Here is a 55357-nt window from a genome sequence, read left to right as displayed (position 1 = left end):
GCAGAAGGCGCACGATGTCTTTGCCGAACTCGAGCGCAAGCGCGAGGATCTCAAGGCGCTGGAAAAGGCCTAAAAGGGTATCCGATCATGTCATTTGCAACGCGCGACGGCCGCGACTGGACGCCGAACTACCTGATCTCAATTGATCCCAAGAAGTGCATCGGTTGTGGCCGCTGTTTCAAGGTCTGCGGTCGCGACGTCATGACGTTGAAGGGGATCAATGAGGAGGGCGATCTTGTCGATCTCGACGATGACGAAGACGGTGAGATCGAAAAGAAGATTATGGTGATGAATGACCAGGGCGCTTGTATCGGCTGCGGCGCCTGCGCCCGGGTTTGTCCGACCAACTGCCAGACCCACCAGCCCGCCGCAACGGAAGCCGCTTGACACCGCCTCTGTCCGCCTTTCCCGCAGGCGAGCGGGAGTTGGACGGCGAAGCCTCGCTGAAGGGACTCTCCATGTGCTGCGCTCGGGGATAGAGCCCTTCGCGCCGACCGGCGCAAAGGACTTGGTTGATTAGTGGTCGAAGCGGGCGGCCGTCGTCTGCAAGATGCGTGACAAAGTAGTCCGCCCTGACAGCAGCATGAAGGGCCGGTCGACGGACGGTAGTTCAAATCCTGCTCCCATCGAAATGAGATCGGCCGGAGCCAGCGCGTCGTTCATAGGATGGGACGCTATGCGCCGCGACAGCATCACAAAATGGTTGGCATTGCAGGGCCCTGCCGCGGATGGGCGTCGTAATAGTCCCGGCTCCGGCAAGCTGGCCTTCGGGAATGTTCGGTGACCTTCACCAGTGACTGCTCCCGCGAAGTCGGTCATCCTGCTCGGCCATTCCCACCAGCTTGCTGGCTCCGAGTCGCCGTCCCCGGGTAGAATCATGCGTCGTCGGCCGCAAGCATCTGAATTCTGCGAAAATGCCGGTTCGGATGGTTCATAATGTCTGCTGCCACTATGGGATCGGATGTTGGCAATCCTCAATAACTTCATTCCGCTGTCGCGAACGAGTTCGTTAGGCGCGTGACCACCTCGAGCAGACGTTCGGGCTCCTTGAAGAACTCAACCGGCCCGTACGCGTGGACGGCGATGTAATTCCATGTCGGCACCACCTTCCCGGTTTCTTGCTTGGTGGCGTACCATGAGGGTGTCACGTAGGCTTCCGGACCCATGAAGATCGCCAGAGCTTCGCCGGTCGGAGCCGAACGCCATTGTGGATTGGCCTTCGCCAAGTGCCCGTACAGCACTCCGTGCTCTCCTTCGGTCTCATCGAGGAAGAGCGGCAAGGGTGTCGCAATCGGTCCGTCCGCGGTGGCCGTGACCAGGTTGGCGAGGCCGGCGGAGCAAATGGTCGCGCGGATGCTTTCGACCTCGTCATCTCTAAAGGCGGGGGGCACATACATGGCGGTTCTCCGTTCTCGTTCTGAGATAGACCGAGCCTGGTACAGTTAGAACTGCCAGTTATCACTGATTTTGATGGTCCAGTTGGAGGGGCAAGCGACTAGGACAATCGCCGCGAACGAAGCTGATCGACCGCTTGAGCCAGAAGCTGACAGCCGCGCTCGATCTGGCGCGCCTCCAGTGCGGCGTAACCCATGACAAGCCCGATAACGTCCGGCTGATGCCGGCGGCCAGGATGACGATGATTGAAGAGGGGGCGACCGGATAGATGCCCACGCCCTTGACGCGAGCAGCCTCGATCAACGCTGCTTCGGACGTTTACGTAGGCGTCGAACTTCCTTGCCCAGGCGAGCAACTGGTGCCGACGCGCGATCGGCATGACGCCGCCCAGCGGAAATTGATGCGACGGCGTTACGTACGCGAGCCGCGCTTGGACGTTTGCAAGCCGCTCCGTGTCCAGTCCGTCGACGTCGACCGGAATCGGCACCGCGGCAGCCCCGGTGGCCGAGAAGACGTGCCTTGCCATCAGGTAGCCAGGGTCTTCCATGACGAACCGATCGCCGGAGTTGAGCAGCAGTCGCGCACACAAGTCGAGCCTTTGCTGCGAACCGTTCACGATGATGATTTGATCGACTTCGCATCGCACGGTCCTCGAACGCCAGAGATAGGCCTGCAGCGCCATCCGCAGCCGCCGAGAGCCGCAAGGATCGTTGTAGGCCAATCTCGCGGGCCGCCGTGGCATTGCAGCGACCGCGGCTCTTTTCCACGCGAGCACGGGGAAATCCGAAGGTGAGAGGTCACCATACCGAAAATTTGCGAGGAGGTTGCGAGGTTGCTCCTCCGAGCGCGGCGCGACCTGTCTCAACGCTCGCCGTAGCCCGACAGTTGCACCTTCCGTGACGACGGCCGCGACGTCGTGCGCACGCGCCCCCTCTCGACAACAGCTTGTGAAACGCGCGGCCGTGCGCCATGGCGGATCTCGATGAAGCCTTCCGCCGCGAGTTGCTCATACGCGATCGTCACCGTACCGCGTGATACGCCGAGTTCGCCGGCGAGGGCGCGGGACGACGGCAGCAGGCCATCGGCGCGGTACACGCGCCGCAGGATCTGATCCCTAAGCGCTTCGTAGATCTGACGCGCTCCCATTCGCGGGGTGCGGTGCCCAGGGGGCGTCTTCATCTGGGCCATCAAAAGTTCGCATAACTAGGCTTGCTTGATAAGCCTCTCTCTAGCTATTCGGGTTGAATGCCAAGCTGTTCTGAGGAGTTAGCGGCGCAGGCACCCAGGGGGCGCTATTCCGCCCGGTGCCGCAGAATCCAATCCAGCAGGTCTTCGCTTCGGCGACCACTTCGTGCGTGCTGGTCAACGGCGGCCGGTGCGGACGCAAGCGCCATACGGCGCAAATGCAGTTTTCCTCCGGCAGCAACCGTAATCTTTCTGCTAGTGCACTTTCAATGAACTCAGGCGCTGCATAGCCGCAGTTTTTACCGAATTATGGATTGCCTCGGGAAAGCCCTTTGGCAGCTCGCTTTCGATTCTGCCGAGCGCAGCTTCAGCGGTAGAGGCGACACGTTCGATTGATTCCTGAACGAGCTTTTTCGGTACGCCCGCCGCTTCGCCTGTCTGCAAGAAATGCCGGCCGTCTACTTCGGCAATCCTGTAGTGATTGTTTGTCCCTACCGACATTGCGAGCTTCATCTGCTTGCGCTGAATCTGACCGGTGTCCAGACTCGGCTGTGCCGTGAGCACGTCGTAAAGCGGTGTCAGATGGTAGCGGCCGCCGGGCGTGATGAAGATGCTGAAATTCTTCGCATGGCCATCGGTTGCGCCAATCAGCCAAAAGAAGATTTGCGCTCTGAGCAGCGTCGCCTGATCATCAGCGGGCGTGTCGCTGCCTTTGAGCAGATCAAGAAGCTTCACCATGCCGGGACCGCCATCGCTCTGGTATTTGCGCGTCGGCGGGACCGACAGGGCCTGACAGCAGTCCTCCTGCGGCAGGCGGAGCAGGCGGCCATCCTTCGTCCACCGCCGGTCGAAGCGCTCGATGACGAGCGCCGTGGTCTTACCGAAAGTCGCAATCTCGGCATGGTTCACCGGCACGCCGGAGGCGGCAGCAAGTCTCAGGCAGTAGTATTCATTCTCGACGCTGTTCGAAAGGTCGATGCCGTTGGGCAGCTCCCCGATCTGCGTCTTGAAAATATGGGTCGTCGGCGTGGTGCCGTGCGGCTTGAGCCACTTGCCGCCGTGCCGCAGCAGCGCCGTTTTCTCCTGCGCTCCTGCCACGGAAATCCGGAAATGATCGTCGCGCGTAAGCCCGAGCGGAGTCTGGGCAAGCCCGTTGAGGAGCTTTTCAATCGCTTCGTCATCGACGGCATCGCCGGCGATGGTGCGACCATCGCCATGATGATCATCATCGTCGGCGACGAATTGCAGGGCACCGACGCAGTCCCTGCCGATAGCAGCGAGCAGGCTGTAGGCGTCGGTCCCGGCGGCGCCGACCCTTTGCGCTACCCGGCGACGGAGCGCGTCGGAGTCGGGGAGCAGATTGTCGAAGACGGCCGTGATGGCTGCGCCGCGGAAGGCATCCTCCCGCAGCGGCAGCGAGAGCGAGACGGGCAGGGCATGTTCCCATCCGAGCCAGTCAGCCTCATACCGGAATTCAATAGCGCCAGTCGCCGCCTTGCTCAGGCGGCCGACGAGGCGGTTGTTGAGGAGCACGCGCAGCGGCTCATGGCGGCGACGCCGGGGCATCAGAAAATGTCCTCAAGGTCGGCGGCTGCGCCTTTGGTGCGAGGGACGATCCGGAACTCAAGGTCCAGGGCCGCGAGTACCGCAAGGATGGTGTCGAGCTTGGCTGCCGGATGGCCAGTTTCGATGAGCGAGATTGTCTCCTGGCGCAGGCCCGCGCGCACGCCGACCTGCGACTGGCTGAGCCCCCGTTTCTTACGGGTGCGGCGGATCAGGTTGCCGATCTGGTTCGGTGTGCGGGCAAGGTCGGTCATTTGTTACTCCGACCTAAGTATGTGCTAAATCCGATAAAAGCGCAATATAGCAAATGGCGCATAAATTGAAATTATGCGTCGAACTGCATAAAACACGTTTATCGGAATTAAGGCTATGACTTCCCTTACAGCAATCGCGTTACGCTCGGTATTCGCGACACGGAACCCGCAGGGGAAAGGAAGCAAAGCTGGATGCCGCGGAAGGGGAAACGGCGAAAGAAGCGGGCTGGGGGCCAAGGAGTTCCGCAAGCCGGCGGAGTTACGAAGAAGACCAGCGGGCTCGAATAGCCTTAAGCGCAGCGGCTTTTCGCTGAAGGCCGCCTAGAAGGCCCCGCTGGCCGGGCGATATCAATTATCGGCCTTGGCGAGCTGGTTTGGATCTCTGGGGCGTTTCGGGCGGTCCATTACATTAATATAGGACCGATTTCGGCAATTTCGAGTCAGCTGGCTATTTTGTTGGAACTCATGAACTGTGTTGACGTTGTGTACACACATGCAATATAGAAGGCGATGAAAGTTGCGAAATTAAAAGTTGATGTTGTTAGACCGTGGGAGAGTTCGCAATGGAACACGCAGCAGTGTTAGAGCGTCCGAGGGCGCGTACAAAGACGCGGCGCGTCCGAAGCGAAACCAATATACATATCCGCGCGACTGTCCAAGTTAAGCATCTAATCGATACTGCGGCTGTGGCCGTTGGTAAATCGCTCAGTGAGTTCATGCTTGATAGCGCGCGTCAGCATGCGATCGATGTTCTATTGGACCAAAGGCTGTTCGTCCTTGAGCCAGAGAAGCACGACGCTTTTATAGCCGCCTTGGATAACCCGCCTCCCGCAGGCGCAAAGCTCAAGGCACTAATGAAGCGTAAGCCGCTTTGGCAGAAGTAATAGAGCATCCCGGGAAGCGTGGGGGTTTGATAGCTTCCACGCTCCTGAAGCCTACGCACGACTTCAGCCGCTTTCACAGCGGCAATGAAGCGTTGGACGATTGGTTGAAGAATCGTGCTCTTGATAGCGAGGGCAAGACCGCGCGCACTTATGTGATGTGCGAAGATAACGTGGTCATTGGATACTATTGTATAGCCTCGGGGAGTGTTGAGCGGGCGGCGATCCCCAAGCCAATTAAGCGACATGGGCTGCCGAACCAGGTCCCCGTCGCTATTATCGGGCGCTTAGCCCGGGATCTTCCCTATAAGGGGAAGGGCATTGGATTGGACCTCCTCCAACACGCGCTCCATCAGATTGTGCACGCCTCGGAAACGATAGGAATTCGCGCAATCCTCGTGCATGCCATCGACGATAAAGCAGCAGCCTTTTGGAAAGGGGCCGAATTCATTGAAAGCCCCATCGGTTCAAGAACTTTCTATCTTCCGATAGAAACGATAATCGACGCGCTGCCCTAACAATTTACCACATTCACCAAGTGCCGAGATTATTCAAGAACATACTATGAACATAACGTCTTGGGTTGCGCCTTTCCCGCGATACGTCTCAAGTGGAAATATTCTCTCGGCAGGTCATGAGTTTGAGACCGGCTTGATCCATCCTCCGGGATGAAGGCGGTCCAGGGAGCAACATCCATTGTCCTTGTTCCGCCATTTGCACGACGACGCGTTCCTGGTGTTTTCGAGGGACCACAAGCACCTTTACGCGGCCTGCCTGCTGGATCTGCACGAACGCTTCTTCACGGGGGCCCCGGCATTCCCGACGCCGCGGCGGGTCGTGCACGCCATCTACGATGTCATGCGCGCCAATCCTTCGCTGTGGAACGAGGGCGACAATTTCGGCGGGCTGCCGGACGTGATCTCGGCGGGCCGCCGCCGGATCCGTAAAGCCGACCTCGCTTTCGCATCCGAGAAAGGCGACAAGGCGCTCGGCTTGGCCCGACAACTCTACTAGCGCCTGGTCGATTGGGGCTGGCTCGAGGAAGAGGAATACGGCCTGCGGGTCACCGTCGACATGGCGATGGGACCCTTGCTGGTGATCCAGCGACTGGCGAGCCTGAACAAGGACCTCTCCCAAAGATTCGGCGGCCTGATCGTCCAGATCTGTCTGAACCTCGAGGCGGTGGAGAAGCTCACGCCCGAGGTGACCGATCGCAAGCAGCGCGAAGCCGCGCTCGCGGTGCGTGAGGCGCGCAACCAGGCCGACCAGTTCACCAAGAGCCTTCGGGCGATCCTCGCCGACCTCAAGCGGATCAGGCGGACGGTCATGGAGTCGAAGACGGTCGGTACCCGCCTGGAGGCTTTCTTCGAGGAGTTCGTCGATCAGCTCCTGCTGAAGGACTTCCAGTCCATCCTGACGGTGAACCATCCCTACCGTTTCCGCGACGCCATCGTCGACCTGGCGCGCAGAATCTCCTACACCCGGACACGATGCAGGTGCTCGCAGAGGAATACGCGGCGGCCAGCATGGCGTCAGATGTCGAAGACGGCCATACGGCCGCCGCCGACGACCTGCTGGCGATCGAGAACATCTTCGAGCAGATCGGCGAGATGTTCGAGCGTATCGAAACGTTCCGGCGACAACTCGAAGCGCGCGTTCGTAATACCATCAAGTACGCCGAGCGCGGCGCACAAGGTCTGGTCGGCCGCGCCGGCGACCTGGTCCGCCGCCTCGACGCCCTGCTGCGGGACGGACGCCACGACCAGGCGACCGTTGAATGGAGCGTCGAGCCGCTGGCCTCCCCTGGTCGGAGCACCATCAGGCGCCGACCCGACAGCCCCGCCGGCCCGTCGAAGCAAGGGAGCTCTCGGCGCCACCATCCGACCCGCTCTACGAACTGCGGAAGCAACTCCGGCTCGAGTACATCGCGCGCATCGCGCCTCGTCCGGAGGACGTCCGCACGTTCCTCGAAGGGCAGGTCCCACCGTTCGGGACTAAGGAAGCGCGTTTCGTCGAAATCGAGACGGTCGACGACTTCCTCGCGTTCGACTCCGCCCGGCGGTACGCCCTGACGGGCGATGTGCCACCGCAGGTCGCCGGCAGCTTCGATCTGCAGCCATCGCCCGATACTCCGCCGCACGACAGCGAATGGCTCAGATGCGCCAATTTCGTGATCCGTCGCGGCGGCCTCCGCAAGGGAGTAGCGCATGCTTAGCGAATTCGAGAACATCGAGCGCTCGGCAGGCGCCGACAAGGCAGCCGATCTGCGCAAAGCGCTGCACTTCCTGCTGCGCCGCCAGTTCGTGTTCGCAGGCGACCCCCGGACCGGCATCGTCTACAATACGATCATGGACGGGCGCTTCCGCGACGCGGTCGACGGCTTTTTCGACACCTGCGGCTACCGCCTCCATCGCGATCCGGAAGCCCAATGGGCCGGCATCGTCGCCATGGACGACGACGTGCCGCTGCCGCGGATGAAATTGGACGAAACCATCGTGATGCTCGTCCTCGCCGCCTATTGGCAGCAGGAGATCAACGCGGGCGCGATGGAAGACCGGGCGGTCGTCGTCACCACCCTCAACGACCTGTTCGATCGCTATCGGGAGATGGTGCAGCCCAACGGGGGCAGCGCCTTCTCAAGTCAGCGCTTCCGCGACATTCTCAAGGAGGCCGCTCAGCGCAGCTTGGTCGAGATCGGAGACTTCGACAACGAGCAGCAGGACTGCGAGGTCCGGATCCGGCCGATGATCAAGCTCATCAGCGGCGGCGACGCCCTGCAGAGGCTCGAGCGCTACGTCCGCAGCGAGGAGGCCCGCTTTCCGCGGGACGCCGGAGACGAGGCATGATGGAATTGCGGCACCTTGCCTTGGTGAACTGGCACCTGTTCGACGTTGCCGACATCGCGGTCGCCGGCCACATCGGCGTGCTGGGCGAGAACAGGTCGGGCAAGTCGACCATCCTGGACATGGCCCAGGTCGTTCTCACCGGCGGCAACCGGCGCTTCCTGCGCCTGAACGCGGTGGCGGGCGATAGCGGAAAGTCCCGCAGCGGATCCAAGCGCAGCGTCGTCGACTACTGCCTCGGTACGCTCGGCGAAGACCAGCGCCGGCGGGACGAGGCCCGCACCTACATCGCGCTCGGATTCGAGGATACCGAGCGCGAGCGGCCGTCGGTTACGATCGGCATGGCTCTCGAGGCGCGGAAGTCCGACAGCAAGGAGACGGTCCTCGCGCTCTTCGTCGCCGTCGGCACGGTCTTGACGGCCAAGGACTTCATCGAGCGCAAAGGGGCGCAGCAGTTCCCCGCGCAATGGGAGGACGTCCGCGCCCGGATCGTCGCGGCGGTGGGCGAGCAGAATTTCGTCAATCACCGGGACCGGGCCGGCGACTACGTGCGCGAATACATGCGCCATCTGGTGCCGTACGCGCCCTACGGCGAGCAGAACGCCAGCGGGCTGCAGAAGTCCATCGTGAACGCGATGACCCTCGACCATAACCAGACCGCCACCCAGTTCGTCCGGGACTACATCCTGGAAGACAGTCGGATCGGCATCAAGGAACTGCGCGAGTCGATCCAGACCTACCGCAACATCAGCGAGACAATCCGGAGGATGCGGAGAAGCTCGACGCCCTGAAGGCGCTGCGCGCAATCTTGGCGGGCCTGGAGAGGACTCTTGAGACGAAATTCCGCGAGGAATGGATCGCCAGGCGCGCCAACTGGCTGGCGGCCAGGGCGACCAATCGCGACCTGCGGGCCAGGCTGCGCGACGAGACCGCGCAGCGGGCCGCGGCGACGGCCGAGCTCGCCTTCATCGACGAGGACGTCAAGGCCATCGACAGGGAGATCGAACGCCTGACGACAGCGATCGCGGAACATGACGCCAGGACGGGCCGGAAGGAATTGGCGCAGACCGCCATAATGGCCGATCAGGCCGCGCAGTGGGCCCTTTCCGAATTCAGGGGGCGGGTGGAGAACATCCAACGGCTTCGACCGCTGCTCGCCATGTACGGCTGCGGCTTCGACGAATTCATTCCCTCGGTCGCGAAGCTCCTCGGTGCAGCCAAGAACGCGGAAATCGGAGCCGTGGCCGACGAACTCTCGGCGGCCGAGCAGGGGTTCGTGTCGTCGGCGCCAGCATGGTCGGCCAAGGTCGACGAGGCGAGACAGGCGATCATGGCCGAGGCGTCGAAATTGCGCGCGCAACGCGGCGATCTGCTCGAACGCATCCGTCAGCATGCCTCCGAGGCGCGCGCGCGCATCTCGAGCCGGATACCGAACGGCTGTGCCTCAGACCCGGCAAAAGGGAATGGCGCCGCGGGTGCTGTGCGAGTTGATCGAGGTCGCGGACCCTGAATGGGCGGGAGCTGCCGAAGCGCTTCTCGGCCGCGACCGGGACGCGGTGTTCGTCGACCGACCGGACATCGGCGCGGCGACGGCGATATTCAAGGAAGGTCGCCGCGAATTCCGTCACACCTCGCTGGTAAGCCTCAACAAGCTGGAGCAGTTCAGGGCTAAGCCGGACCGCGGAACGTTTCCCTCTATCTTCCGCACCGAGGATCCGGACGCGCTGTCGTTCATCATGCGCCGCTACGGCTCCGTGCGCCTTGCCGACACGCTCGAACAGTTTAACAAGCCGGGCCGGGCCATCATGAAGGACGGTCTCTACGACGACGGCCTGGTACGGACCCATCGTTCGATCGATCCGTCGCAGCACAAGATCGGCAAGGCGGCTCAGGCGAACGCGCTGCGAGCGCTGCAGGACCAGACGGAGGCGCTCGAGGACGCGGTTTCCCAGAAGGCGAGGGAAGCGGAAGCAGCTGACGCCGCGTTCGCGGCCCTTAGGTCCCTTTGCACCGACGGGAGCGCCGGCCTGAAGTCATGTGCGGCAGCCTTCTCCGCCGCCGAGGCCGAGAAGGCTGATGCGCAGGCAAGATTATCCGCCCTGCACGGGGCCGGCGACGGCGGACTTCGTGAGAAGAAGGAGGCGCAGCTGGACCTCAAAGAACGCCGGCGCGTCGAACGGGAGACGCAGCAGAGGGCTTTCAACAAGCACAATGGCGAGGTGCGGCTCATCGAAGGGAAGCTCGGGGACGGAGAAAACGTGCCCGGCTCCGAACTCAACTTGAGAGTCGCCCAATCGATCTTCCTCAAGAATCGCTCACTCTACGCCGCGATGAAGGGCCGCGCCGCCTACCGATCGCGCCTCGATACGCGTTTGCAAAAGAGCGAAGCGGAGAAGCATTGTTCCATCGCAGATAAAGCCCTGAAAGATGCCGAGGCGTCGGACGTGGAGCGCAAGGGTATCGAGCGCCGGGTGCGGGAATTCCTGGACGGATACTTCGACGATTTCGGCATGAGTTCTCAAGTCGGCATCGAAAGCGAGCCGCTCCAGGAAGTGAAGCCCTGGATGGAGCAGTTGATCGACGACATCGAATCCAACGAACTGCGCAGGTACGAACGGCAGGCGCGCGAGGCGGCCGAGAAGGCCTCGACGCTGCTGCGCGGCGAGTTCATCAACGCCCTGACCTCAAGGATCGGCAAGATGGAGCGGGACCTCCAGTCGCTGAACCGTAGCCTCCAGGCCCACCCCTTCCACAACGAGCGCTACTCGTTCCATCGCACACAAGTCGTGGAATTCCAGCCGATCCTCAAGATCATCGAGATCGGCAAAACCTCTCCGGAAGCGCTAGACATGCTCTTCCGCGGCGACGTGCCCGACGACTTCCCGCACAAGGACACCATTGTCGCGCTCGAGGCGCTCCTTGAGGATCCAGAGAAGGACTTCACGCAGTTCGAGGACTACCGGAACTTCTACACCTTCGAGATCCACATGGAGGACGTCGCCACCGGCCGGTCCACTCGATGGGAGCAGCGTCGTGGGACGGGATCGGGCGCCGAGCAGCAGGTGCCAATCTATGTGGCGATCGGGGCCTCGCTCGCCGCCGTCTACGGCAGCGCCGAGCGGCGCGCCGGCAAGCCGTTGGGTTTTGCGCTCGCCATGTTCGACGAGGCGTTCTCCAAGATGGACGGCAGAAACCAGCGCCAAATGATGGCCTTCTACAAGAAGCTCGGCCTGCAATTCGTGATCGCCGCGCCGTTCGAGAAGCGTGTTGCGGTGCTCGAGCACATGGACACCATCGTCGAAGTGGATCGCATCGGCGAGCAGTCGAGGGCGACCGTCGTTTCGCTGAAGGTGAAGGCCAAGCGCGAGCTCATGGCCATCGACCCGGATCTCATGTCCGACGAGGACCTCGCCGCACGGCTGGCCGCCGAATAGCCATGCCGCGCCGTTTCACCGACGCAAAGGAACTGCTAGGCGACCTTCTCGACCGGTTCGAGGCCGGCGCCTCAAGCCCGATCGCGCACCCCGACTATGCCGCTTTCCCGTCCGTCGTCGCCGCCGACGCCTTCCTGAAACAGATCAAGGAGGCTGAAGAGATCGGCGCGGTCTCGCTCGGCTGGGGGCGCGGCGCCAGGCGGGACCAAGTCGCACACGTGCGGCTGATGTCGGCGGGCGTCTTGTATGGACGTCTCGGCCGCACCCCGGCGTCGCGGATCGCCGAAGATGCTGCCGGGCGTCTCGTCGCCGGCTTGTCGCTGCACGATGGACTGAAGGAAAGCGCTGCGGGTATCGCCGACGTCTGGGGGCGAGGGAAGACGTGGCACGGATTCGCGTCGTTCGACGTCGAGAGGCTCCGCGAGGTGTTCGCGCTGGCCCAAGCGATTCTGGACCACAAGCACCTGGACGTCGACTACAAGACGTTCTCCCGGAAGACGGTGGGCGACAGCAAGACACTCGAACGCAACGAAGGCGCCGTCGTACGACTTCTTAGCGGAATCCTCGAATTTCCGCCGGGCGCGCGACCGCGCGAAGCGTTGCGGACTATCGGGCTTGAGCGTTTCGCCCCGCCGCTTCTGATCGCGGGGCGGATCGATCTCGACGGGGCCGATCTGTCCCGGATCTCTCCGCATTATCTCGGAATCACGCCCAAGGAGGCAGATCGTATCCGCTTCCGGGAGCCCCCGGTCTACGTTCTGACGGTCGAAAACTTCGCAAGCTTCAACAGGCACATCGCCGAGGCGGACCCCGGGCGACTGGGAACAACGATGTACGTGGGTGGATATCCTTCGCTCGCGACGCAAGAGGCGCTCCGGGTCATCGCAGGAATTGTGTCCGAATGCACGCCGATCTTCCACTGGTCGGACATCGATCCGGACGGCACCTGGATCTTTCAGACGATCGAGCGCGCTATCGGACGTCCGATCCGTCCCCACCTCATGAGCATCGAAATCGCCAAGCAATTTGGACAAGTTCCGGCTAAAAAGGCCGCACCAGCGCGATGCCTATCGGATTCTGGCATAGCTGCGCTCGCCACTTATCTGGCGGAGGAGGGCGCCAAGACCCTTGAGCAGGAAGAGCTCGACCCCGTCTTGCCCCAAGTCACCGCTCGGAGGTTAGCACTAACTTAGCCGAGAACCGTCTGTATCATGTGATTGAGACCGTCACTCGGTTCCAAGCGCATTGGAAATCGGATTCTCCGTTGTGACTTGAACGACGGTGCCAATCTTCAAATGCATGACTACGGGGTTGCCGGTCAAGCCTCGCGTGGGATGACCGCCAAGTCCGTTTCGCGAGATGAGCCGCTGGCCGTACGCAAAACGCTGTCGCGGAGATTGTCGGCAACATGCCAGACAGGCATCGGAAATTCCTGATTTCATTGAGCGCGGCGATGCTGAATGGGATTTGCTTGGGGCGTTCCCGGTGCCCGCGATTTGCCGGCCGTCAAATGGCGAATGCAGAACCTTGACAGCCTGCCAGCTGAAAAGCGCGCCGCGCTGGATCTTGAGAAGGTCCTGAGCAAATAACAGAAACCACGCGCGCGGCCAGATGGGTCTGGATCTGCTGCGATCCGATTCCTGAACAGCCAAGCGGTGCCTGATCCCACCAAGCTCGTTGGTCCGATGATCGAGCGGCTTCTCGTTGGCGACGGCGCGCGCCGGACTCCCAAGAAGGTGAGGCGATCAGGTACTTTGCGCGATTTTTGCAAGGCTGATCGCAGGATGATCAATTGATGGTTCTCTTGTCATGAACGAGCGGCGGACGCAGCCGAATATCGCCTATGCAATCTGCGGCTTCAACGATATTCCAAGCCAGCGCGCCATGGGCTTCCACCTCATGATCGTCGACGAAGACGGCAGCCACAGGCCGTGGCCCATTGTCGTGGTGCGCTGGGGCAAGCGGGTGTTTGCCTATCTTAACAAATGCCCGCACAATGGCGTCAATCTGGACTGGGAACGCAACCAGTTTTTCGATCCACGCGGCATCCGGCTGATGTGCGGCAAGCACGGCTCGACCTTCGAGCTCGGCACCGGCCGCTGTGTGGACGGCCGGTGCAAGGGCAGCAGTCTCACGCCGGTCGCGTTGACGGTGCTGGACGGCGATATCTGCGTTACCGGCGTGCGGCTTGTCGAGGAGGAGGATTCCTCTGGCTAAAGCTAAAGCCGGCGTTCAGACCGGCCGGTTCTCGTTACGGTTTCTCACGGGTTCCATCCTCTTCAGCCCGTCTTCGTAAGAGATCTCATCATAGGACGCATCGAGATCCTTGGTTGCGTCGAGCAGGTAGTCGAGCTTGCCGGGCGCGTCGAGCTTCTTGATGTCATTCTTGTCGACCCCGACCAGGTCCATCATTTCCTTCCAAACGGTGGATTCATCGCACGGCAGCACGTTGAAGGTGATACCACCGAGCTTGATTCGGTATTTCGCCAACAGGTCTATGTTGTTGCAAAACATGAAGTAGCTCCCATCAGGGCTTAGCGCGCCGTCAAGAACGTTTGCGACATCAGCAAGATAAGCGAAGCAGTGCAGATAGCCGGCCAGCACCGGAATGCTCCTTTCGCCTTCCTGCACGACCGTCAGTACCTGCTCGATCGAATAGTGGGGCGGCCGCTTCTCGTCCGCGACCTGGGCCTGGAATTTTAGGGCGATATCGCCGCGAAAGCCGAACCGGCCCTGCTTGGTGGTCCCGCCCTTGAATATGGCATTGAGCAGGCGCCCCTCCTTCTCCAACCGGCCGAGCGCGGTGTTCTCGATTGCAGTCATGAAAAATCATCCCTCGATCCAAGACAATCGCCGGACACTCCGGCGGCGGGAGACGCAATGCAAATTGTTTGCCGCCGCGTTCCTTCCGCTTCATCGGCGGAATCCATAAAGAAAGACACGCAAAGCCGCCGCAATCCCTCAAAGACCTTTGTCAGCAACCCTACACGCGTCGCAAAGCCAACAGGCGCGATTTCGAAAAGGTGAGCAATGTCAAGCTCGGGCGCGCTGGCATGCGACTTGCCAATTCCCATGCAAACGACCCAGGCAAAAAGGATAGCCATGATCAATCTGACGGATAGCGCAGTGAATGCGGTCAAGAGCACGATTTCAGCATCGGCGCAGCCGGCGAGCGGCCTGCGCATCATGGTCGAGGCCAGTGGCTGCGCCGGGTTCAAATACCGGTTGAGCCTGGCCGACGAGGCTAAGCCTGACGACACCGTGATCGAGCGCGACGGCGTCAAGGTGTTCGTAGACAACAAGAGCCATGACCACCTCGCCGGCACGACCATCGATTTCGTGGTGGCGCTGGAGGGCTCGGGCTTCACCTTCGACAACCCGAACGCCAAATCGAGCTGCTCTTGCGGCAAATCCTTCAGCTGATGACAAGAGAAATCGAAGCATGCCGGTCGAACCGGAACAATTGAAGCAACCGCCGAGCATTGAGACCGGTCGGGAGCAACTACGGCGCGAACCGGCCGAATCTGCAACGCGACGGCGGCGACTGTCAGCTGGTCGGGATCGAGGGCAGCAAGATCATGGTGAAGCTGACTGGTGCCTGCGTATTCTGCAAGCTTTCAAGCGCGACGCTAGAAGGCATTCAGGCGCGGCTGGTCGAAAGCTCGGCGAATTCGTTCGCCTCATCCCGGTCGCCGGCGTCGCCAATGCGCGGCATTGAAGGAGGCGTTTGTGCCGATCTATCTCGACAACAATGCGACCACGCGGACAGATCCGTGTGTCTTGCAAGCCATGTTGCCGTTCCTCACGGAGCAGTTCGGCAATGCCTCGTCCACCCATACCTTCGGCAGCGAGATCGCGGGCGCGGTGGGGAAGGCGCGCCGCAGCCTGCAGAATTTGCTGGGGGCCGCCCACGATCATGAGATCGTCTTCACCTCCGGCGGGACCGAGTCCAACAACGCCGCCATCCTTTCTGCGCTTACGACCCAGGAAGGGCGCGACGAGATCGTCACCACCTCCGTCGAGCATTCCGCCATCCTCACGCTGGTCGAGCAATTGGCGACAAGGGGCATCAACACGCACGTGATCCCGGTGGATTCGCGCGGACGGCTCGACGTCGAGGCCTTTCGCTGGGCGCTTGGACCACGCACGGCGATTGCGTCGGTTATGTGGGCCAACAACGAGACCGGCACGATTTTCCCGGTGGAGTTTCTGGCCGGGTTAGCGCGTGCGGCAGGCGCGCTGTTTCACACTGATGCCGTGCAGGCCATAGGCAGGGTGCCCATCGACCTGAAGGACAATGCTATCGACATGCTATCGCTGTCCGCGCACAAGCTGCACGGCCCCAAGGGGACCGGCGCGCTCTATTTACGCCAAGGCACAAATTTCAGACCGCTGATCTGGGGCGGGGCACAGGAACGAAGGCGCCGCGGCGGAACCGAGAACATCCCCGGCATCATCGGTCTTGGAAAAGCTGCAGAGCTTGCGGCGGAGCGGCTCGAGCCGGATCGCGTTCGCATTGGTGGGTTGCGCGATCGCCTGGAGCAGGCGATTTTGCACAACGGCCACTGCATGGCGCTCGGCGATGTCAGCAACCGGCTGCCGAACACGGCCAACATTGCCTTCGAGGATCTCGAAGGCGAAGCAATCGTCCACCATCTCAATCGCGCGGGCATTGCCGCTTCGCTGGGATCAGCTTGCAGCTCGTGCTCAATGGACCCGTCGCACGTGCTGCGCGCCATGAACGTGCCGGCGAGGAGCCTGCGCGGCGCGGTGCGCTTTTCCTTATCGCATGAAACCACCGTCGAAGAAGTCGATCACGTCGTCCGCGTATTGTCCGGCATCGTGGCTCACCTGCGCGCCATGTCACGAGAGCATCCCAATCCCACCAGCAATTCGCCCGCGATACACGAGTTGATCTCATGAAAGTCATGATTCGCCGCTCTCCGGAGGCGGGCCTGTCGATTTACGTGCCGAAAAAAGATCTCGAGGAGCCGATCGTTGAATCGGAGCACGAGACGCTGTGGGGCGGCTGGATCAGAATAGCCAATGGCTGGGTGCTCGATCTGCCCGAAATGGCGAGCGATACGCCGCTGCCGATCACGGTCAATGCCCGAAAGCGCGGCGAGGGCGGCGACGACCGATGAAGGCGACCCCGCAAATCGACTTTGTCAACGCGGCCGATGCGGAGGCGATTCTCACTGACGTAGCGGCTAGGCTGCGTGCCGGCAGCATTGTTCCCTATCTCGGACCTGGTCTCACCGCGTTGTCCAAACCGGATGCGCCGATGACGCCGGAGGCCTTGGCTGGCTTCTTCGCTACCAAGGTCGCGCTGCCGCGCCGGGCCAAGGGCAATGTCTGGGCGTCGGCGCAGCACATCGAGAGCAACAAGCATCGCTCCACCGTGACGGCATTGGTGGCGCAGGCCTTTGCTGCGCCGGTCGAGCCTACACCACTGCATCATCATCTCGCCGCGCTGTCCTTGCCTGTCATGGTCGATGCCTGGTATGACGGCGCGATGCGTGCGGCGCTCGGCAAGCACGAGGGGTGGGGCGAGGTGCAGGGCATTTGCCGCGCCGGCCTCGGCGAGGACCGCTGGTATCGCTTCTATGATGCGGAGGGCAGAGAGGTCGATCGCGCTGTGGCGCAGAGCTGGACCACGGTCCTCTACAAGCCGCACGGCGGCGTGCTGCCTGCCAGGAACTTCCTGATCTCTGACGCCGACTATGTCGAGGTGCTGACCGAGATCGACATTCAGACGCCGATCCCCGATGTGGTGAAAGAGCGGCGCAATGGCAGAAGATTTCTCTTCATCGGCTGCCGATTCAACGATCAGCTGCTGCGAACCTATGCGCGGCAGCTCACCAAGCGCTCAGCCGGTGTTCATTACGCCATCGTGGAACCGGATGTGCTGTCCAGGAATGAGCTGCGCTTTCTGGTCGAACAGGGCCTGACGCCGCTTGCGATCCCGCTCCCGCGCGCGATCGAGATCCTGCTCGCTGCCTGACAGACCTTGTATATGGGTCGATGTTGCTCGCGTGCCGGCGCATGCGAGTTGTCTTGCGTTTCGCGCCGGCGAATGACTGCGCTCATCTCCATGTCAGGATCAAGACGCCTGTCACACTTCGAACATTTCTAATGTCGTGCAGAAGGCTTCGCTTCCACGGCGAACCGCGGCAGGCGGCTCACTTTGTGACTTAGATTAAAACTGCTCGCCATTCCGGCCATGGCACGCGAGTTGCAAATCTTCTTTTCAGTTTCCGCCTTCAGGGAGAATGAACGGATGGACGTATCAGCGCTGGACGAAGCAAGCTTGGCAGGGAGCGCCGTCGACATCGGCGAGACCATGCAGGCGATCGCCGAGCACAAGGGCTGCGGCGCGTCCGGCGGCAGCGGCAAGGCGAGCTGCGGCTCGCAAGCCGGCCAGGGTGATCTGCCGACCGAGATCTGGGAGAAGGTCAAGAACCATCCCTGCTACAGCGAAGAAGCGCATCATCACTACGCCCGCATGCATGTTGCGGTTGCGCCCTCCTGCAACATCCAATGCAATTACTGCAATCGCAAATTTGATTGCGCCAATGAATCGCGCCCGGGCGTGGTGAGCGAAAAACTAACGCCGGAGCAGGCGGCGAAAAAGGTGCTGGCAGTCGCCTCCACCGTCCCACAGATGACCGTGCTCGGCATCGCTGGGCCCGGTGATCCCCTGGCCAATCCGAAAAAGACGTTCATGACCTTCGAGCTGGTGGCCAAGGCCGCTCCCGATATCAAGTTGTGCCTGTCGACCAACGGCCTCATGCTGCCCGACCATGTCGATACGATCGCCCGCTTCAAGATCGACCATGTCACCATCACCATCAACATGGTCCACCCCGAAATCGGCGCCAAAATCTATCCGTGGATTTTCTACAACCACAAGCGCCACACTGGCCTCGAAGCCGCAAAGATCCTCAACGACCGCCAGCTGCAAGGCCTCGAGATGCTCACCGAGCGGGGCATCCTCTGCAAGATCAATTCGGTGATGATCCCGGGCATCAATGACCAGCACCTCGTCGAGGTCAACAAGGCGGTCAAATCGCGCGGCGCGTTCCTACACAACATCATGCCGCTGATCTCCGCGCCCGAGCACGGCACGGTGTTCGGTCTCAACGGTCAGCGGGCTCCGACCGCGCAGGAATTGAAAGCACTGCAGGATGCCTGCGAAGGCGAGATGAGCATGATGCGGCACTGCCGCCAGTGCCGCGCCGACGCTGTCGGCCTGCTCGGCGAGGACCGTAGCGCGGAGTTCACTACCGAGAAGGTTATGGCCATGGATGTCAACTATGACCTCCAGATGCGCAAGGCCTATCAGGCCAAGGTCGAGGAGGAGCGCGTCGCCAAGGTTGCTGCCGAGCAGGAAGAGCTCGCCGAGCTCGCCAGCGAGATGAGCGACATCAAGCTCTTGGTTGCAGTGGCGACGAAGGGCACGGGGCTGATTAACGAGCATTTTGGGCATGCCAAGGAGTTCCAAGTGTACGAACTCTCCACTACGGGCGCCAAATTCGTCGGCCATCGCCGCGTCGATCACTATTGCCGGGGCGGTTATGGCGAGGAGGAGAGCCTTGCCACCATCATCCGCGCCATCAACGACTGCCATGCGGTCTTCGTGGCCAAGATCGGCGGCTGTCCGAAGAGCAATCTGTTGAAGGCAGGGATCGAGCCGGTCGACCAATACGCCCATGAGTTCATCGAAAAATCAGCGATAGCCTGGTTCAAGTCCTATCTTGCGAAGGTGCAAAGCGGCGAGATCCAGCATGTTGAGCGGGGCGAGGCGGCGATCCGCCAGGGCGCGCTGATTTCGGCGGCGTAAGGGAGATATCCATGCCGTTCAAGATCATTGCCTCGCAATGCTCCGGCTGCTCGGCTTGCGAGCTCGAATGTCCGAATGTCGCAATCTCGGAGAAAGGCGGGACGTTCGTCATCGACCCGAAGAAATGCACCGAGTGCATCGGCCATTTCGACGAGCCGCAATGCGTCGCGGTGTGCCCGGTTGATAACACCTGCGTCGTCGACACCTCATTGCCACGCTACCAGGCGCGGGCGTAGGGGGCGAGCCCATGACCATCACGCTGACGCCCGCCGCTGAAAAACTCACGAGTTACGTGCTGCGCGCCGATGGCACCGTTGGCGCCGGTTTCCGGCTCGCCGTCACGGCAGATGGTTGCTCGGGGTTGTCCGCCGATATAGGTGTTGCGCCGGCAGCTCAGCCCGGTCAGCAAGGCGTAGAGCGCAACAGCCTAAAGTTGCTTCTCAATGCCGAGAGCCAGCTAATGCTTGGCCTTGTCACCATCGATTTGACCGACACCTCTGCGCAGACCAGGCTGATCTTTCCAGAAGCAGGTATGCTGCTCCAGCAACACCGCAAAGGCTGCCCATTAGAAGAGGAAAGCTGCCAATGAACCTCGATGGGGCAGGCAATCCGCTGTCCGAGAGCGAGGGGGCGCTGATCGCGCACACGCTACTCGGCGAAGGGCTGCCGCGCGAAGCCAAGGATCATCTGTGGGACGCCGGGCTGTCCTATCACCTGGACGAGATCGCGGAAAAACACCTGCATGAAGCGCAGGCGCTGGCGCCGGGCCACGCCGCCGTCCTGATCGGGCTCTACCGCTTCTATTTCTACAAAGGTCGCTTGGCCGAGGCGTTGGAGGTCGCAAAGCTCTGTATTTGTAAGGCAGCACGTGAAAACAGTCTCGCAGACGATTGGCGGCGGGTCAGCGCGGGCGACGCTGCTTTCGATCGCTACGAGAACATCCTGCCGCGCTTCTATTTATTTTCCCTGAAAGCCTACGCCTACCTGCAGATGCGGCTCGGCGATCTGGATGAAGGGCACGCCGCCGCCAACAAGCTTGTGGAGCTCGACCCGACCGACAAGATCGGCGCCAAGGTGCTCCTGGACGTGCTGGAGCGGATGGGGCAGGACGATGACGGATGACATCGATAAGGCCCGCGACTGGCTGGGCAACGAGGTCGACTGCGGCACCTGCACGCATCTCGGGCTCAGGGCCAGCGGCGGCTGCCGCTTGATGCACGCCTGCGTCAACGACCGCTACGCCCGCTGCATCGAACGCTTCTTCAACTGGAATCCGGTGCTGGCCGACGCTTACGTCACACATCCGCATTTCGAGGTGCGCGCAATCGCGGCCAACCACGCCAATGTGTTCCTGCTGCCGATGCTGCTCGACGATGCTGAGGAAACCGTGCGCTGGAACGCGGCGCGCCGCCTGCCCAAGCGCTTTGCGCTGCGGCTGCGCAGCGACCCGCATCGGGAGGTGAGGATGCGGGTTGCGACCTTGCTGGACGGCGAGGAGCTGGCGCCGATGATGTCGGACGAGGACTATTACGTCCGCCTGGTGGTGGCGAGCCGGATCGCGCCGGCGCTGCTTGGGGGTCTCATGAGCGATGACGAGCCCGAGGTGCGCCGCGTGGTCGCGCTCCGCATTCCCCATGACTGGCTGCTCGGCATGGTCACTGATCCCGATGGCACCGTGCGGCTCGAGATCGCACGGCGGCTGTCTCCGGATTCGCTCAGCCTGCTGCGCCGCGATCCGGATTGGCGCGTCCGCTATGAGGTGGCAAGCCGCATTATGGCGGCCGAGCTGGCGGAGTTGACCGAGGACGGGGACTCGATGGTGCAGGAAGCCGCCCGCGCGCGCGCGGCCATCCGGCCCGAACGACCGAGAGAGAGTGGGACATGAGCAACATCGTTCGCGACAGCGAGGTGGTCGAGCTGACCGGGCCGCCTTTCTTCAGCTTTGGCGAAAAGGTGCGGGCCAACCGCACCATCCGCAATGACGGAACCTATGCCGGCAAGGAAGTCGGCGAGATCCTCGCCAAAAAGGGGGAGGTGGGTTACGTCGTTTCAATCGGCACTTTCCTGCAGCAGTTCTACATCTATGGCGTCGAATTTCTCGAAAGCGGCAACCGCGTCGGCATGAAGCGCAAGGAGCTCGTGCCGGCGGTGGCGCGCGAGGAGTTTGAGGACCTGCCGTTGCCGGAAGAGGCCGCGTCATGATCGACCCGAGGCTGCCGAAGTACCAATGGGGCCAGCGCGTCAAGGCGGCGATCGACCTCATTAACGACGGCTCCTTTCCGGATGCACCGGCCGATGGACTATTGATGGGCGCCGGAGGGATCGGCGAGATCGTGCAGGTCGGCAGGCATACCGAAGCGAACGTGCCAATCTATCTCGTCGAGTTCGGCGAGCGGCTGGTCGTCGGCTGTCTTGAAGAAGAAATTGCAGTGCTTTGAGGGTGCTGGTTCGCGATGAATGCTGCGGTGATGAGAAAACTAGCGATCGGACTGATCCCTCACCCGAACGAGCTCGATCGCAAGCGGATCGAGCGTGCCTTGGGCTCGCGCAAGCGCTATCGCTTTGTGTCGCCGAATGTGAAGCCGGTGAGGGGTGGCTATCTGATCGAGAGTCCCTGCTGCTCTCGCAATATCGACAAGGACGGCGGCCTGATCGATGTCGCGCTGATCCACTATGACATGGTGAGCGGGATGTGGAAGCTGTTTCGCATGAACCACGCGCACGGGATCTGGGAGTTTTACAGCATTTACCTCCGGCTGACCTCAGCGATCGAGGATTTAAACACGGATCCAGAGCGGCGGTTCTGGCAATAAAGCTGATTTGGGACTAGTTGTATGGGAGCCGCGATGGCGCTTGGCACAGACCAACTGATCGAAATAGAACGGGTGCTTGCGGCGGCGGAGGCCGATGCAAGCCCATTCCTCGAGCTGCGGCGCCGTTTTCCGCACCTCGCCTTCACGCGCTGTGATGCGTCTGATGTGACGGAGCGGCCGTTCCGAAGCTTTCCGCGTTTCGACCTGCATCTGATCGATGGCTGCGATCGCTGCGTGCAGATCACGGCCGATCCGGCACGCGCGATTGGTATCCTGCTGGCGGCAAGGAGTACTGGGCGGTGACCGGCATTGCACTCGCAGAGGATCACGGCGATGGCACCGAAGCAACCGAGGCCGTATCCTTCATTCCGCTCTCCGATCCCGATATCACCTCCGCCGAGCTCTCTGCCGTGGAAGCGCTGCTATGTTCGCCGCAGAATCTCCAATGGGCCGATCACTGACGCCTTCGAGAAAGCCTTTGCCGCCTATCTTGGCCGCAAATATGCCGTTGCCGTCCCCAGCGGCACGATCGGGCTTCTGCTTGCGCTAAAAGCGCTAGGCATCGGGCCCGGGCAGGAGGTGATCGCCTCGCCTTATTCGTTTCGCGAGACGGTGCATGCTATCAGTCTCGTGGGCGCGAGGGCCGTATTTGCCGACGTCGACTATTGGTCGGGAGCCTTGGCTCCGGCGAAGGTCGAAGAGCGTGTCACGGCCAACACGCGGGCGATTATTGGTGGCAACCCCAATGGCCATCCGGCGCCATGGTTGGAGCTGCGCGCGATCGCGCAGCGCCATCAGCTGCCGCTCCTGGAGGATTCGACCGAAGCGATCGGATCGCGATACAAGGGCGAACTCGTTGGCCGCTTTGGCGATATCGCCGTGTTCGACTTCGCCCAGCCACTGGCCCTGACCTGCGGTGAAGGCGGCATGGTGGTGACCGACGACATCGACTTGGCCGGCGGCTTGCGTCGCCATCGCGCACATCGGCTGGATGAGCGCTCCTCCATTGTCGTCAGCAGCGCAGCGCCCCACCAGGCCGGCATGAGCGATATCACAGCCGCGCTGGGCCTTGCGCAGCTAAGGCGCCTCGACGAAATCCTGGAGCGACGCCGGCTCGCCGAACAGCTCTACAATGCGCATATGCAATCCTTCGAAGGTATCAAGCCGCCCTATGTGGCTCCCGAAGCGACCGAGGTGAACTGGTTCCTCTATCTCGTCCATCTCGGGACGCGCTTCACGCGCTCCAGCCGCGATGCCATCGTCGATGACCTGCGCATCGAGCAGGTCGAGGCCGCCGCCTATTGCCATCCGTTGCATTTGCAGCGGCATTATTTCGAACGCGGCTATCGGCATGGCGATTTTCTTGTCACGGAAAAGATCGCCGATCGCGCCCTGGTACTGCCGTTTCACACCCACCTCACCGATGACCAGATCGAGTTCATCGTGGAGACGATAAAGGATGCGTCAATCAACATCGGCGCTGGCGCTGCAATTTATTAGACCCGAGGAATCATAAATGGGACGCAAAAGGAGGGCTTGAATGTCGACAGCCACGGCCTCACCATGGGGCAAGATGATCGAGGTCATTCAGGCCACATCACTCTTGGCGGTGCTGCAGAACCCGAAGATCGCAACGCCAAACAAATGCAAGTGCAGACCAAACGTGGATCCTCCGACATTTCGTCCGGCAAGGCCGCAAGGAACTCTCGAGGGTGGTGCGCAAAGAGAATGACAAGCTCAATACGATCGGAGGAGGCGCCTCCAAGTTGCGGCTCGCCTGCGAAGTCAAGTTGCTCGGAACCGGTAGCATGATCATCGAGCTCTTCGGCTTCGGCTCGGGTTTCTTCAAGCTTGGGCGGGAAGGCACATGGATTTCGCAACACGTCATTGTTCCCTGAACGAGACAGTGGTGGAGCTTGACGAGCGCCCGGCCGGCCTCGCGCCGCACCAATGGTTTGATTTTATCAGCGGGCCGTCGATGCCCTTCCAGGAGCTGGTCGGTGGAATTGGCGTGCTTCGGCTGACCAGTGCCGCCGTCGATGCCTTCAGGCAGGAAAATGCAACGACAAGCACGAGCGAAGGGAGGCACCGCGACATGGGTAGCCAAGAGATCGAGGTGTTCACCGTCTGTCGCGCCGATGCAATCGAGCGGGGCGGCGCGAAGGGTTTTAACCTGTCGCGGATCGACGAGAGCGGCGAGAGCCGGCCGTTTCTGATTGTCGTGGTGCGGACCTTCGGAAACGACTACCACGGCTATGTCAACCGCTGCCCGCATGACGGTGTCTGGCTCAACATCGGCTCCGGAGAGTTTTTCTCGTCGGACCGCGCCTTTATCAGATGCGGCCGGCACGGTGCGACATTCGAGATCGATAGCGGGTTTTGCATCGATGGCCCTGCAACGGAAAGGCCCTTGAGCCGGTCGCGCTCGCTGTGGTCGACGGCGACGTCTGCCTGTGTGGCGTGAAGCTGGTGGAGGACGACGGGTTTCCCGATCCGTTCGAGGACAGCGACGAAACCATGGACATCATGATCCATCCGGATTAACAGGGATGATCTCATGACCGTAGCTCAGGAGTCTTTCGGTAAAGCGCCGTCGTTCTCATGAACATTGGCGCAGGCCGCGCCTGTCGCTGCTTTCGAACTCGTGAGAGATCAAGGGCCGGGCACGGCGGCCGAAGTCATCCAGTAGCCCGGCATGAATGAATGGTACGGGGACAGTCGAACAGCGAGACGCGCAGCCATTTCGGTGTTCGAGCCGCATTGGCGGCTTTGTGAGGACCGATCGGCCGGTCGACAGCTCTTGGCGCGCATGGATGAATTGCCTGAAGCGGAGACCATTCGCGCCGTGCATCCGGCTGATGTCGGGGGCACCAAGGAGGTGTTCAAGTGCTATCTCACCGAATGGAGGGCGGGCCAAAAATCTAAACTTCCGAGAAGGGCCATGCCAGCGGCCGCGCCAGAGCCATCTCAGTTTTCTCATCGGTGGCGCCGAGCTCGACCCCCTGGCTCGCCTACATGTGCGGCGTATTGCAGGAGACGATTGCTAACGAAACCGCGCGCGCCGAACTCGACCTTGCGCTGTCAACGCTCGCCGGCGCAATCAGGCCGGTATGATGAAAGACCGCGGCGCATCCTAAAGAGAAGGTGGCAGCGCTCCCCTCGTCCCGCTTGCCTTTTCCTTTCCGTTCGCTCTTGGCCTGCGACAAGACGCCGGCGTCCTTTTAGGAGAATTGGCGGCTGCCTCTCCATAATAGTGCTAGATCCACAAATCGCGTGCGGGCGAGCGCGAGCTGCACGGTTCCACGCCGTTTACGGAGTGAGGCAGGCCGCAAGGGGCGAACATCGATGCCAGCACTTTTTGGTCGGGTGAAGCCGGGTGCGCGCCTTTTGCTTCCGATGACACCCGCGCTTGTGGAGGGCGCCGAGACCGAGCAGGTGCTAGTGACGTCCAGGCGCGCTTGAAACAAAGAAAGCCTCCGGCGGCCATAACACCGCCGAGGGCTCCGTCTGGGCTGGCTGGGGGTGCGTAGACCCAGACGTAACAGGACCGTTAGGGGTGAACGATCCTGTATCAGAAGCCCTTGGAGACTCGCTGAAGCCAGATTGGCCGTGCGTGCAGGGTGAGGGGGCAACCCTGCGAAGTACAAATCCCAGTCACGCGCGGCAACTCAAAGGGCTTATCCATTGACGTAGTCTTGCGATCGAGGTCTCCGCCCCAGGAATCAATTGATTGAAGGGCCGGCTATTGGCATCGCTGATCGCGGTTTGCCATTCGCGCTCCTAGCCGGCTCGGCTTGCAATCTCGCACAATCCACGATCACGCGCCCCTCGTCGCACGGTCCAGCGCTCGCCGAAAGATGCCGTGGGTTCGCGCCGGATCACGCCTTGCTGTAAGCGTCGATCTCATCAGGAAGATCGCGAAATTGATGGGCTCCTCTGTGAAGACGACAGTCACGGCGATCGCTACATCCTTCCGCGGGGTGACATTGCAAGAGCCGGGCTATGCGGAAGGACGAGGATTCTCCGGATATCTTGGGCCTCGCTGCGGAACAGCTGTAGGCGGGCGCGTGCGGCTCGATGTTTGTCACATCCGCAACAGAAGAGACCTTTGCTGTGGCAAACGTGACAACGACTGGTAGTTGCACGTCGGCAGATTGAGAAGGGTTGGCGCAGAAGCACGCCCTCTCGCATCTTGGTTCGAGGCTTGCATGGAGAAGCACGATGGCGGAGCAAGCAAAGCGGGAGCAAGGAAGATTGCGATGATGGGACCAGACGAAGCCCTGAGCAGGAAGGCCTTTCCAGAGGCGAAGGTTTCCGTGGCAGATCTTGCCGGCGACGGCGATCATCATGGCGCCCGCGTCATTCCGCTTGCCTTCACAATCAAGAGCCGAAGCAGCATCAGATTGTGTATGCGACGCTCAACGGGACAATGGGTGACGAACTTCACGGGCTTGCGCAGGCGACCGCGCTCCTAGGGGCGATGCACTCGGACCTAGTCTTTCTTCAGATGAACTCAATCGAACGCTTGGCAGGCACATGAACTCAGAAACGGAATTCCAGCTTCCTCAACTCTACAGGCATGATGTCTTTGCCTGCCACGTCCAGCGTCCGCCCACACATCCGCACGCCAGCTGCGGCGCGGCCGGCGCGCAAGTCCTGTGGGACAGGATGAGAAACGCGATCGAAGCGCAAGGGCTCACCGATATCGGCTTCACGGCCGCGGGCTGCCTCGGCTTTTGCAACGCAGGTCCCTTAATGGCGGTCTATCCTGACGGCATCTGGTATCGCCCGACCACCGCCGACGACATCGACGAAATCATCGAGTCCCATCTCAAGGAAGGCAAACGTGTCGACCGCCTAGTTGTGGTGTTGAAGCGGAGCTAGTGTCCTGAGTCACAAATTAGCAATCGCAGATTCGCAATACATTCGTCGCTAGCGCGTTCGAACCTCTGCGCGCGCATGGTACGCAGCAGCCTACCGTCTAACTGCTGTGCTGCGCAGAAGAGCTTCGCCGAAATGTGAGCACAGCGCCGCCGCCCGAGGAGCAAGTCGGAATCATGATTCCAGCGCAAACTTGGCGAGGTTTGGTTTTGATTGATGTTCATGAGCAAATCGAGACCTTGTTCGCAATGTAGGCGCTCAATGACCAAACCTTTTGCCTATCGGAGACAGAGCTATGGCCCGAAATTGTCCGCCGAAATGCACTCCTGCGTCGTTATGGGATCGAGCCGATTTGATCCAAGCGCGACCCTGGGCAACCGGACAGGAGCACGTGTCGACTGCTTCAATCCGCGCGGCCCTTTCCCCAATAGCCGCAGGGAGACACAGCCCCATGAACGTTATCAATTTCCCGACCGTCAACGTTGCTTTCGCTGAAGCCTGCAAGGCTCGCAGCGCAGAGTCTGAACGCGTCACCAAACTGGAGCACGAGAATTTCGACATACGCACCGCGCTTGCCGACGCAGTGCTTGCGGGCGTGACGGCACGCGAATCAGTCGCAGTTTACCGTCAACAGCCGCCGCTCTGGTGACCCCTACGTTAGCGAGCTGATCGCGGAGAATCTGGCTCTTGAAGTCTGCTGAAGAACCCCTCGCCACGGAGGCGGCTTGATGATTCACTTTGTCTTCTCGAATTGGTGGCGATGATCATGCGCTGCAGGTTTACGGATCAGAGCGGTTTGTTTTTAGTGATTTGAACCGCAGCCTTGGGAGGCTCTATCCCAGGGAGGGACGTCCTTCGATCCCTCCGGAGCAATTGCTGAGCGCCTTGCTGCTGCAGGTGTTCTACGGCATCCGCTAGGAACGCCAGTTGATCGAGCAACTGGACTACAATCTTTTGTGTCGCCGGTTCGTGGGGCTGTCGCCCGACGATCCGGTCTGGGACCCGACCACCTTCACCAAGAACCGGGAGCGACTGCAGAACGGCGATGTGTTCACGAAGTTCATGACCAGGCTTCTGAACCATCCGCAGGTCAAGGCGCTGCTGTCGGCGAGCACTTCTCGGTGGATCGAACGCTGATCGAAGCCTGGGCTTCACAGAAGAGCTTTCGCCCCAAGGACGGCAGCGGCGACGATAATAACGGCGCCAATTTCCACGCCACCATGGATAACCGGCATGGGCTGGCGGTGGCCGGCAGGGTACGCCGCCAATGGCACAGCCGATCATGTCGCCAATCTTCCCGCTATCGGCGTGACGCCGCATGTGACGCAGAACCAGGCCGTCACCAAAACCGGCAAGACCCACAACAGCGCCCTCGACCAACGAACCACGCGGCATTCGGGATATGGCATGTCGTAATCACGCCGGGCGATTATCAAGTGCATCTTCGATGGGGCAAGCAGCACGGCACCATGCTCAAGACCAAACATCGTGGCATCGCTCGCGCCGACTTCCTAGCTCAATCATCGCTTATAACCTGAACCCGCATTCCCAAACTGCTTCGCTTAGCCACCCGCGTCAGCGTACACCTAACACCACACTAGAAAGCTGCATCCAATTCCACCGGGGCCCCCCAACAACGACCCGGCAAGAACAAGAAAAGTCTAGAGGCTGCCTTGGCTGCCTTTGCACGCCATAACGGCCAAAGCCGTACCCGCCGCCCGGGCGAGGTCCGTGTAGCACGACGAACCGCTGGGTGATCTCGCCCCATACCGACGCTGTCGACAACCGCGTGGCCGGAGCTGCCGGCGGAAGCGCAGGAGGCCCTCACGAGCGTGATGACGCAGTTGATCCTCGACCATGCAGCGTTGGCAGCGATGCCGCCTGCGAAAGCGTAATGGCGGCCAATGGCAAAGTTCATGGCTATTTTGTCCTCCTTGTCGGAGATGCACCCTCGACCGAGGGCTGGTTTGAGCGCTGCGAGTTGATCGTGCGGATATCCTGGGCGGCACGCGGAGCGATTGCGGCATTTTAGCGAGGCTTCAACTTTACTGGGAAGTGGAATCAGTGTCGCCCTTCAGGTAATTCAGCATGGTGTTGCAGGTGTCCTCGGCCTCAGCGAAACTTTGGAGGGGCGAGCCGAGAACCCTGATCGCGCCACGGCCCTGGTGAAGTGGACGCCACGACGCGACGTAGCCCAACCTTCCGCGAAAGCCAGGACCGGTTGGGCTCTGGAAGCTGATCACGAACGAATAGTGGTCGCTGCTTGCGCTCCATATCTCCATGTCTTCGACGGCACGATGGAATTGCAGGGGCATCAGGGTCCGTTCGCTGGGCCAGCCCGAGAACCAAACTGCTGCGGGCCGGCGCCGGGCAGGGTCAATACAGCGCAGCTCTCGCCGGCAAATTGCGTTTCGTGGTCAAGCCATCGCTTTCTTATAGCCCACGGCCGGAAGTAGGAGCATTGTCGTCAAGCTTCGGCGTACATTGTAAGAATCGAACTCCACCGACTGCTAGACCGTATGTCTGAGGGAAGGCCGGAGGCCTATGGCCCGTAACGTGGCCTCTTCGCCTCCACATTGCACGGCAATTAATATGGATGTCTTGCGGAGGGCACCTTGCGGTAAATCAATCCGGCTTGAGGCGACTTAAGAGCTGGGCAAACCCGATCTAAGATCTGGTGACAGCGCCGAATGCGGTGCCGGAATCCCGATTGACCTCCATCAATGACTGCTCTGCGCTGAGGGACATAGCGCCGCCGCCAATCTCATCGAATATGATCGCCGCTTGGCCCTAGAACATACCTATGCATCTGGGCGACTTGGATTAAGTGAGGTCGAGGAGCGGGGTCGTTAAAGCGACAAGTGTACGGCCGGCCAATCAACATCAGCGCGTTTGGCCGCCGAGGTCATCGAGCCGGCTCGCTAAGCGGGTGCTGCCGGACGGGTGGCCAGGCGGTCGCGAACAGGGCACAATGGAAATCAATGGTGGCCTTCTAGCGCAGAGGCGGCGATCTCGACCCGAAGCTGAGTGCGTCCACCACCCGACACTTCTGGCCAGTACGACAGGGTCTTTCGCTCCAGCGACGATACACGCGATGGACAGAGACCTGCCACACCGAACTTTTGCAGCGAGCTATTATCGTTGGCCTCGATTGTGGTACCATCAGCTTACTTGGCGGCAACAACTGGCTGTCAGCGCAACAGCGGGCAGCCGTACCGGTAATTACCTGGGCACTGAGACCGCTAACGACCGCCCACACGGGCTACTGGCGCTTTGGCGCGAGCGACCCCGCCAGCTCAAGGCAGCTTTTGCCCTTGAGAAGCTCTATATGAAGAAGGCTGAAGGACGAGGACGTGAGACAAAAGACCAAACGAGTTCTGGTTATCGCGGCGGCGCTCGCGACGATCTGGGGTGTTGCAGGCGCTGAAGCCGCATCGAAGGATGAATGTAGCAAAGGCAAATACGCGGATGCGGCGCGCGAGCCGCTCTCGCGGTTTCTAGACTTGACGGTCCTGTATAACAAGAAATCGCAATGGCCTGAGGTACTAATGGTTCATCATAGTGATTTTGACGTTTTGATACCGAGCCATTCGAGGATGGGCAAGTTTTCCGGTGGCAAGAGAATCTCGATGCTTCTGGGGACGCCGGGTTGACGTCGGATGAAGCCGTTCCGTTCGAGGGTGACGATCATCTGGTGGACAGTCGGCGGGCTGACGCGGAAATGGCGCTGGATGTCGGCTTCGGCGGGCGGCTGCCCGAACATGTACGAATAGGTATGGATGAAAGCGAGGTAGTGCCCCTGCTTCTCGGTGAAACGCGCGCCTGATTTTTGACTCATCGTTGGATTCGTCCCGGTCTCCGACAAGGAGGCAAAGCATGAATGTACGTTATCGGGTCGAATTGAGCCAAGCCGAGCGCGATGAACTGACGGCGATGCTCGGCGGCGGCAAACACGCCGCCCGCAAGCTCAAGCGGGCGCAGATTTTGCTGGCGGCCGATCGGGGCCGCCGCGACGAGGAGATTGCCCGGACCGTGAGTGTCAGCCTCTCCACCGTCGGCCGGACCAAGCGCCGCTTCGTGGAAGGCAATCTGGAGCGGGCCTTGAGCGAGGAGCCGCGTCCGGGCGCGGAACGCAAGCTGACGGGCAAGAAAGAGGCCCTGCTGGTCGCGACCGCATGCGCCAAGCCGCCCGCCGGCCGCAAACGCTGGACGCTGACGCTGCTGGCCGACACGTTGGTCAAGCTCACCGATCACGACAGCCTGTCGGGCGAGACCGTGCGTCGCCGGCTAGCCGAGAACGACCTCAAGCCATGGCGCAGGGACATGTGGTGCATTCCCCATGTCGACGGCGAATACGTCGCCCGCATGGAGGACGTGCTCGATCTCTATTCCGAGGCGCCGGATCCCGAGCGGCCGCTGGTCTGCTTCGACGAGACCCCGTCCAGCTCATCGGCGAGGTGCGTCAGCCGATCCCGGCCAGGACAGCGCGAGCGCTACGATTACGAGTACCGCCGCAACGGCACCGTCAATCTCTTCGTCACCTTCGATCCGCATCGCGGCTGGCGCAACGTCAAGATAACAGACCGCCGCGCCGCCGTGGACTATCCAACCATCGCCAAAGAGTCACAATTACTGTGATGAACCACTAGCAAAGGGAAGGCCGGTCTGGAATTTTGACCGCATGTTGCCCATTGGATCAAGCGCGTGTCTTTTCGACGTGGCAGGTTCGCAAGAAGACATCGACAGTGGGTAGTCTGAAGGCGACATTACCGTTATCCGTGCGATCGATGGCACGATCAACGCGGACCGCATAGTGCTTCCAGACCCCACGTACGAAAGCACGTTAAGGGGTCTCCAGAAACATTGCGTTTGGGCGAAGCTACTGGATGACACTCGGCGTTATTTTGCCAGCACTAAACTTGGGCTTCTCGAAGCCGAGCCGCACGACGTAGAATCGATATTCAGTGCGACACCGGGAGACGGCAGAGGGTATATTGGCGGCCGGTTGATCTTTAAGTTTCGCGGATATGACGGCAAGCCATACCGGGCGACCTTCGATGCTGTCTTCGGGCGAGGCGGGTGCTTTGTTGACTTCTTCCGCTACTACGCGGACCTCTTCTGAGTCGGAAAACCGAGGGCCTGCCCCGCAATTGCCGACTGGCAACGGTGCTGTTTGCCCGACGTACATTCCGGCAATGCCGTTTCTCCACTTGGCGTACTTGCGAATGAACGAGGACGCAGCCGAGGCATCGCCTCGATGCTATGGACATTTTCGTTCGTGACGGCAGTCAATTTTCTCGTCCCGACCTTCTAGGCATCTTGATGTCTCCGGCAAGGAGGTCCACACCATCTGAGGATGTCTGCGTCAACGCCTCCCGGTGCGTACGTACCCTCACACGAGAGTGAAACGGCGTACGCGCCACAGGCGTCTGGTATCAGGAAGATTTTCGGCTCCGAACCATGTCGACAAAGCGAGGCATGCAGATGCTGCGCGCAGACTTCATCTTCTTGGAGGCGGCCCGTCCATGCGAAGTCGTAGGAGAGCACCATGCTCGTCGCTGGCTGATTTGGACAACACTGCCCTTAACCTGCCAGAGGCGATCGGTCGGAGATCAGGCGTTGTATTTGCGCGCTCGCCTATATCGAGCTCAAGTCGTCACAGCTGAACCAATGGAGCCAATGCCGCGCGACCACCTTGGGATGCAACAGGTATCAACCACCGCGGCGCCATGCGCGCCATCCGCAGGATCGTAAGCAGCGGCTGATCGTCGACGGCAGCAGCGATGCCGGGCGCGCGAAAATAGACTGGGAAGTCGCGCAGAGCCTATCTCGATCCTCGCCGCGAAAAACGCCGGCATCAAGATCAGCCGTGGGTCATGTGCGCTCGCTGACGAACGCCGTGTCGGGGAGCTGATCTCATTCAGCGATCCCGCCCGCAATCCGCTTGACGTGTTTTGCAACCCCAAGCTTCGCGTCCGAGCCGTTCATGTCGGGGAGACCGATGAACGGCTTTCCTACCGGCGCGCTCGGGATGGGCCACGTCGTGCTGAACTGTCGAGGACGTCGAAGCCCTTGCTGCCATTTTATCGTGGCGTGCCGGGCTTCAAGGTGTGGGACATCGGCTTGAGGCAGTTTGGATTGTACTTCTTCCACCGCAATGACGGAATTTAAGCCGGCAAGGAGATTGGCGAGATTTTCGCCAAAAAGGGGAGGTGGGTTACGTCTTCTCGATCGGCACTTTCCTGCAGCAGTTCTAGATCTATGACGTCGAGTTTCTCGAAAGCGGCAACCGCGTCGGCATGAAGCGCAAGGAGCTCGAGCCGGCACCATCTCGCCTTTCATGTTAGCGTTCCCGTTGATAGTCCGTTGGTTGTTCTCATAATCGTCCCAGGAGATATAGCCCTCGTGATGATCGCGAATCAGCACCTCCCAATCCTGTTGGGGGCGGCGCACACTGCGCGTGATCAGTTAAGGCCGGCTTCGACACGAACCTCCGATCCGGTTCAACCAAATACATAGGCGCCGGCGTAAACAGGGTTCGTCAACAGCCGATGGATCGTATTGTAGCGGGGCAACTGCCTTTCCACCACTCGACCTCGAGGACGGTACGCAACAATCGGCATCTTGACGCCTTGATCGCAGAACCAAATGGCAACCTGGCGGACGCTGGCGAATTCTGCAAATTTGTGGAATGCCAATGGAGCGCTTCGCGCACGCGCTTGTCGGGATCCAGCTCCAGCCGATCGTCGGCGCTGCGCACATAACCGACCGCCACGCGCTGCTTTGAGGCGCAGCGCTTCCTGCGAGCGCTGGCGTAAGATCGACGGTTCGAGCTCGCTGAATGTTCCCTTCATCCCAAGCAGCAGGCGGTCATTGACAAGCTTTGGATCGTACACGCCATCCTCGATGATCAGGCAATTTACCAGAGTGCAGAACTCCAGAAGAGTGTGCCAATCGCGCCCATTACGGGCCAGGCGCGAGGCCTCCAGAGCGAGCACAGCGCCTGCGGTGCCGGTGCAGATCGCGGCCAACAAGCGCTCGAAGCCGGGACGCGCCGTACCCCCTCCGGAGCGGCCAAGGTCATCGTCGATGACGATTGCGGTTTCCCAGCCGAGCGCCTGTGCGCGGGTCGCAAGGCCGTATTGACGCCGGCGGCTCTCGGGATTGTTGATCAGCTGATCGGGAGTCGATTGTCTAACGTAGACATAGGCGCTACGTGACAAATGATCTGGGGTGATCTTACTCATCGTCTGCCTCCTTCGCCTTTGCGCGGGCGACGCTGCATTCGTTGAGAAGAAGCTTGAGCAAACCCGCGACCTCCGAGCGATCATCGGATCGAGTCGCCGACGTTGGATTGCGCTTGTCGCGAGCACCAGAAGATCCAGCTGTTGCCATTGTGTCATCATCGCCTCCGCCAGTCTGAGTCGTTCCCGACGACGGCGATGAGGATATGCGCTGCGAGCCGATGAGGTCGCGAAGCTCGCGCAGCGAGTCCAATGAAAGTCGAGGGACTTCGACCGTCGGCAATGACGCCGCGTGGCTCTCGGTCATCCACGCCGGTAGCAGGACGCGACAGCCGTCCGACTGCTCGATCAGGAACTGCACGCGAGCCCCGTGAATGACCCGCCTGAAGACGATCACGCGCTCACCGGCGCGCGGATGATGCGGATATTGAATGATAACTTCGAACGGATGTTTGTGGGCTTGCCTGCGCGCTCGGCAACAAAGCCTGCCGCGACGGCTTTTCCGTCCTCTACAAGCGAACATCCCGCCTGTTCGCCGATCTCGTCTAGGCGCGCGGCGAGGGCCGTTGGCGCGCCTGATCGCCACGCTCGAGCGCGTCAATCTCCTCATCTTCGACTTAGGTGGAGCACACAGTGATGTGGAGTTGAGGGTCGACAATCGGCGCCGGTTCGGTTTTTGACAGCCGCCAACTCCACATAATTTACCTGTAGGTCATCGCCTCTTCAGCCAATCAACGATGTCGATCGCCGCAGAAGAGACGTGCCGGGCACGAGGCGGTGCGAGGATCTCAGGGAATACCTGCATAAGCGCTTGGCGTTTTAGATCGATGTACGCCCTTGCATAAGTCATTGTTGTGTTCAGCGACGAATGTCCAAGCCATTGACTGATGGTCGCAAAGTCGACCCCCGCCTTCAGGAGAAAGATGGCGGTCGTATGCCGCAACGAATGCGGATGGATCCGCTTCTCCTGCAGCGTGCGGGTTGCTATGGCTCCGGCTGTGATGTGCTTCTTGAGCAGGTAACGAACGCCAAAGCGGGTCAACTTGCTGCCCTGACGCTGGCGCCCGGGGAGGTGGAATATGCCATCGAGCACCTCCCGTGACGAGGTGACTTTCACACTGTTGCGTCACGGACATAGCACCTACGAGGGTGCTTGCAACGAATGGCCGTAAGCGCCGACACGAGAAACGAACGGCAATAGGACCACAGCCATGATCGACAATCTTCATGAAATTGATCCGAATGATCTGGCGGCAATTTTCTACCGGCCAAAAGACGACGTCGATAAGCTGCTGGCCGATTTCGTCCAGGATCTCGCGCGGCAAGGCGTACGCGTCGGCGGCATCGTCCAGCGACACTTGAGGGACGCAAACGGCTAGCACGCTATGCTCGCGGTCGACGTTGCGACGGAGCAAGAGATCTCGATTTCCCAGCCACTCGGCAGCGGAGCTATGTCCAGTAAGCTCGATACGCATGGACTTGCCGAGGCCGCAGCTGTCGTTTCCCGAGCGCTTCGTGTACCACTCTTGACAGCCGTTCCAAGAAAATGTCTTGCCGACTGACGAACTTTCACGGGTGATGTTAGGCACGCTGCTACTTTGCGACCGTCAAGTCGTGGAGCGATCGTGGCGCGACATCTCCACGCGCCTGGCGCGCAGCCGGGCCGTCGGTCCCAGCTGCGGCTATTTGGGGACGATGCTACCGGACAGCTTAATGACGGCTGTGAAACCATCGGAAACGCTGGCTCCGAAGTCGCCCGTCGGGCTCCTTCGCCGTCTCCGAAAACAGCATTAGCTCCGGCATCCGCTCCACATTGTGAGCCGCCATGATGCTCTGCGAGGGCGCTGATGACGCATTCGAGTCGGCGAGAAGCCGCTCCGTCCAGCTCGGCGCGCACTATCAGTCGAAGCCGGCATCAGCCCCTCAGTCGGTTCTGCAGTGCCTGCCGATCGACGACGAGGTTGTCGAGGTTCAGGTCTGCCTGCTGTCTTTCCGCCAATCGCCTAACCAGCGCCCGCGTACCGTCCACCACGAAGACGCCGCAATCATAGCCGTTCCTCTGCTGGCTTATGGGGGCGTCTTGCAGGTTGGCTCCCACCCGTGCTGCGAGCATTGCTGCAGGTCTGTCATTGTGTCCCCGGGCGGAGTCGTAGTGGTAGGCAACCGGCCTTTCGCGATCGCGGCGGTCCACCAGCAGCAACGACCAATGGGAGCCGCGGCGATTGATGTCCGTAGCGCTGGCATCGTTCACCGGCAAGAACAGGAAGTCGGCTGTATCGTTACCATTCCGATCATCGACAATGCGATGGAATGCGCGTAGCGCGTCGATCTCGGTACCCTGGCCCACCCGAAAGGCCATGAGAGGATCCACGAACCGAGTCCGGGCGGCGAGATTTGGATTGCTCCCCCGCAACTCCTGCGCCAGGAGTTCGTAGTCCCGCTGGACATGCTCGTCACCCAGCCATTCCCTGGCTCCGAGCACCCGTCCGCTGCGGTCGCCGGAAGAGGCACTCGTAGCCGAAGCGCCGATCCGGGCATCAGGAACCGAGGATGGGCCAGGATGATGGATAAGCTGAGCGTCGCTGCGTCCTCGCGGCCCTAACGTGATCGAGTAGGTCTCACCGTTGATAGAGACCGGCTGCGGAACCATTCGCGAACTCGGCATCAGCATTTTGTTGTCGAGTACATCGAGCAGGAAATCCGGGACAGGCTGGGAGCCATGCTGCCAATCGTCGCCGACGAGATGTCCAATATCCTCTAGCTCTTGAGACACGCCTGATGGCGCGATGAAGAACGGGGGTCTGCCGGCAGGGCTAAGCACCGGCGCTGACTGAGCATCGTCACGCATCTCCTGCGGTGTGGGCCACATGCTCGCGTCAAAGTCGGATGGCACGCGCGGCGACCAGGTTGAGCTCGACCCAGCCGGGCCTTGCGGCGTCGGCCACTCACTTGGGTCGAAGTCGGACGGCACTCGCGGCGACCAGGTTGAGCTCGACCCAGCCGGGCCTTGCGGCGTCGGCCACTCACTCGGGTCGAAGTCGGACGGCACTCGTGGCGACCACGATAAGCTCGACCCGGCAAGCCGCGATTCCTGACTCGGCCGCTCAGGGAAGGCCACACCCAGCGCTCTGTTTGCCTCGACGACTCGTAGGTACTGTCCAAGCTTCTTGAGACTCACGAGACTCACGCCAGTTTTCCCTTTGGCTGTCGTGAAGTCCCGGTAATCTACGTTCAACGACAGTTGCTGCTGATCATTACCGTTGATTCGACTCGCTATGCTCTTTCTACCCGTGGTTCGGAGCCAATCACTGAACTTACGTTGCGCCGAAGCAGTATTCCGGACAGTTTTCCTTCTCGATTGGGAAGTCGGGTCGGATCCGAGCTTGCTTAGCTCTTCGTTCGCCAGGCCATCGATGACGATGGTGTCGTCGTCATAAGGACGAAGAACGTTTTGGGGCTCGAGGCCTAGGTACTGCCGAAGCTGATCGAGTGGGGCTGATCGTTTTTTGGCTTTGATGAAGGCCGCATGATCTTCGTTCAACGACGCTTGCTGCTGAGCACTGCCGTTGATTCGGCTCATTATATCCCCCTTGTTCTCCCTTTGGAGCCAATCACTAAAATTACGTAGCCTGGAAGTCATGCTTGAGACGGCGGCTTTCTCTTTGAGAGTCGCGTCGGATCCAAGCTTGCCCAGGGCTTCGTTTTGAAAGCCATCGATGGTGGGGACGTCCTCGGGATGAGCGGACAATAACTCGCGCCCCATCAGGCGGGCTCCGGCACCGACTGCTTGGAGCCCGTCAGCCCCGAGCCTCCGGAGATGAGACAGTGCCGCGTCGAGACGGTCACGATCGTCGCCACCAGCTGCGGTGTACTCCTCGATGTCGGCGGCTAGCGACCTTGGTTCGTTAAACGCGCGAGTAGTCAGCGGCCCCTTATTCTCCGCTCGGAGCCAACGAGCAAACGCCTTAAGAGCCTGCGCATTGGACTTGATGGTAGCGGCGGGAACCCTTCCGGTCCCTCGACCTCTGCTACCATCGGGAACAACCCTGTACGATTTGACCTCTTCCGCGAACTGGCGGATGATCCGCTCGTCTTGGGGATGCATCGGTTGCTCTTGCGCATCCACCCACGCGGGGGCGGATATGGGATTTCCGGCCCGGAAACGCTGGAGTGTGTCCAATGCTCCCCCCAAATAATTCCTGCTATTGGCGCTCGCCACTTTCATAAAGTCATCCTTATAGGCTGTCAGCAGATCAGCGTCGCCAAGCAGGTCTTTCAGCGTCACGCCTTTGGGTTGAAGGAATTCGCTAAACATGCTGAGAGCGTTCACGTAGTTGTTAATGGTCTTAGGCCTACGGTTCTCGCCGGCCAATGCCACCTTGAACTCTTCAATGAGGCCCAGGTCCGCCTCGGACGGGCGACTGCGCTTCGCGAAATCCATGCGAAGCTCTGAATAGACCGCGTCGGAGGCCGAGCCGCCGGACGACTTTTCCCGACGGCTTCCTCCAAAGACTTTGCCGAGCCCTGATTTGACCCGGGAGAACAGTCCACGGGGCTTGTTGTCCTTCGTCCGCGCCGCAGGCTGCGCTTCCGACGGCGCTGTGTAGCGCATGCTGCTGAATGGCCTGCCCCGCAAGTCAGACGGAGAATCGTTTGCAGCCAAGCCAAGATGAGCGCGCGGCACATCGACGCTGTACCGCGTGCCAACATCAGTACGCTGGACAGTTCCATGCGCCCCCGCTGTTGGAGTGTCGGGCGAACTAAGCTCAGGCGAACTCTCCTCAGGGGAGCCGAGTTGCAGCTCGCTCACCTGCTGCTCAAAGCTAGCTTGATCCGCAGGCACGCTTTCCAACTCTTGCCGCGCACGCTGCAGCTCTTGCTGCTCAGCGTACCAACGCATCCAATAGTTCGAATCGTTATAGCCCGGTTCCATACCACTCTCCCTAGATGAAATAACTCTTCATAGCTGCCCCAGAGCCAAACTCGGGTGCACTGACCACAAAGACTCCAGCTTCAGAAAGCCAATTGCCAAGATCGGCAACCAGAACAAGAGGACGCTCGTCCGCGCCCCTCCGACTTCGCGCAATACTCACGCCAGCCCCAGCCTTAGCTTCCGCAGAAGACTCGCAGGTCGCTCCGGCAGTAGGACTGCGCGCCAAAAGCGCAACCATGCGACGTTCCCCACTCATCAAGAGGCCTGGATTCACTTTGCGGTTCCGCGTCCGGAACAATCGCGGAGACCGCGAAAGACAGATATTTGCTCCACCGAGAAGCAACAGCGTTGGCGCCCCTCCTAGGAAAACGCCGCACGCGGCGCATCGGGATTTAACTCGGAGCCGTCCATTGCCTATGGGAAGGCGGCCCGATGATCTCGAACTGCACGTCCTGCTGCAGTTTCAATTCTTCAATTTGTCGCTCCGACATTCGCTACGGGCCGATTTCGAGATGGGCCTGCACAGCCACAGCCTCTCACGCATCTTTGACATCGAGACATCGAAGCCTCTCCTTGTGATCATGACGCTTCTGGGCCGATGGCCGCATGTATGATTCAGACTGTACAACCTGACGCTACGTCGACTTCAAGCCCTTTCTGGCGCCGTCGCGGCGAGGCTGCGGGTTGCATGCGCGTTTCAGGATGGCGAACCTCGCATCTTGGTGATCTCCTGCCGCCTCAATGGGCGAGGCGCCGCCCATCAACCACCAACAAGTATTGGCCGTCAGCGAGCCTTGGGGCGCTTATTCGAGCGCTATCAACTGGGACGCTTCGCGCATCGAGATCGTAATGGCTCATGAGCGCCTCGTCGCAGCGATACAGCCGCTCTTCCTAGGAGCCTGTCCAGTTAGCATCGGGAAGCCAGTTTTATCCGAATGATAGCGGCTCATGCGGCCCTCGCCAGCTTGACGAGGTTGTGAGCGGTGCAAATCAGGGCCCATTCGGGCTTCACTTTGTCGATGCCGCGCAGCAGGAATTGCCTGAACCCTCTTGCCTGTTTGATCTGTCCGAACACGGGTTCGACGATCTGCTTACGCAAGCGGTAGCGACTTCGGTAGCCGGCGCGCTTGAGCTTGGTGCTCATCTTGGCGATCAGCGAGCCGGCTCTTGAAGGCTTTTCCGCGGTGGCGGACTTGGTGCCGTGCTTCTGCCTTCCGGTGGCGATGTAGCCCTCAATGCGCCGCCGTTTGAGCGTGCGAAGATTAGCGGCGGAGCAGTAGCCGGCGTCGGCCGACACTTCGTCGGGATTGGTCCCCAGATTAGCCCTGATCCCGTCGAGCAACGGCGCCAGTTGCGCCTGATCGCTCGAGGAACTGGTCAGCGTCTGCGCCACGATGATCTGATGGGCACCATCGACCGCGGCCTGGGCGTTGTAGCCCTGGATGTAACCGTCCTTGGTCTTCAGGATGCGGCTTTCCGGGTCGGTGAAATTGCGTTGTGCCTTGCCGTCGGGCTCCGTTTTCGTCGGCGTCTTGCCGCTCTTCTTGCCGCCTTCGGCGACGCGACGCTCCTCGGCCCGCGCCTTGCGTTCCACCTCGGCTGCGGCCTTGGCTTCGGCCTCCAGCGCGGCCTTGGCCTCACGTATCTTCTCAAGCCGCTTCTGCTTGTCGGCCACCCAATCGGGCATCTCGTCGCCGCGCTTGTCGCCGTAGAGCTTATCCTCCTGCGCATCGGCGGCCTCGGCGGCCTTGAGCCAGCGATCGACCTCCGCTTCAAGCTCCGCTTCCCGCTTCTTCATCCGATCGTAGCTCATCGCCTTGTGCTTGGACGCGTTCGCCTTGATCTTGGTGCCGTCGAGCGCAACGTGCCCGAGCTTCACCAACCCGGCCTTCTCGGCCAGCTTCAACACCTGCACGAACAGGTCGGCCAGCGCCTTAAGATGCCGCCGCCGGAACTCCGAGATCGTGCGGAAGTCCGGCGCATCGCCGGCCACGATCATCATGAAATCCGCCCGCTCCACCGCCGCCCTGGCGATCCGCCGCGACGAGTAGATGCCGCTCGCATAGCCGTGTAGAAGCAGCGCCGTCATCATCCGCGGATTAAACGGCGGCTGACCCAGCCCGCTCCGGTAGCTGCCTAGGATCGCCGATAGATCAAGGCTTTCCTTGACCAGCGACACGATCAACCGCGAAACGTGGTCCTGCGGCACATAGTCCTGCACGCTCGGCGGCAGAAGCTGGACCTCGTCGATCTTCCAGGGGCGAAATTCCTTGCTCATGGCTGCGCAAGGAATCAGACTCGCACCCTCTTGACCAGTCACTACTCAGACAGGCTCCTAGCGGCACATTCCGCAAACCCTGCAGCCTCGTCAGCTTCTGTACTCCGAAATAAATCCGGACAGGTCGCGAGCAGTGATTCAATCCGCACAGATTTGAGGGTGACATGATGCGCACCCGAAGCCGCGGAGAACGGGCTTTGATCATGACCGTGCTGCCGACAAGTCACGCGGTCGCGCGGGTGGACGACCGGCGGGTCGTCATGCGTTTTGTATGTGCTTCCGACACGCACAGCGTGGCACGAGCTCCCGGACCGCGTTGTTGCCCGTTCATTCTGCCCATGTCCGGCATGAATTGGAAGTCCACTACCGGTATCATCCATATTTCGGTCGCAAGGTCTTGGTGCGTCGCATCGAGCAGCGAGCGACCGGCCAATTTCTTAGCGTACAAGGGCCGGCAGGCATCGTGGTATCGATCGCTGGTTGGATGCTCGATCCTGTGATTTGCGCCGGAATGACAATCGGCGCACCGCGCGTCGATCTGGCCGCACTCGTCGAGTTGGAGCGGCTATTGATTGGTACGGCCAACCCCGCACACTCCCGGAACGATATCGCAATCGTTCGGGAGGAAGGCAATGAAGTCTCTCAGATTGCCGGCGGCGGCGCCGAGCCGTTAGATCAACTTCTTATTCGACAACAGCCGGCTGGAAGGGGTGGCCTCCGCCGAGCGGAACAAGATCATCTCGGTGCTGGCTCAAATCCTCATGCAGGCGGCCGGCCTCAGCGTCGAGGAGCTTGAAGATGACCAGCGCTGAGGTGATTCCGGCGGTCGTTCTCAAGAGGAAGGCTGTCGTGCATGTGCGCCAGTCGACGCAATCCCAGGTTATGACCAACCTGGAGAGCAAGCGGCGCCAATATGATCTGGTCGATGTCGCCCGCCAACGGGGTTTCGTCGATGTTGAAATCATCGATGATGATGTCGGCCGCTCGGCAAGCGGGACGGTGGCACGCCCCGGCTTCGACCGCTTGGTCGCATGGCTGTGCGCCGGCAAGGTCGGCGCCGTTCTATGCTTCGATGCGTCGAGGCTCGCGCGAAACGGTCGCGATTGGCATCACCTGCTCGAACTATGTGGGCTTGTCGAAGCCCGCGTCATCGATCTCGACGGCGTCTACAATCCGTGTCGGCCAAATGATCGCCTGCTCCTTGGCATGAAAGGCAGTATCAGCGAGTTCGAGCTCGGCGTGCTGCGCGCGAGAATGCTGGATGCCGCCCGGTCCAAGGCCAGCCGGGGCGAGCTGCGGTTATCGGTTCCGTTCGGCTACATTTGGCACCGTGAAGCGGGGCTTGGTCTCGATCCCGATCTACGTCTCCAGGAAGTGATCCGACCCATCTTCAGCCGCTTCCGCAAGCTCGGCAGCGCGCGCCAGGTGTTGCTCTCGATGAAAGCGGATCAGATCCACTTCCCGCGGCCCTCTAACGAAGGTCGCATGACCAGCTTCGACTGGGTGGCGATCCGCTACCGCAACGTCATCGCGGTTCTCAAGAATCCGTTTTACGCAGGGTTTACGTGTACGGGAAAAGCGAGAAACGCACCGCCATCGTCGAAGGGAGGGCACGGCGGAGCTACGGGCATGGCAAGCCGATCGGGACATGGGAGGTGATGATCAAAGATCATCACGAAGGCTATATCGGCTGGGCCGAATATGAGCGCAACCAGAAGCAACTCGCCCTCAATAATTACGGTCGTGCCGGAGGCGCAAAGTCCGGCCGGGTGGCAGGGCACTCCTGTCGGGGGATGATGACCTGCGGGCGATGCGGGCGGCGGCTGAGCGTTGCCTACACTGGCAATCCGCGGCGCCGACCGGTATATCGCTGCGACAAGCCAAACCTTATGATGGGTCTGCCCCCGGTGCATGACCTTCGGCGGCCCGCGCGTCGATGCCGCGATCGCCCGGGAGTTGTTGCAGGCGGTGGAGCCAATGGCGATCGAAGCCGCGTTCGAGGCGGAGCGGATGCACCGGGAACAACAGGAAGACCAGCAACGCATCCTGGACATGGAACTGCAGCAGGCAGAGGCAAGCCTGGCCGAGCGTCGCTACGCCGCCTGCGATCCTGACAATCGTCTCATTGCCGCGCAGTTGGAGAAGAACTGGGAGGCCGCGCTCCGGCGTGTCCGGTATCTGGAGACACGCCAGCCCGCTGAAAGGCCATCAGACGTCAAGGTCGATCCGAGCGCCTTCACCAATCTGGCGGACAATCTATCGGCGGCGTGGAATGCGCCAGGTGTTACGATGCGTGCCCGCCAGCAACTGCTGCGGACATTGATCACCGAGATCGTCGTCGATGTCGATGATGATGCGCGCGATGTCGTGCTCACGATCCATTGGCGTGGTGGCCAGCACTCCGAGCTGTCCACAAGCCACGAACTGGTGAACATGGTTGCGCAACGACCGAAGACGCTTTGGCGGTCATGCGCAGCATGGCCGGCCGCTGGTCTGACGAACATATCGCCGCGTCGCTTAACCGAATTGGCTTGCCCACCGGTCAAGGCAAGACCTGGACGGCGCACCGCGTCGCTTCCGTTCGACGCGTGCGTGGAATCCATGCCTATCGATCCGCGGAAAAAGATGGCGAATGGCTCACCATGACCGAAGCGGCAAAGGTTTTAGGCGTCACAAACCACGCGATACGGCGCCTTATCAAAGCCGGTGTCCTTCCGGCTCTGCAGGTTGTTCCCGGCGCACCGCATCAAATCCGTGCCGACGACCTGGCATCTGAGCCGGTCAAAACGGCGGTGGCCCGGAAAGGTCGCCCGTGTCGCGTTGTCGACGCGGGCACGCTTCCAATGTTTACAGACACTTGACGAGGGAGTGCATAATGACTCGCGCATCGCTTGTGGCCGGATCGCGCGCTCGACGGTTTTGGAGTCGAGCTCGATGCGACCGTCGCTCAGGAAGCGCTCGAGAGTGGTGCGCCTGGATGTGGCATACCGGATCGCCTCAGCGAGCTTGGATTTGCCGGACAGGCGAGGCAGTTCCTTCTCCCACAGATCGAAGAGCGTTTCGACGATGGTGGCAGACTTTTCCTGGCGTGCTTTCACCCGAGTTGCGGGATCCTGGCCACGGATGTCGGCTTCGATCGCCCATAGCCCGGCTGCGAGCAATGCGGCCGCCTCGAGCCCTTCAAACCGCCGATAACCAGCCATCCGTCGGACCACGGCGCCGTTCTTCTGTTCGACAAACGCCTGGTCGTTCTTGCGGTAGGGTCGGCAACGCGTGAACACAATGTTCGCCTGCTCACAATACGCTTTCAGCGTTTCGTTTATGAACACGGTATCATTGTCGGTATCGATTTCCTGCAACGAGAACGGCAGCTGTCGGCGAAGTTCTGTCAACACGGTGCTCAGGAGCGTTTGCTCGCGCACCAGCAACGGCGCACACTCCGTCCAACCGGTCGCAATATCCGTGAGCACCAGCGTCTGGATAAAACTGCCGCGCGCCGAGGGCCCGCTGTGGGCGACCAGATCGGCTTCGACAAAGCCCGGCGCCGGATCCTTCCAGTCGGCGGACGTCCGTACCGGGATGCTCCGTCGCAATGCGCTCGCCACCGGCCGGCGCCGCTGGCGTGCACCCTCCTGTCGGATCTTCCCCAGCGCCCGATCGATCGTCGACGCGCTCACCGCCAGCAGCTTCGCGCGGATTTCAGGCGCCAGGCCCATGTGGCCGTTCCGTTCCATCGACTCGATCAGGAGCGGCAGCAGCGCTTTCAGTCTCTTGCCGCAAATCCGGTCCGATGCCTCCCAAAGAACTACCAGCGCATTTCGTTCAGCTTCCTCGTAAATCCGCCGACGGGTGCGCCGAACCGGGGATTTCCCCATATCGCCTCGGAGCAGGCGCATCGCATGCTTTCGATGGAAGCCCGTCACCACCACAAACTCGTCGAGAATTCGCGCCTTCTCCGCGCGGCTCGCCTCTCTGTAGCGCTGCCCCACAGCGGCCGTCAGCTCTCTTCGAGTCGCCATGCTCAGTTGCCTCATTATCGCCCCCCAGCCCCATCTCACTGGGGAGCAAATTACGTGAGGCAACGGCCCAGCATTCAGGAACATTTCAGGCGACGCAATGCGGCTTCCCATCCAGATTGGGTTCTTCCGCACATTTGGTGCAGGGTGCTGGATTCACGAACAGTGCGAATAAGGGCATAAGGTCGGAATCGCAGTCGACGTCCGTGATCTGCCTTGCTCCATGCCTTCCGCTCACAGGTTTCCCCCGAGCTTTCGATTGTCCAGATCCTTCCCCAGACCGACAGGGTGGTGCTCGTGGCTCGGCCGAAGTCAGCGGCCTCGCTCTGCCCCTGTTGCGGCGGCCAGACGGGTCGCGTCCACAGCCATTACGAGCGACGCTTAGCCGATCTGCCCTGGCAGGATCGGGTTGTCGAAATCCGGCTTCAGGCGCGACGCTTTCGATGCGCGAATCCGCAATGCCCGCGTCGGATATTCACTGAGCGGCTACCGGCAACGGTGCGGCCGAAAGCAAGACGCACAACCCGCCTCGGCGAGAGCCAGCTGGCGATCGGCTTTGCGGTCGGCGATGAGCCCGGCTCTCGCCTGTCGCGCAAACTGGCCATGCCGGTCAGCGGCGACACGTTGCTCCGAATGATTCACTCGGCTCCCTTGCCGGATTTCGTTGCCCCGACCGTCGTCGGCATCGACGATTGGGCTTGGCGTCGTGGCCAGCGATATGGAACGATCATCTGCGATCTGGAGCGCAATTGCGTGCTCGATCTGCTTCCCGATCGTAACGCCGGCAGTGTTGCGCGCTGGCTGAAGCGCTGGCCGGAGATCAAGGTCGTCGCCCGCGATCGTGCGGGACTTTATGCTGATGGCGCACGCTGCGGCGTCCCCGACGCGGTGCAGGTGGCGGACCGCTGGCACCTGGCACCTGCTCAACAGTCTGGGTGAGGCCCTGCGCCACGCGGTCGGCCGCCATCGTCACAACGTAGCCGCCGCCGTGCAAATCATGGCGTCCGCGCAACGAGCGAAGACCGGCAGTTCCGCGCCGCCGCCCGGCCTTGCACAGTTGCGGGCGGATCGAAAGGCCTGCGCGACGCGAACGCTGGGATGAAATCTGTCGCCTACGCCAGCAAGGTTGCCCGACATTCAGGAAGCCGCCACAACGGCGACCAAGAAAAAAGGCCGCTTGAACGAACAAGCGGCCCAAGTCTAGGGAGGAAACGCCCAAGAGGGCAGCGATAGCGCATGGCGCCACCGCACTGCAGTAGATGCGTTGGCGGGGCATAAAACGCAAGAGGTTGACTTCCGGATCGATGTCAAAGTGCGCCTTTTTCCAGCCTTGCTTACTCCGCGTTCGGGCAATTCGCCAGACAGCTCCGGATGTTTTGGACAAGACCAATAATCGCGATCAGGAGTATGTGGCGCTGTTGAGATCACTACAAAGACAGGTTTGTTCCACCATCACTTTACGATGAGGCCGACAAATCGCGTCCCAGATCACAAAAGCAAAGGACCGCCATAATCTGGTCGGTCAATTCAAATCCGGTGACAAATATCGTCTGGTGGTCGGTGAAATGCAGCGTTTAAGTGGACGTCTCCGCATCGCGGTCGATTCCGGCAACGTCATGGAATGAGCGATCCTCAAATCCCGCAGTATCGTTGCCCTCTGCCGCCAATGATCGTGTCATTTCCGAGAATCGTCTCCGCTTCCGCGCTGCAGCGCCGAAGTTGTGCCCGCCGTACCAGCAGGAGCCAGAATTTGTCGTCTCCAGCACCACGATCCAGAACATCGCCATTAGGGCCACCCGAAAGCGTACTTTGCGCCGAGGTCGCATTGGTGAGGAAGTGATCACCTGCACCGCCACGGAGCGACTGGGCACCAGTTCCTGCGTACTGATGGTCGTTACCGCTGCCGCCATTCAAGGTGTCAGTGCCGGCGCCCGATAGATGATGTCATGCCTGCGCCGCTAAACAGCCACCTGTAACTACTCGCTTCATGACCGTTGACGACGTCGTCGCTTGCCATAGACCGTGTCGTGCCCATCGGACAAGTTAGAGTGTCGGCGCCCTCGTACCTCCCGCTTCTCGGCCGGCAGATCGGGCACGCCTTATGTTTATTCGGCAGCACAAACTCAGCTATGTAGCGGATTTGCTCTGTCTCGGTCTTGTCGGGACGCGGATGGGATGTCCGCGCCACATCCGGGGTGGTTCGGTTTTGATCCATTCCCGGATTTCCTTGACGATGACGGGCCCGGGCCGCTCCGGGAAAACGGGCTTGGGAGCAAATGCCTCGTGTGGAATATCGATTCGGTCGCTCAAGAACCAGCTCCTAGTTGCAAATTTACCACGTCCCGCCCGGATCCTTACGAATCTCTAATGAAACCGTGCTTTTGACCGTTGATAACGCCTGTTAAACTGCCCGATACCTAACGAACGTGAGTGTTTTCAATGGGATGGAAGTTGTGATCCGTGACGGCCTTCGGTAAACTGGTCCGCACGACGGCGTTTCGGCTGACGCTGGTCTATCTGTTTTTGTTTGCGCTGTTTGCGGCGTCGCTGCTCGGCTATTTCGCCTGGAATACGCGACGGTTGATCAACGAGCAGATCACCGCCACGGTGACCGCCGAAACCGGCGAGCTCGTCGACATCTATACGCGCCGCGGCTTGCGCATACTCGTCCCGACGCTTGAGAACCGGGCGCTGCGGCCGGGCGCCAATCTCTATCTCGTCACCACGCCTGAAGGGAAAGCGATCGGCGGCAATGTCGGCGCGCTGGCGCCGGGCGTGATGGCCTCGACCGGCTGGTCCGAGACCGCCTATCGCCGGCTCGACGAGCAGGACACGGCGCATCACCGCGCGCTGGTGCGCGTCACCGAACTCACCAACGGTTTTCGTCTCTTGGTCGGCCGCGACCTGGAGGAGCGCCGCCGGCTGTTCGGCATCGTCGCCAACGCCGCGCAATGGTCGCTGCTGGTCGTCATCGTGCTCGGCATCGGCGGTGGCATCTTCGTGGCGCGGCGGGTGCTGCAGCGGATCGATGCCATGACCGGCACCACAAGGCGCATCATGGCGGGCGACCTCTCGGGGCGGCTGCCAGTCGGGCGCTCCGGCGACGAGCTCGACCGTCTCGCGGAAAACCTCAATGCCATGCTGGAGCGCATCGAGGCCCTGATGATGGGGCTGAAGGAAGTCTCCGACAACATCGCCCATGACCTCAAGACGCCGTTAACGCGCTTGCGCAACCGTGCCGAGGAGGCGCTGGCGAGTTCGGGCAGCGAGGCCGAATACCGCGCAGCGCTGGAGCGGACCATCGAGGAATCCGACGGTCTGATCTGCACTTTCAACGCGCTGTTGATGATCGCGCGCGCCGAGTCCGGGCAGGCGCGCGGCAACATGGATGATTTCGACGCGGCCGACGTCGCCAGGGGAATCCACGAATTGTATGAGCCACTGGCCGAGGACGACGGTATGACGCTTCGCGTCAAGGCCGCAACTGCGCGGCTGCATGGCAACCGCGAACTGATCAGCCAGGCACTTGCCAATCTGGTCGAGAACGCCATCAAGTACGGCAAGCCGTCGCCGGTGGTGCAGCCGCTGGACCCTGTCGCCGCGGCGCGCACCCGGGAGATCCTGATCGAGGCGCGGCGCGAAGGCGACCACGTGCTGCTCAGCGTCACCGATCATGGACCGGGCATTCCCGAAGGCGATCGCAAGCACGCGGTCGAGCGATTCGTGCGGCTTGAGGCGAGCCGCACGCTGCCGGGTTCCGGCCTCGGGCTCAGCCTGGCGTCCGCGGTGGCGACCTTGCATGGCGGCGAACTCAGGCTCGGCGATTCCCGTCCCGGCCTGACCGCGACGCTGGTCGTCCCGGCGCTATCTGCCGCGGGCAACAGGCTTGCGGCTCAAACGCAGGATGTGCCACAGAAGGTGGCATGAATTCCTCCGCCTTGGCCGCGCGGTTCGTCAGCGGGCCGCATGTCGCAGCCAGCAGTAACGCCGAACAACGCCTGGGAGACTGGCTCGCCGAACTGGAGCCGGAGCAATCGGCTGAGATCAAGGCGTGGCTGGATCACCCGCTAGCCAGGACCATCCTGCTTGGCATCGCCGAGTTCTCGCCATACCTGTTCGACCTGATCCGGGCTGACGCCGCTCGGCTGCTGCGTTTGCTGGCATGCGACCCGGAACCATATCTCACCTCGCTGATCGAAAAAGGCACGCGCGACGTACTCGCTGCCGCGGGCGAGGCCGACGTGATGCATCTGCTTCGCCGCATGAAGGCGGAGGCCGCGTTGTTGATCGCGCTGTGCGATATCGGCGGGGTCTGGCCGGTGATGCGGGTGACCGCGGCGCTGACCGATCTTGCAACCGTGTCCGTGCAGACGGCCCTGCGCTTCCTGCTACGTCAGGAGGTCACGCGCGGCCGCATGACCGCGCTCAATCATGACCGGCCGGAGGAGGACAGCGGATTGATCGTGCTCGCGATGGGCAAGATGGGCGCGGGCGAATTGAACTACTCCAGCGACATCGACCTGATCGTGTTTTTCGATCCCGCCCGCACCTCGCTGGTCGCAGACATCGAGCCGGCGCCGTTCTTCGTGCGGGTGACACAGGCGCTCGCCCGCCTGCTGCAGCAACGCTCCGGCGAGGGTTACGTGTTCCGCGTCGATCTGCGCCTGCGACCCGATCCGGCCTCGACGCAGGTGGCGATCTCGACCGAGGCGGCGCTGCACTATTACGAGCGGGAAGGGCGGACCTGGGAACGCGCCGCGATGATCAAGGCGCGCGTTTGCGCCGGCGACGCCAAAGCCGGCGAGGCGCTGATCGCGGAACTGTCGCCGTTCGTCTGGCGCAAGCATCTGGATTTTGCCGCGCTCGCCGACGTCCACGACATGAAGCGGCAGATGCAGACCTATCGCGGCCAGAGCGAGATCGCGGTCGAAGGTCATAACGTCAAGGTCGGCCGCGGCGGCATCCGCGAGATCGAGTTTTTCGCGCAGACGCAACAGCTCATTGCCGGCGGCCGCCATCCGCAACTGCGGGTGCGTCCCACGCTGCATGCGTTGCAGGTGCTGGCGACCAGCAACTGGATCAGCTTTCAGGCGCACGACGAGTTGACCGCGGCCTATGAGTTCCTGCGCCGCGTCGAGCACCGGCTGCAGATGATCTCGGATGAGCAGACCCATGCACTGCCCGAGGATGCCGAGGCCGTGGAGCGCTTTGCAAACTTCTTCGGCTACGAGAGCCGGCCGGCCTTTGCGAAGGACTTGCTCGGCCATCTCAACGTCGTGCAGGGACATTACGGCAAGCTGTTCGAGGGCGATCCGACCGGCACGGTGAAGCTGCCACAGCTCAATTATGCCGGCGGGCCCGAGGATGCGCGTCTGCTCGATCACCTGACGATGCTCGGCTTCAAGAAGCCGGTCGCGGTGGCTGGCACCCTGCAGCACTGGATGCAGGGCAACTATCGCGCGCTCCGCAACGAGGCGACCAAGGCAGCCTTCGTCGAATTCGTGCCCGGCCTGATCCACGGTCTCGCGCATGCCGAAGACCCCGACGACGCCGTGACCACGTTCGATCGCTTTCTCGGCGCATTGCAGCGCGGCGGCCGGCTGATTTCACTGTTGAGCCAGAACCGCGACCTAGTCGCGCTGGTGGCCTTGATCCTCGGCGCCGCGCCGCGGCTCGGCGACATGCTGGCGCGCCAGCCGCAGATCATGGACGGCTTGATCGATCCCCGGTTCTTCGGCGCGATGCCGGACCGGAAGGAATTGTCGGCGCGGCTGGCGGCGACGCTGAAGGACGCGGACTCTTACGAAGATTTCCTCGATCGCCTGCGGCTGTTCGGGCAGGAGAGCCTGTTTTTGATCGGCACGCGGATCCTGTCCGGCACGGTTTCCGCCCAGCACGCCGGCGTCGCCTTTGCCGACGTCGCCGAGGGCATTGTACATACCGTGCACGGGCTGGTGAGAGACCAGTTCGCGACCCAGTACGGCCGCATCAAGGGACAGGAGACCGCGATCCTCGCGATGGGCCGGCTCGGCAGCCGCGAGATGACGGCATCTTCCGATCTCGACCTGATCCTGTTGTATGATTTCGACACGGACAATCCCGATTCCGACGGCGAACGATCGCTGCACGGCGCGCAATATTTTACGCGGCTGACCCAGCGGCTGATCTCGGCGTTTACGACGCGGACCAATTACGGCGTACTCTATGACGTCGATATGCGGCTGCGGCCGTCGGGCCGCGCCGGGCCGCTGGCGTCGCGGATCGATTCCTTTTCCGATTATCAGGAACGCGAAGCCTGGACCTGGGAGCACATGGCGCTGACGCGGGCGCGCGTGATCTCGGCTTCACCGGCGTTTCGGAAGGAGATCGAGGACGCAATCCGCAGCGTGCTGACGCGGCCGCGCGATGCGGCCTCGACCGCCGGCGACGTCGCGGACATGCGCCGGGCGATTGCGCTGGAGAAGGGCGAGGACGACATCTGGAACCTCAAGCAGGCCGCCGGCGGCCTGGTCGACATCGATTTCATCGCGCAGTATCTGCAGCTCGTTCACGCCTCGGAAAAGCCCGAGATCCTCAGCGTTTCCACGCTGCAAGTGCTTGACAACGCCGCACGCCTCGGCGTGCTGCCGCCATCCGACGCCGAGATTTTGCGTTCGGCGGCGCGGCTCTATCACGACCTGACGCAGATCCTCAGGCTTTGCGTCACCGGCAAATTCAAGCCGGAGAATTCGGGAGAGAGCCTCTTGCGCGTCATGGCGCGCGCCGGCGACACGCCGGATTTCTCGACGCTGGAAGCGCGCCTGCGCGAGACGCAAGGCGAGGTAAGGCGGGTGTTTCAGGCGCTTGTCGGCGGCGGTGGTTAGAGGGTTGTCCGAGACTGGCCCCGTCCATCTCTGCGCAAAAGCTCCGCTGTTATCGCTGCCCTTGCGGTGCAATTGCGACTGCGGGGCGACGGCGGTCGGTCCTGGCACTCATTTGTTCCGGCGGGCGGAACACCCACGGCCGTTCCGAATTGTCCCGGGATCGGGAGGCGCTGGTATGCATACCGAAATCGACATCTTCGACAAACCCATCGGGCGCATCAGAAAAATGTGTGAGCTGATGGGCTTGGGTGCCGAATTCGACCGCAAGCTCCCGGAACTCGAAACCTATCTTGAAGGGCTAGTGGCCGAAGGCGAAACCAGCGAGGAACGACTGACCGTGAGCGGTCTGACCTTCGTCAAGCAGGCACAACAGGGATCTGCGTAGGCGCAGGCAAAGCGGCGCTAGGAAATTTCGTCCGGAAGCCTCCAAGCCGGATCCGGCGCGCAATACTCTTCCCTGATTTCCTTCACGTGATAGCGGGCCGGCAGAACCGGTCCGCCTGCTTTCTCGGCAGCGGGAGGATCGGAAATCAGGGAATAGTCGAGGGCTTGCTTCCAGACCTCTGCCTCCGTCGGCAGGCCAGGGCCGATCTGCCTTTCGTCGGCGAACAGCGCGTAGGGCACGAGCCTCTCCCCAATCAAAACCCCGCCAGCTATCTAAGATAACTGACGGGGCTTTTGAGCTGATAATTCTGGTGGATTTCTCCTTCCTGAACTACCTGCTCACTCCTGCAACGTCTGACGATGGTTATCGTTCCCAACCTTTTTGGTTGCGGGTGAAAATGGCGCCCTGCCGATCGACGGCCCTTCCTGATTTTTGATGGGGAACGGTGCGGCAATGGCGGCTTCCGGAAGTCCGCCTCATTCGCGTGGAACTGTTGCCGCTTTTTCCTGCTTGAGATCGGCATCTTCACCCTGGAGCGGGACGGCCCATGCGCAAACTACTATTTGGCATCGCACTCACACTACCAATCGCTTTCATGTCCCCGGCAACGGCGATGCCCCGCGGCTACCCGTTGATCCACGACTCTCTGGTCAAGGGAGATCTGATCGAAGTAAAGGGCGGGCACGGCCGCGGGCATGGTTGGGGCCGCGGCCACGGTTACCGTCCGTTTGGTTGGAGCCGCGGCCGAAAAGTCGGTTGGCGCGGCCGTGGCTGCCCGCCCGGTCACTGGAAAAAGGGCTGGTGCTGAAACCGGACGGCCAGCCACTTTCCCTCTAGGGCGGCTACAAGGCCCGTGCCGCGTTGCCCTTGAACAGGATTGGGCCGGTTGGTCGTCCGATGGGTGAGCCGCCTTCCGGCTCCAGCGTGATCTCGAACAGTTGATCCTGCGCGGTTTCCGGCAGCGACTCCAGGTTGAGCTGCAGCGTGCGCGACTGACCGGTGAGGCCGATCGACTTCGGGCCGATCGCGCGATCCCACAAGGTCCAAACCTGCAGCGTTCGGCCGGGAGGAACCTCGATCGGCCGCAACGGTATCAACTCGACCCGGCCGTTCGAAAAGGCGTTGACGATGGCGCCGGCCTCTTTGGTCGTGTCGTTCACCAGCACGGCGACGTAAATCGGCTTGCGCTGGGCGAGCGCGATCATGTCATGACGAAGCTGGCGCGACGTCGCCAACGCACCGATCATGATTGTCGCAAAAAACAGTGCGGCGAAGGCGCCGCCGATACCGAGGCCGCGCCAGAACCGGATGTTGTCCCACAGTGTGGCGCCGCGCAGCGCGGCGCGTGCGGAGGGCAGGGCGTCGATCGGCGCGATTCTGGTTGCATCCACGATGCGCTGCCAAAGCGCCGGGCTCGGTGGAGTTTCCTCGGCACTGAGATCGAGGTCCGCAAGCCGTTCCCGCCACGCGCTGACAGCCTGAGCAAACGATCGGTCGGTCGCGATGCGTCGTTCGGCGGCGGCGTGCTCTGCACCGTCAAGGAGGCCCATCACGTAATCGGCGGCCATGGCGTTATCGGCGTCGTGCGGGTTCATCCCATGCACTCCTGCAACGCAAAGAGGCTACGCCGTACCCAGCTCTTGACCGTGCCGAGCGGAACCTTGAGCCGTCCCGCCAATTCGCCGTGGCTCATACCGTGAACATAGGCGAGCACCACGACGTCGCGACGGGGGCGGTCGATCTGCTCGAGACACCGGCGCAGCGCGCTGGTCTCCGGCATCCGTGACAGAGTGGCCTCGCAGTCGACATCCGCGACGCTTTCATCTGATGCTTCGTAGCGGTGCTCATCGCGATGAATACTGAGGGCACGGTTGCGCACCACCGCATAGAGCCAGCCCCGCGCGCTGCCGCGGCGCGGATCGAAGCCGGCCGCGCCGCGCCAGATCCGGATAAAGGCGTCGTGCACCGCCTCTTCCGCTAGGTCCTGCCGAAACAGGATGCGGCGCGCGATGCCGACCATGCGCGGCGCCTCGCTGTCGTAGATCACGCGCAACGCGGTGCGGTCGCCGGCCGCGCAGCGCGCCAGGGCCGCGGCAAGCAGCGCCTCGCGCTCCCCATCGAACAGGGCAGGAGCCTGCAGGTTGGCGGTGCTGGTGCCATTTCCAGTCATGTCTATGCCCTTGCATAGTTGTTCTACCTTGAGATGCGGCATTTGGATGCATGTGCCGAAAATAATTTTCAGTGTGCTGCATCCGTTTCGCCGCGCCGCCGGTACCCGCTGTGTTGGTCCCGAGAGGATCATAGCAACACAGGGAGCTCACCAATGAATTATCGTTCGATTTTCGCCGCTTCGGCCGCACTATTGCTGTCATCCGCAGCCGCCAACGCCGCGCAGGTCGCAGCCCTGATGGGCGGCGACACCATTGCGATGGTCGATACCGCGCAGAAGAAGGCGACCGGGTCGGTCAAGGTTACCGGCATTTCCGGTGCGCTGGTCGGCATCGACGTACGTCCGGCTGACGGCATGCTCTATGGACTGGTCGACG

The 55357-nt window shown here is 61.3% G+C and carries 53 protein-coding genes and 11 pseudogenes (2 of these 64 running past the window's edge); 45 read left to right on the top strand and 19 right to left on the bottom strand.

Annotated features, from left to right (window positions below; translation table 11 throughout):
* Both ACFXS9_RS03690 and fdxB read left to right on the top strand, forming a co-directional pair.
* A protein-coding gene (locus tag ACFXS9_RS03690) for a CCE_0567 family metalloprotein (RefSeq protein WP_392685266.1) crosses the window boundary here: on the top strand, positions 1-73 show its 3' end. Its footprint begins 128 nt before the window's first position; only the last 73 of its 201 coding nucleotides appear in the window; its start codon lies off the left edge, out of view; it ends in the stop codon at positions 71-73.
* Between the two features lie 14 nt (positions 74-87).
* A complete protein-coding gene (fdxB, locus tag ACFXS9_RS03685; protein WP_392685263.1) occupies positions 88-387 on the top strand; it encodes a ferredoxin III, nif-specific in 300 nt (99 codons plus the stop codon).
* 617 nt (positions 388-1004) lie between these two features.
* On the opposite strand, the pseudogene ACFXS9_RS03680 reads toward fdxB, so the two are convergent.
* From ACFXS9_RS03680 to ACFXS9_RS03665, 4 genes and pseudogenes are all read right to left on the bottom strand, one after another.
* Positions 1005-1397, bottom strand: a pseudogene (locus ACFXS9_RS03680) (FMN-binding negative transcriptional regulator); the annotation flags it as partial.
* 317 nt (positions 1398-1714) lie between these two features.
* Positions 1715-2583, bottom strand: a pseudogene (locus tag ACFXS9_RS03675) (PLP-dependent aminotransferase family protein); the annotation flags it as partial.
* A gap of 252 nt (positions 2584-2835) precedes the next feature.
* Positions 2836-4146, bottom strand: a complete 1311-nt coding sequence (locus tag ACFXS9_RS03670; protein ID WP_392685260.1) for a type II toxin-antitoxin system HipA family toxin — start codon at positions 4144-4146, stop codon at positions 2836-2838.
* Positions 4146-4397: a helix-turn-helix domain-containing protein gene (locus ACFXS9_RS03665; protein ID WP_392685257.1), complete on the bottom strand. Its 252-nt coding sequence runs from the start codon at positions 4395-4397 to the stop codon at positions 4146-4148. The genes ACFXS9_RS03670 and ACFXS9_RS03665 overlap by 1 nt, the downstream gene beginning before the upstream one ends.
* Before the next feature lie 563 nt (positions 4398-4960).
* On the opposite strand from ACFXS9_RS03665, the gene ACFXS9_RS03660 reads away from it, so the two are divergent.
* The 10 genes and pseudogenes from ACFXS9_RS03660 to ACFXS9_RS03615 all read left to right on the top strand — a co-directional run bounded on the left by ACFXS9_RS03660 (position 4961) and on the right by ACFXS9_RS03615 (position 12748).
* Positions 4961-5281 carry a DUF1778 domain-containing protein gene (locus tag ACFXS9_RS03660; protein WP_057846600.1) on the top strand — a complete coding sequence of 107 codons (321 nt, stop codon included), beginning with the start codon at positions 4961-4963 and terminating at the stop codon, positions 5279-5281.
* The gene (locus ACFXS9_RS03655; RefSeq protein WP_392685253.1) at positions 5269-5796 is read left to right on the top strand and encodes a GNAT family N-acetyltransferase; all 528 of its coding nucleotides are present in this window, start codon (positions 5269-5271) and stop codon (positions 5794-5796) included. The genes ACFXS9_RS03660 and ACFXS9_RS03655 overlap by 13 nt, the downstream gene beginning before the upstream one ends.
* Before the next feature lie 178 nt (positions 5797-5974).
* Positions 5975-6292 (top strand): hypothetical protein, encoded by a 318-nt coding sequence (locus ACFXS9_RS03650; RefSeq protein WP_392685250.1) that lies wholly within the window; start codon positions 5975-5977, stop codon positions 6290-6292.
* Positions 6293-6352: 60 nt separating this feature from the next.
* A pseudogene (locus tag ACFXS9_RS03645) lies at positions 6353-6996 on the top strand (Wadjet anti-phage system protein JetA family protein); the annotation flags it as partial.
* Positions 6997-7055: 59 nt separating this feature from the next.
* Positions 7056-7493, top strand: a complete 438-nt coding sequence (locus ACFXS9_RS03640) for a Wadjet anti-phage system protein JetA family protein (RefSeq protein WP_392687236.1) — start codon at positions 7056-7058, stop codon at positions 7491-7493.
* Positions 7486-8124, top strand: coding sequence for a DUF4194 domain-containing protein (locus ACFXS9_RS03635; RefSeq protein WP_392685247.1), 639 nt, complete (start codon positions 7486-7488; stop codon positions 8122-8124). Before ACFXS9_RS03640 ends, ACFXS9_RS03635 begins: the two co-directional genes overlap by 8 nt.
* The gene (locus ACFXS9_RS03630) at positions 8121-8912 is read left to right on the top strand and encodes an ATP-binding protein (protein WP_392685244.1); all 792 of its coding nucleotides are present in this window, start codon (positions 8121-8123) and stop codon (positions 8910-8912) included. The genes ACFXS9_RS03635 and ACFXS9_RS03630 overlap by 4 nt, the downstream gene beginning before the upstream one ends.
* Positions 8913-8929: 17 nt before the next feature.
* Positions 8930-9631 (top strand): hypothetical protein, encoded by a 702-nt coding sequence (locus ACFXS9_RS03625; protein WP_392685241.1) that lies wholly within the window; start codon positions 8930-8932, stop codon positions 9629-9631.
* Positions 9632-9857: 226 nt separating this feature from the next.
* Entirely contained in the window at positions 9858-11555 is a 1698-nt protein-coding gene (locus ACFXS9_RS03620; RefSeq protein WP_392685238.1) for an SbcC/MukB-like Walker B domain-containing protein, read from the top strand.
* A gap of 2 nt (positions 11556-11557) precedes the next feature.
* On the top strand, positions 11558-12748 hold the full coding sequence (locus tag ACFXS9_RS03615) for a Wadjet anti-phage system protein JetD domain-containing protein (protein ID WP_392685235.1): 1191 nt from the start codon (positions 11558-11560) through the stop codon (positions 12746-12748).
* Between the two features lie 33 nt (positions 12749-12781).
* Here ACFXS9_RS03615 and ACFXS9_RS03610 read toward each other — a convergent pair whose 3' ends face one another.
* A complete protein-coding gene (locus ACFXS9_RS03610; protein ID WP_156434001.1) occupies positions 12782-13207 on the bottom strand; it encodes a hypothetical protein in 426 nt (141 codons plus the stop codon).
* Positions 13208-13364: 157 nt separating this feature from the next.
* Between ACFXS9_RS03610 and ACFXS9_RS03605 the strand changes: the two genes are divergently transcribed.
* A complete protein-coding gene (locus tag ACFXS9_RS03605; protein WP_249791494.1) occupies positions 13365-13772 on the top strand; it encodes a Rieske 2Fe-2S domain-containing protein in 408 nt (135 codons plus the stop codon).
* A 15-nt stretch (positions 13773-13787) separates the two neighbouring features.
* Here ACFXS9_RS03605 and ACFXS9_RS03600 read toward each other — a convergent pair whose 3' ends face one another.
* Together ACFXS9_RS03600 and ACFXS9_RS03595 are read right to left on the bottom strand one after the other, a co-directional pair.
* A complete protein-coding gene (locus ACFXS9_RS03600) occupies positions 13788-14378 on the bottom strand; it encodes a hypothetical protein (RefSeq protein ID WP_057846593.1) in 591 nt (196 codons plus the stop codon).
* The gene (locus ACFXS9_RS03595; RefSeq protein WP_392685231.1) at positions 14375-14659 is read right to left on the bottom strand and encodes a hypothetical protein; all 285 of its coding nucleotides are present in this window, start codon (positions 14657-14659) and stop codon (positions 14375-14377) included. Before ACFXS9_RS03595 ends, ACFXS9_RS03600 begins: the two co-directional genes overlap by 4 nt.
* Here ACFXS9_RS03595 and ACFXS9_RS03590 point away from each other — a divergent pair.
* From ACFXS9_RS03590 to ACFXS9_RS03495, 20 genes and pseudogenes are all read left to right on the top strand, one after another.
* Complete coding sequence (locus ACFXS9_RS03590) at positions 14658-14978, top strand: iron-sulfur cluster assembly accessory protein (RefSeq protein WP_057852082.1); 321 nt, start codon at positions 14658-14660, stop codon at positions 14976-14978. The genes ACFXS9_RS03595 and ACFXS9_RS03590 overlap by 2 nt on opposite strands.
* Before the next feature lie 19 nt (positions 14979-14997).
* Positions 14998-15273, top strand: a pseudogene (locus ACFXS9_RS03585) (NifU family protein).
* Positions 15274-15284: 11 nt separating this feature from the next.
* Positions 15285-16478 (top strand): cysteine desulfurase NifS, encoded by a 1194-nt coding sequence (gene nifS / locus ACFXS9_RS03580; RefSeq protein WP_057847898.1) that lies wholly within the window; start codon positions 15285-15287, stop codon positions 16476-16478.
* Positions 16475-16699, top strand: a complete 225-nt coding sequence (gene nifT, locus ACFXS9_RS03575; RefSeq protein ID WP_057847894.1) for a putative nitrogen fixation protein NifT — start codon at positions 16475-16477, stop codon at positions 16697-16699. The genes nifS and nifT overlap by 4 nt, the downstream gene beginning before the upstream one ends.
* A complete protein-coding gene (locus tag ACFXS9_RS03570) occupies positions 16696-17559 on the top strand; it encodes an SIR2 family protein (RefSeq protein ID WP_057847893.1) in 864 nt (287 codons plus the stop codon). Before nifT ends, ACFXS9_RS03570 begins: the two co-directional genes overlap by 4 nt.
* A 339-nt stretch (positions 17560-17898) precedes the next feature.
* A complete protein-coding gene (gene nifB / locus ACFXS9_RS03565) occupies positions 17899-19398 on the top strand; it encodes a nitrogenase cofactor biosynthesis protein NifB (RefSeq protein WP_245309605.1) in 1500 nt (499 codons plus the stop codon).
* Positions 19399-19409: 11 nt separating this feature from the next.
* Complete coding sequence (locus tag ACFXS9_RS03560; protein ID WP_057847892.1) at positions 19410-19634, top strand: 4Fe-4S binding protein; 225 nt, start codon at positions 19410-19412, stop codon at positions 19632-19634.
* An 11-nt stretch (positions 19635-19645) separates the two neighbouring features.
* Entirely contained in the window at positions 19646-19987 is a 342-nt protein-coding gene (locus ACFXS9_RS03555; RefSeq protein ID WP_392685225.1) for a HesB/IscA family protein, read from the top strand.
* Entirely contained in the window at positions 19984-20520 is a 537-nt protein-coding gene (locus ACFXS9_RS03550; RefSeq protein ID WP_156434153.1) for a hypothetical protein, read from the top strand. The genes ACFXS9_RS03555 and ACFXS9_RS03550 overlap by 4 nt, the downstream gene beginning before the upstream one ends.
* Positions 20510-21283 carry a 4Fe4S-binding leucine-rich repeat protein gene (locus tag ACFXS9_RS03545; RefSeq protein ID WP_392685221.1) on the top strand — a complete coding sequence of 258 codons (774 nt, stop codon included), beginning with the start codon at positions 20510-20512 and terminating at the stop codon, positions 21281-21283. Before ACFXS9_RS03550 ends, ACFXS9_RS03545 begins: the two co-directional genes overlap by 11 nt.
* Positions 21280-21600, top strand: a complete 321-nt coding sequence (locus ACFXS9_RS03540) for a nitrogen fixation protein NifZ (RefSeq protein WP_057847889.1) — start codon at positions 21280-21282, stop codon at positions 21598-21600. Before ACFXS9_RS03545 ends, ACFXS9_RS03540 begins: the two co-directional genes overlap by 4 nt.
* Positions 21597-21836, top strand: a complete 240-nt coding sequence (locus tag ACFXS9_RS03535; protein ID WP_057847888.1) for a nitrogen fixation protein NifZ — start codon at positions 21597-21599, stop codon at positions 21834-21836. Before ACFXS9_RS03540 ends, ACFXS9_RS03535 begins: the two co-directional genes overlap by 4 nt.
* A gap of 15 nt (positions 21837-21851) precedes the next feature.
* Entirely contained in the window at positions 21852-22211 is a 360-nt protein-coding gene (locus tag ACFXS9_RS03530; protein WP_057847887.1) for a DUF3024 domain-containing protein, read from the top strand.
* Positions 22212-22244: 33 nt separating this feature from the next.
* Entirely contained in the window at positions 22245-22514 is a 270-nt protein-coding gene (locus ACFXS9_RS03525) for a DUF6129 family protein (protein ID WP_057847896.1), read from the top strand.
* Between the two features lie 5 nt (positions 22515-22519).
* Positions 22520-23711, top strand: a pseudogene (locus ACFXS9_RS03520) (DegT/DnrJ/EryC1/StrS family aminotransferase).
* 595 nt (positions 23712-24306) lie between these two features.
* Positions 24307-24755, top strand: a pseudogene (locus ACFXS9_RS03515) (Rieske (2Fe-2S) protein).
* Positions 24756-26470: 1715 nt separating this feature from the next.
* Positions 26471-26682 (top strand): annotated as a pseudogene (locus ACFXS9_RS03510) (BolA family transcriptional regulator); the annotation flags it as partial.
* Positions 26683-26747: 65 nt separating this feature from the next.
* Complete coding sequence (locus ACFXS9_RS03505; RefSeq protein WP_392685215.1) at positions 26748-27095, top strand: ferredoxin; 348 nt, start codon at positions 26748-26750, stop codon at positions 27093-27095.
* Between the two features lie 448 nt (positions 27096-27543).
* Complete coding sequence (locus ACFXS9_RS03500; protein WP_057847883.1) at positions 27544-27741, top strand: hypothetical protein; 198 nt, start codon at positions 27544-27546, stop codon at positions 27739-27741.
* A gap of 161 nt (positions 27742-27902) precedes the next feature.
* Positions 27903-28630 (top strand): annotated as a pseudogene (locus ACFXS9_RS03495) (transposase); the annotation flags it as partial.
* 507 nt (positions 28631-29137) lie between these two features.
* Here ACFXS9_RS03495 and ACFXS9_RS03490 read toward each other — a convergent pair.
* Entirely contained in the window at positions 29138-29407 is a 270-nt protein-coding gene (locus ACFXS9_RS03490; protein ID WP_392685212.1) for a hypothetical protein, read from the bottom strand.
* A 1038-nt stretch (positions 29408-30445) separates the two neighbouring features.
* Between ACFXS9_RS03490 and ACFXS9_RS03485 the strand changes: the two genes are divergently transcribed.
* Positions 30446-30745: a hypothetical protein gene (locus ACFXS9_RS03485; RefSeq protein ID WP_392687348.1), complete on the top strand. Its 300-nt coding sequence runs from the start codon at positions 30446-30448 to the stop codon at positions 30743-30745.
* On the opposite strand, the gene ACFXS9_RS03480 is transcribed toward ACFXS9_RS03485, so the two are convergent.
* Positions 30649-30855, bottom strand: a complete 207-nt coding sequence (locus tag ACFXS9_RS03480) for a MarR family transcriptional regulator (protein WP_249734851.1) — start codon at positions 30853-30855, stop codon at positions 30649-30651. The genes ACFXS9_RS03485 and ACFXS9_RS03480 overlap by 97 nt on opposite strands.
* Positions 30856-30968: 113 nt before the next feature.
* Here ACFXS9_RS03480 and ACFXS9_RS03475 point away from each other — a divergent pair, with 113 nt between their 5' ends.
* Positions 30969-31730, top strand: coding sequence for an IS630 family transposase (locus tag ACFXS9_RS03475; protein ID WP_392685209.1), 762 nt, complete (start codon positions 30969-30971; stop codon positions 31728-31730).
* 1533 nt (positions 31731-33263) lie between these two features.
* Positions 33264-33439: pseudogene (locus ACFXS9_RS03470) on the top strand (nitrogen fixation protein NifZ); the annotation flags it as partial.
* Positions 33440-33595: 156 nt separating this feature from the next.
* Here the strand turns inward: ACFXS9_RS03470 and ACFXS9_RS03465 are convergent.
* From ACFXS9_RS03465 to ACFXS9_RS03455, 3 genes are all read right to left on the bottom strand, one after another.
* Positions 33596-34339 (bottom strand): recombinase family protein, encoded by a 744-nt coding sequence (locus tag ACFXS9_RS03465; RefSeq protein WP_392685206.1) that lies wholly within the window; start codon positions 34337-34339, stop codon positions 33596-33598.
* A complete protein-coding gene (locus ACFXS9_RS03460; RefSeq protein WP_392685203.1) occupies positions 34332-34697 on the bottom strand; it encodes a hypothetical protein in 366 nt (121 codons plus the stop codon). Before ACFXS9_RS03460 ends, ACFXS9_RS03465 begins: the two co-directional genes overlap by 8 nt.
* A 351-nt stretch (positions 34698-35048) precedes the next feature.
* On the bottom strand, positions 35049-35453 hold the full coding sequence (locus tag ACFXS9_RS03455; protein ID WP_245309114.1) for a tyrosine-type recombinase/integrase: 405 nt from the start codon (positions 35451-35453) through the stop codon (positions 35049-35051).
* A gap of 94 nt (positions 35454-35547) precedes the next feature.
* Here ACFXS9_RS03455 and ACFXS9_RS03450 point away from each other — a divergent pair.
* A pseudogene (locus ACFXS9_RS03450) lies at positions 35548-35898 on the top strand (DUF2478 domain-containing protein).
* Between the two features lie 353 nt (positions 35899-36251).
* Here ACFXS9_RS03450 and ACFXS9_RS03445 read toward each other — a convergent pair.
* The gene (locus ACFXS9_RS03445) at positions 36252-39269 is read right to left on the bottom strand and encodes a Ulp1 family isopeptidase (RefSeq protein ID WP_392685199.1); all 3018 of its coding nucleotides are present in this window, start codon (positions 39267-39269) and stop codon (positions 36252-36254) included.
* A 946-nt stretch (positions 39270-40215) separates the two neighbouring features.
* The gene (locus ACFXS9_RS03440) at positions 40216-41547 is read right to left on the bottom strand and encodes an IS1182 family transposase (protein ID WP_392685196.1); all 1332 of its coding nucleotides are present in this window, start codon (positions 41545-41547) and stop codon (positions 40216-40218) included.
* A gap of 798 nt (positions 41548-42345) precedes the next feature.
* On the opposite strand from ACFXS9_RS03440, the gene ACFXS9_RS03435 reads away from it, so the two are divergent.
* The 3 genes and pseudogenes from ACFXS9_RS03435 to ACFXS9_RS03425 form a co-directional block, all read left to right on the top strand.
* Positions 42346-43206 (top strand): recombinase family protein, encoded by an 861-nt coding sequence (locus ACFXS9_RS03435; protein ID WP_392685193.1) that lies wholly within the window; start codon positions 42346-42348, stop codon positions 43204-43206.
* A gap of 252 nt (positions 43207-43458) precedes the next feature.
* Entirely contained in the window at positions 43459-44193 is a 735-nt protein-coding gene (locus ACFXS9_RS03430) for a hypothetical protein (protein ID WP_392685190.1), read from the top strand.
* Positions 44136-44255 (top strand): annotated as a pseudogene (locus ACFXS9_RS03425) (hypothetical protein); the annotation flags it as partial. The gene ACFXS9_RS03430 and the pseudogene ACFXS9_RS03425, both read left to right, overlap by 58 nt.
* On the opposite strand, the gene ACFXS9_RS03420 reads toward ACFXS9_RS03425, so the two are convergent.
* Entirely contained in the window at positions 44211-45581 is a 1371-nt protein-coding gene (locus ACFXS9_RS03420; RefSeq protein ID WP_392685187.1) for a transposase, read from the bottom strand. The pseudogene ACFXS9_RS03425 and the gene ACFXS9_RS03420 overlap by 45 nt on opposite strands.
* A gap of 270 nt (positions 45582-45851) precedes the next feature.
* On the opposite strand from ACFXS9_RS03420, the gene ACFXS9_RS03415 reads away from it, so the two are divergent.
* Positions 45852-46502 (top strand): ISL3 family transposase, encoded by a 651-nt coding sequence (locus ACFXS9_RS03415; protein WP_392687232.1) that lies wholly within the window; start codon positions 45852-45854, stop codon positions 46500-46502.
* A gap of 693 nt (positions 46503-47195) precedes the next feature.
* On the opposite strand, the gene ACFXS9_RS03410 is transcribed toward ACFXS9_RS03415, so the two are convergent.
* A complete protein-coding gene (locus tag ACFXS9_RS03410) occupies positions 47196-47477 on the bottom strand; it encodes a hypothetical protein (protein ID WP_197427596.1) in 282 nt (93 codons plus the stop codon).
* Between the two features lie 546 nt (positions 47478-48023).
* Here ACFXS9_RS03410 and ACFXS9_RS03405 point away from each other — a divergent pair.
* The 3 genes from ACFXS9_RS03405 to ACFXS9_RS03395 all read left to right on the top strand — a co-directional run bounded on the left by ACFXS9_RS03405 (position 48024) and on the right by ACFXS9_RS03395 (position 52811).
* Positions 48024-49490 (top strand): sensor histidine kinase, encoded by a 1467-nt coding sequence (locus ACFXS9_RS03405; protein WP_392685183.1) that lies wholly within the window; start codon positions 48024-48026, stop codon positions 49488-49490.
* A complete protein-coding gene (locus tag ACFXS9_RS03400) occupies positions 49487-52426 on the top strand; it encodes a bifunctional [glutamine synthetase] adenylyltransferase/[glutamine synthetase]-adenylyl-L-tyrosine phosphorylase (RefSeq protein WP_392685179.1) in 2940 nt (979 codons plus the stop codon). Before ACFXS9_RS03405 ends, ACFXS9_RS03400 begins: the two co-directional genes overlap by 4 nt.
* A 175-nt stretch (positions 52427-52601) precedes the next feature.
* Complete coding sequence (locus tag ACFXS9_RS03395) at positions 52602-52811, top strand: hypothetical protein (RefSeq protein WP_392685176.1); 210 nt, start codon at positions 52602-52604, stop codon at positions 52809-52811.
* 17 nt (positions 52812-52828) lie between these two features.
* Here the strand turns inward: ACFXS9_RS03395 and ACFXS9_RS03390 are convergent, their stop codons facing one another.
* The 3 genes from ACFXS9_RS03390 to ACFXS9_RS03380 all read right to left on the bottom strand — a co-directional run bounded on the left by ACFXS9_RS03390 (position 52829) and on the right by ACFXS9_RS03380 (position 55023).
* The gene (locus ACFXS9_RS03390) at positions 52829-53050 is read right to left on the bottom strand and encodes a hypothetical protein (protein ID WP_392685174.1); all 222 of its coding nucleotides are present in this window, start codon (positions 53048-53050) and stop codon (positions 52829-52831) included.
* 603 nt (positions 53051-53653) lie between these two features.
* The gene (locus ACFXS9_RS03385; protein WP_392685171.1) at positions 53654-54406 is read right to left on the bottom strand and encodes an anti-sigma factor domain-containing protein; all 753 of its coding nucleotides are present in this window, start codon (positions 54404-54406) and stop codon (positions 53654-53656) included.
* The gene (locus ACFXS9_RS03380) at positions 54403-55023 is read right to left on the bottom strand and encodes a sigma-70 family RNA polymerase sigma factor (protein ID WP_392685168.1); all 621 of its coding nucleotides are present in this window, start codon (positions 55021-55023) and stop codon (positions 54403-54405) included. The genes ACFXS9_RS03385 and ACFXS9_RS03380 overlap by 4 nt, the downstream gene beginning before the upstream one ends.
* Before the next feature lie 111 nt (positions 55024-55134).
* Here ACFXS9_RS03380 and ACFXS9_RS03375 point away from each other — a divergent pair, with 111 nt between their 5' ends.
* Positions 55135-55357, top strand: the 5' portion of a protein-coding gene (locus ACFXS9_RS03375) for a DUF4394 domain-containing protein (protein WP_392687229.1). The gene runs 554 nt beyond the window's last position; only the first 223 of its 777 coding nucleotides appear in the window; the start codon lies at positions 55135-55137; its stop codon lies off the right edge, out of view.

It is taken from the genome of Bradyrhizobium sp. RDI18, assembly GCF_043203335.1.
GTDB lineage: Bacteria > Pseudomonadota > Alphaproteobacteria > Rhizobiales > Xanthobacteraceae > Bradyrhizobium > Bradyrhizobium retamae.
This window is presented reverse-complemented; position numbering and strand designations above follow the sequence as displayed.

Excerpts from the sequence above, each read along its gene's own strand:
- ACFXS9_RS03445 (WP_392685199.1), bottom strand. The coding sequence starts at position 39,269 with ATGGAACCGGGCTATAACGATTCGAACTATTGGATGCGTTGGTACGCT.
- ACFXS9_RS03595 (WP_392685231.1), bottom strand. The coding sequence starts at position 14,659 with ATGGCTATCCTTTTTGCCTGGGTCGTTTGCATGGGAATTGGCAAGTCG.
- ACFXS9_RS03475 (WP_392685209.1), top strand. The coding sequence starts at position 30,969 with ATGAATGTACGTTATCGGGTCGAATTGAGCCAAGCCGAGCGCGATGAA.
- ACFXS9_RS03530 (WP_057847887.1), top strand. The coding sequence starts at position 21,852 with ATGAATGCTGCGGTGATGAGAAAACTAGCGATCGGACTGATCCCTCAC.
- nifT (WP_057847894.1), top strand. The coding sequence starts at position 16,475 with ATGAAAGTCATGATTCGCCGCTCTCCGGAGGCGGGCCTGTCGATTTAC.
- ACFXS9_RS03500 (WP_057847883.1), top strand. The coding sequence starts at position 27,544 with ATGAACGTTATCAATTTCCCGACCGTCAACGTTGCTTTCGCTGAAGCC.
- ACFXS9_RS03490 (WP_392685212.1), bottom strand. The coding sequence starts at position 29,407 with ATGCCCCTGCAATTCCATCGTGCCGTCGAAGACATGGAGATATGGAGC.
- ACFXS9_RS03420 (WP_392685187.1), bottom strand. The coding sequence starts at position 45,581 with ATGAGGCAACTGAGCATGGCGACTCGAAGAGAGCTGACGGCCGCTGTG.
- ACFXS9_RS03620 (WP_392685238.1), top strand. The coding sequence starts at position 9,858 with ATGCGCCGCTACGGCTCCGTGCGCCTTGCCGACACGCTCGAACAGTTT.
- ACFXS9_RS03640 (WP_392687236.1), top strand. The coding sequence starts at position 7,056 with ATGGAGCGTCGAGCCGCTGGCCTCCCCTGGTCGGAGCACCATCAGGCG.
- ACFXS9_RS03630 (WP_392685244.1), top strand. The coding sequence starts at position 8,121 with ATGATGGAATTGCGGCACCTTGCCTTGGTGAACTGGCACCTGTTCGAC.
- fdxB (WP_392685263.1), top strand. The coding sequence starts at position 88 with ATGTCATTTGCAACGCGCGACGGCCGCGACTGGACGCCGAACTACCTG.
- ACFXS9_RS03605 (WP_249791494.1), top strand. The coding sequence starts at position 13,365 with ATGAACGAGCGGCGGACGCAGCCGAATATCGCCTATGCAATCTGCGGC.
- nifB (WP_245309605.1), top strand. The coding sequence starts at position 17,899 with ATGCAGGCGATCGCCGAGCACAAGGGCTGCGGCGCGTCCGGCGGCAGC.
- ACFXS9_RS03540 (WP_057847889.1), top strand. The coding sequence starts at position 21,280 with ATGAGCAACATCGTTCGCGACAGCGAGGTGGTCGAGCTGACCGGGCCG.
- ACFXS9_RS03600 (WP_057846593.1), bottom strand. The coding sequence starts at position 14,378 with ATGACTGCAATCGAGAACACCGCGCTCGGCCGGTTGGAGAAGGAGGGG.
- ACFXS9_RS03440 (WP_392685196.1), bottom strand. The coding sequence starts at position 41,547 with ATGAGCAAGGAATTTCGCCCCTGGAAGATCGACGAGGTCCAGCTTCTG.
- ACFXS9_RS03560 (WP_057847892.1), top strand. The coding sequence starts at position 19,410 with ATGCCGTTCAAGATCATTGCCTCGCAATGCTCCGGCTGCTCGGCTTGC.
- ACFXS9_RS03385 (WP_392685171.1), bottom strand. The coding sequence starts at position 54,406 with ATGAACCCGCACGACGCCGATAACGCCATGGCCGCCGATTACGTGATG.
- ACFXS9_RS03505 (WP_392685215.1), top strand. The coding sequence starts at position 26,748 with ATGAACTCAGAAACGGAATTCCAGCTTCCTCAACTCTACAGGCATGAT.
- ACFXS9_RS03570 (WP_057847893.1), top strand. The coding sequence starts at position 16,696 with ATGAAGGCGACCCCGCAAATCGACTTTGTCAACGCGGCCGATGCGGAG.
- ACFXS9_RS03660 (WP_057846600.1), top strand. The coding sequence starts at position 4,961 with ATGGAACACGCAGCAGTGTTAGAGCGTCCGAGGGCGCGTACAAAGACG.
- ACFXS9_RS03670 (WP_392685260.1), bottom strand. The coding sequence starts at position 4,146 with ATGCCCCGGCGTCGCCGCCATGAGCCGCTGCGCGTGCTCCTCAACAAC.
- ACFXS9_RS03555 (WP_392685225.1), top strand. The coding sequence starts at position 19,646 with ATGACCATCACGCTGACGCCCGCCGCTGAAAAACTCACGAGTTACGTG.
- ACFXS9_RS03465 (WP_392685206.1), bottom strand. The coding sequence starts at position 34,339 with ATGAGTAAGATCACCCCAGATCATTTGTCACGTAGCGCCTATGTCTAC.
- ACFXS9_RS03380 (WP_392685168.1), bottom strand. The coding sequence starts at position 55,023 with ATGCCGCATCTCAAGGTAGAACAACTATGCAAGGGCATAGACATGACT.
- ACFXS9_RS03430 (WP_392685190.1), top strand. The coding sequence starts at position 43,459 with ATGACCTTCGGCGGCCCGCGCGTCGATGCCGCGATCGCCCGGGAGTTG.
- ACFXS9_RS03635 (WP_392685247.1), top strand. The coding sequence starts at position 7,486 with ATGCTTAGCGAATTCGAGAACATCGAGCGCTCGGCAGGCGCCGACAAG.
- ACFXS9_RS03525 (WP_057847896.1), top strand. The coding sequence starts at position 22,245 with ATGGCGCTTGGCACAGACCAACTGATCGAAATAGAACGGGTGCTTGCG.
- ACFXS9_RS03545 (WP_392685221.1), top strand. The coding sequence starts at position 20,510 with ATGACGGATGACATCGATAAGGCCCGCGACTGGCTGGGCAACGAGGTC.
- ACFXS9_RS03395 (WP_392685176.1), top strand. The coding sequence starts at position 52,602 with ATGCATACCGAAATCGACATCTTCGACAAACCCATCGGGCGCATCAGA.
- ACFXS9_RS03590 (WP_057852082.1), top strand. The coding sequence starts at position 14,658 with ATGATCAATCTGACGGATAGCGCAGTGAATGCGGTCAAGAGCACGATT.
- ACFXS9_RS03480 (WP_249734851.1), bottom strand. The coding sequence starts at position 30,855 with ATGTTCGGGCAGCCGCCCGCCGAAGCCGACATCCAGCGCCATTTCCGC.
- ACFXS9_RS03550 (WP_156434153.1), top strand. The coding sequence starts at position 19,984 with ATGAACCTCGATGGGGCAGGCAATCCGCTGTCCGAGAGCGAGGGGGCG.
- ACFXS9_RS03535 (WP_057847888.1), top strand. The coding sequence starts at position 21,597 with ATGATCGACCCGAGGCTGCCGAAGTACCAATGGGGCCAGCGCGTCAAG.
- ACFXS9_RS03400 (WP_392685179.1), top strand. The coding sequence starts at position 49,487 with ATGAATTCCTCCGCCTTGGCCGCGCGGTTCGTCAGCGGGCCGCATGTC.
- ACFXS9_RS03665 (WP_392685257.1), bottom strand. The coding sequence starts at position 4,397 with ATGACCGACCTTGCCCGCACACCGAACCAGATCGGCAACCTGATCCGC.
- ACFXS9_RS03435 (WP_392685193.1), top strand. The coding sequence starts at position 42,346 with ATGACCAGCGCTGAGGTGATTCCGGCGGTCGTTCTCAAGAGGAAGGCT.
- ACFXS9_RS03615 (WP_392685235.1), top strand. The coding sequence starts at position 11,558 with ATGCCGCGCCGTTTCACCGACGCAAAGGAACTGCTAGGCGACCTTCTC.